This window comes from Paraburkholderia denitrificans (assembly GCF_042655705.1).
In the GTDB taxonomy this organism is placed as follows: Bacteria; Pseudomonadota; Gammaproteobacteria; order Burkholderiales; family Burkholderiaceae; genus Paraburkholderia; species Paraburkholderia denitrificans.
This window is the reverse complement of the sequence record NZ_JBHSMP010000013.1, coordinates 112,721-170,158: the sequence shown is the minus strand read 5'-3', so window position 1 is coordinate 170,158 and position 57,438 is coordinate 112,721. Positions and strand designations below refer to the sequence as shown.

Genomic DNA, 57,438 nt, shown 5'->3' with positions numbered 1-57,438 from the left:
CGCGCCCGGCGTGAAGCGCACGTAGTAGTGCAGCACGGCCGGGATGATGCCCGCGGCGCCGTTGGTCGGCGCGGTGACGACGCGCCCGCCCGCGGCGTTTTCTTCGTTCACGGCGATCGCGTAGACGTTGATCCAGTCGATCATCGAGAGCGGGTCTTGCAGCGCGCGCTCGGGGTTGTCGGTGAGTGCGCGATACAGCTGCGGCGCGCGACGCTTCACATTGAACGGGCCCGGCAGCGTGCCTTCGGCTGCCGGGTTGCCGACGCCGATGCCGCGCGAGACGCACGACTGCATCACGCCCCAGATGCGCAGCAGGCCGCTGCGGATTTCGTCGTCGGTATGCCAGACGCGCTCGTTTTCGAGCATCAGTTGCGCGATGCTGTTGCCGGTCGAGGCGCACAGCGCGAGCAGCTCGTTGCCCGTGCGAAACGGCCGCGGCAGTTGCGCTGCGGCAGCCAGCACCTTCGTGTTCGCCGCACCGGCTGTCACGACAAAACCGCCGCCCACGGACAAATAGGTGCTTTCGCGCAGCGTCGCGCCGTCGGCATCGTACGCGCGCAGCTTCATGCCGTTCGGATGCTCGGGTAGCGCCTGACGATAGAACGCGATGTGCTCTTTCGGGACGAACGTGATCGTGTGATGACCGGCGAGCGCGAGGCTACGCGATGCGCGCACGGCTTCGAGCCGTTCGGCGATGGTGTCGGGGTTCACCGTGTCGGGCGCGTCGCCCATCAGCCCGAGCATGACGCCGCGGTCGGTGCCGTGGCCCTTGCCGGTCGCGCCGAGCGAGCCGTACAGCTCGCATTTCACCGATGCCGTGGCCGCGAGCAGACCGTCACGCTCAAGTCCTTCGACGAACATCAGCGCCGCCCGCATGGGGCCGACCGTGTGCGAACTGGACGGTCCGATGCCGATTTTGAAGAGATCGAAAACGCTGACTGCCATGTCTGGTACTCCTGCTTGCTAAAAACTGCTGTCTCGTTTAATAACCGCGCGCATGGTCATACTTTTGACCGCGCGCGTGTCCGTACTTGTGCGCCGCGTGGCCCGGGCCGCCTGGTGCTCGTGGTGCTCGTGGTGCTCCTGGTGCTCCTGGTGCTCCTAGCGCGCGGGCAGCGGCAGGCACACGGCGAGCCAGGCGGGCGGCTTCGGCGCGAGCCTGAGCGCGATCGGCGTAAAGCGGCCGTTCAGCCGGGCCGCCAGGTGGAACAACTCGGCGGCGTTCTTCGGATCCCACGGGCCGGAGAAGCCGGGCAGGCCGGCTTCGCGCCGCCGCGCGTCGAAGGCCACCGTCGAGTGCACGAACTCCTCGTGCGTCTTCTCGCCCATCGCGTAGGGCGCGAGCCAGTCGAGCGCCCGCGTGAGCGTCGCGCCGTTCGCCGCCCGCTCGTTGAGCCAGTTGCGGTTGTGGCGGCGCGCGGCGAGCGCGGCTGTCACGAGCGGCTGCAGGTCGTACGCGACGTAGTGCAGCGCGTCGCGCTCGGCGAAATCGCGCGTCGAGCCGTCGGGCGCGATGTTGTCGCCGATGTGTTCCACGAAGAGCCGCTGCGCCGTCGCAATCATCTTCCGGTTGTCGAGCGTGAACGCGATCATCGCTATCAGTTTGACCCGATGGCTCTGCCAGTTGTTCGCGAAATTGCCCTTGAGCGGACGCGGCTGCGCGTCCACCTGTGCGATGTAGCCGTTCGCGAAGCGGGTCAGGAACGCCATGGTCGCGTTGCGCGTCTTGACGGGCAGCGCGCTCGCGGTCATGTCGTAGGCGAGGATCAGCCCTTCGAAGCGCGTTTCGTCGATCGGATTGAAACTCGGCCGATAGGTGGCGACCCAGGCGGTAAGAAAGCGGTCGACGAGCTTCAGAAAGCGGTCGTCACTCGTCGCGCGCCACGCGAGCGCAGCGTCGCGCATGAGGTCGAGTTCGTTAGCGGCCTCGACGCTCCGGTCGTAGATGCCCTCGTGCGGCAGGGTGCCTTCGGTGTGCAGGGTGGCGACCGGGTGCGGCATGTCGTTCACACGCGCCGCGACCTGCGCGACGAGCGTCTTCACGCCGGGGTCCGCGTTGGTGCGCTCGCTCGTTTGCAGCGCGGGTGCCGCGCAGAAATTCATCGCCGCGTGTGCCGCGGGCGCCGAGGCGAACCAGGCGCAGGCCGCAGCCAGCGCACAGGCGAGTTTTGCGCCGTTGCGCATCCGCCGGGTCGACGCCCGGGTTGAGACCGTTCGCACCTTCCGCGCCATGCGGGACTCCCTGATTCAAGCCTGACAGGTGTGTGATGGTAACGGTTTGTGGCGGCAAATGTGAGTGCGACGCCAGCCAGGCGCGCCGGTAACCGGCGGCGCGCCTGGCGGCATGAGTCGCGCTTTACGCCTGCTGTGCCTCTGCGGCCTGCGCGTCGTCGTACTCGCCGACCGGCACGCACGAGCAGAACAGGTTGCGGTCGCCGTAGGCATTGTCGGCGCGGCCGACCGGCGGCCAGTACTTCTGCGCCACCAGCGAGCGCACGGGGTACGCAGCCTGTTCGCGCGAGTACGCGTGCTTCCAGTCGTCGGCGACCACCGCCGCCGCCGTGTGCGGCGCGTGCTTCAGCGGATTGTCTTCCTTGTCGGCGCGGCCTTCTTCCACGGCGCGGATTTCCTCGCGGATCGCGATCATCGCGGCGATGAAGCGGTCGAGTTCTTCCTTCGATTCCGATTCGGTCGGCTCGACCATCAGCGTGCCCGGCACCGGGAAGCTCATCGTGGGCGCGTGGAAGCCGTAGTCCATCAGACGCTTGGCGACGTCGTCGACGCTGATGCCGCTCGCATCCTTGATGGGGCGCAGATCGAGGATGCACTCGTGCGCGACGAGTCCGCCCGGGCCGCTGTACAGCACCGGGAAGTGCGGCGCGAGCTGCTTCGCGACGTAGTTCGCGTTGAGGATCGCGGCTTCGGTGGCGGCCGTGAGGTTGGCCGCGCCCATCATCGCGATGTACATCCACGAGATCGGCAGGATCGAAGCCGAGCCGTAAGGCGCTGCGCTTACGGCGCCGATGCCGTGATCGTCGCGCTTGTAGCCGCTCGAAAGCTGGTTCGGCAGGAACTTCGCGAGATGCGCGCCGACCGCGACCGGGCCGACGCCCGGTCCGCCGCCGCCGTGCGGGATGCAGAAGGTCTTGTGCAGGTTCAGGTGCGAAACGTCGCCGCCGAACTGGCCGGGCGCTGCGAGGCCGACCATCGCGTTCATGTTCGCGCCGTCGACATAGACCTGGCCGCCGTGCGCGTGCACGATCTCGCAGACTTCGCGCACGTTCTGTTCGAACACGCCGTGCGTCGAGGGATACGTGATCATGATCGCCGCGAGATTGGCGGCGTGCTGTTCGGCCTTCGCCTTCAGATCGGCGATGTCGATGTTGCCTTGCGCGTCGCAGGCCACGACGACGACCTGCATGCCCGCCATCTGCGCCGACGCCGGATTTGTGCCGTGCGCCGAGGCCGGAATCAGGCAGACGTTGCGATGTCCTTCGCCGCGCGAGGCGTGATACGCGTGGATGATGAGCAGGCCCGAGTACTCGCCTTGCGAGCCCGCGTTCGGCTGCAGCGAGACGGCGGCGTAGCCGGTTGCGGCCACGAGCATCTGTTCGAGCTGATCGATCATCTCGCGATAGCCGACCGTTTGTTCGGCGGGTGCGAACGGGTGAATGCGGCCGAACTCGGGCCACGTCACCGGCAGCATTTCCGAGGTCGCGTTGAGCTTCATCGTGCACGAGCCGAGCGGGATCATCGAACGGTCGAGCGCCAGGTCCTTGTCGGAGAGGCTGCGCAGGTAGCGCAGCATTTCCGTTTCCGAATGGTAGCGGTTGAACACCGGATGCGCGAGATACGCGCCTTCGCGCACGAGCGCTGCCGGGAACGACGCCGCGACCTGCTTCGAAATTGCGGCGTCGAGCGCATCGAGCGACGGCGCGGCGTCCGCGAACGCGGCTTGCGCGAACACGGCGAGCAGATCGGCGAGATCGGCGCGCGTCGTCGTTTCGTCGACGGACACGCCCACGCGCGTTTCGCCGACGTGGCGCAGGTTCATGCCGCGCGCGAGCGCTGCGTCGATGAGCGCCTGGGTGCGCGCGCCCGATTCGAACGTGAGCGTGTCGAAGAAGGTTTCGTTGACGAGCGTGTAGCCGAGCTGCTTCGCGCCGGCCGCGAGGATCGCCGCGACGCGGTTCACGCGCTGCGCGATCGTCTTCAGGCCGTGCGGGCCGTGATAGACCGCGTACATGCTCGCCATGATCGCGAGCAGCGCCTGCGCCGTGCAGACGTTCGACGTGGCCTTTTCGCGGCGGATGTGCTGTTCGCGCGTTTGCAGCGCGAGGCGCAGTGCGGGGTTGCCTTGCGCGTCGACGGTCACGCCGACGAGACGGCCCGGCATCTGGCGCTTGAATTCGTCGCGCACGGCCATATAGGCGGCGTGCGGGCCGCCGAAGCCCATCGGCACGCCGAAACGCTGCGCGTTGCCGATGGCCACGTCCGCGCCCCAGACGCCCGGCGGCGTGAGGATCGTGAGCGCGAGCAGGTCGGCGGCGGCGATCACCGCGCCGCCCGCGGCGTGCACGGCCTGGGCGAGTTCGCGGTAGTCGCGCACGTCGCCGTTGACGCCTGGATATTGCAGCAGCACGCCGAACGCGCCGGCTTGCGGGGCTTCATTCGCCGGGCCGACCTTGACTTCGAGGCCGATCGGCTTCGCGCGCGTCTTCACGACTTCGATGGTTTGCGGCAGCACGTCGTCGGCGACGAAGAAGACCTTCGACTTCGACTTGCTGGTGCGCTGCACGAGCGTCATCGCTTCGGCAGCGGCGGTGGCTTCGTCGAGCAGCGACGCGTTGGAGATCGCGAGACCGGTGAGGTCGGTGATCATCTGCTGGAAGTTCAGGAGCGCTTCGAGGCGGCCCTGCGAGATTTCCGGCTGATACGGCGTGTACGCGGTGTACCACGCCGGGTTTTCGAGCACGTTGCGCAGGATGACGGCCGGCGTGTGCGTGTCGTAGTAGCCCTGCCCGATGTACGAGCGGAACACCTGGTTCTTGTCCGCGAGCGCGCGCAGGCCCGTGAGGGCTTCGGCTTCGGTGCGCGGCGCGGCGAACGGGCCGAGCGGCAGCGCTTCCTTGCGGCGGATCGCGGCCGGAATCACAGCTTCGATCAGTGCGGCGCGCGAGGCGAAGCCGAGCGTGTCGAGCATCGCCTGCTGGCCGGCCGCGTCGGGGCCGATGTGGCGGCCGGCGAAGGCGTCGTGCGATTCAAGCGCAGCGAGCGTGAGGGAAGTGTTCATCAGATGATCCGGGTGTTCGAGCTTCATGGTTTTTTCCTGTCGATGGCAGTTAGCGCTTTAGCGCTTACTGCCATCCCGCGCAGAGCGGGGCGCGGCGGCCGCGCATGGGCTGCCGCGCCGTAAGCGGTGGGAGTTAAGCGCCGATGGCCTTTTCGTAGCTGGCGGCGTCGAGCAGCTTGTCGAGCGAAGCGCCCGCGGCCGGCTTGATCTTGAAGAGCCACGATTCATAGGGCGTGCCGTTCACGACGTCGGGCGTGTCGACGAGCGCGCTGTTCGATTCGACGATCTCGCCTGCGACCGGCGCGTAGATGTCCGAGGCGGCCTTGACCGACTCGATCACCGCGACGGCGTCGCCTGCGCCGACCGTGCGGCCTGCTTCGGGCAGTTCCAGGAACACGATGTCGCCGAGCGCTTCCTGGGCGTGGTCGGTGATGCCGACGGTCAACGTGCCGTCGGCTTCCGTGCGGACCCATTCGTGCGATTCGGTGTATTTCAGATCGGCCGGGATGCTCATTCAATGCTCCAGTGCGTGGTTCGCGGTATGGGTTTGCTAATGCTTGAAAAGAGGGGACGTGCGCAACGCAAAAAGCGCGCCGGTCAGCCGACGAGCACCTTGCCGTTGCGCACGAACGGAAGTTTTACCACGGTCGCGGAAAGCGCCTTGTCGCGGATCTGCACCTGCACGACGTCGCCCGGCTGCACGCCTTGTTGCGCACCCCTCGGCACGCGCGCGAAGGCGATCGATTCCTGCATCGTCGGCGAGAAAGTGCCGCTCGTGATTTCGCCTTCGCCAAACGGCGTGAGCACCTTCTGGTGCGCGCGCAGCACGCCGCCCGCCTTGCCGTTTTCCCGCTGCAGGATGAGGCCGACGAACGCCATGCGCGAGCCGTTGGCTTCGAGCGCGGCACGGCCGACGAAATCGCGCGGCTCCTTCATGTCGACGGTCCAGGCGAGGCCCGCGTCGAGCGGCGAGACGTTGTCGTCCATGTCCTGACCGTAGAGGTTCATGCCGGCTTCGAGGCGCAGCGTGTCGCGCGCGCCGAGGCCGCAGGGCTTCACGCCCTGGCGTTGCAGGGCGTCCCAGAACTCGCACACGGCGGCGACCGGCAGCACGACTTCGAAGCCGTCTTCGCCGGTGTAGCCCGTGCGCGCGATCATCAATTCGCCGAACGGCGTGACGTCGATCTTCGCGGCGTTGAAGGGCTTGAGCGTTTCGGTGCAGCTGCGTGCGGAGGGCGCCACCTGCCAGACCTTCTCGCGGGCGTTCGGGCCCTGCACGGCGACGATCGCCAGATCGCGGCGCGGCGTGATGGTGAGGCCGAAGCCGCCCTCGGCGTTCAGCTTCTGGAACCAGGCGATGTCTTTCTCGGCGGTGCCCGCGTTGACGACGGTGCGGAACTGGTCGTCGGCGAAGTAATAGACGATCAGGTCGTCGATCACGCCGCCTTGCGGGTTCAGCATGCACGAGTAGAGCGCGCGGCCCGGCGTCGTGAGCTTCGCGACGTTGTTGGCGATGGCGTGGGAGAAGAATTCGCGTGCCTTCGGGCCCGCGAAATCGACGACGCACATGTGCGAAACGTCGAACATGCCGGCGTCGGTGCGCACGGCGTGATGCTCGTCGATCTGCGAGCCGTAGTTGACGGGCATATCCCAGCCGCCGAAATCGACCATACGGGCGTTAAGCGCGCGGTGCGTGGCGTTGAGCGGAGTGTGTTTCAGTTCGGTCATGGGGCGATCTCGTCACGGTCGAAAACAAAAAAGGCCATGCATGAAACGCCGCAGGCGGTGTGCCTGTGGACGCTTCGTGCATGGCCCCTCTGTCCTCGGTACCTGAGAGATTGCGCCGTTCGCTGCGCATGGCAGCGCTTCGCGGCGCGCGCCCCTTCGGTGGGCAGCCTGAACGCGGCTGAGCCGCCGTTCTACTGTCGCTCTCCAGAGTTCGGACGTTCACGCGTTTCCATTCGCTGAGCGCGAAAAACGCGCAAGCGGATGGATCAGCGGTCCGGCGCGCACGGTCCTTTTGCCTGAGAGTTTGTGGGTTGCCCCTTCGGCGGCGCTGGCGGCGCTTGTCTGCTTCGTTTGCTTGCATATCAAGCGGCTGCCAGCGCGCTCTCCCGGCGCGCGCAGCGATTGTGCGCGACGCGCACGGGGCGTGTCAATGCGGAAAATTCCCCGCGCGAGGGGGGCTGATGGGTGCGCGTTGCGAAAATTATTCGCCGATCGCGCGCGCGGCCGTGTCGAGTTCCTCGTTGAGCACGCGCTCTTCGTCGGGCGAAAGACCGCCGCCGTGCTGGGCCGCCATGTCATGCGCTTCGCGGCGGATCTCGTCAAGACGGCGATGGACCGCGGCGCCCTGCGGCTGCGCGTAGTAGCCCTCGTTCACACGCGTGTCGAGGCGGCGGCCCAGGTTGTCGATGCGGCCCTCCACCCGATGCAGCCGGTCGACGGAGAGCGCGTGCGGCGTCGGACCTGCGGGGCGCTGCTGCGGCCCGGTGATGACGCATGCGGCGAGCGTCGAGACGAGCGCGCTGGCGGCGAGCGCGCGGGCGATGCGGGACATGCAAGACTCCTTTTCTGGTCGTTGTCGCGCTTGAAGCCTGAGCTGAAGTGCGACTTGAGGTGCGATTTGAGGTGTTGTCCCTGCACCCAACGTTTCATGTGACCCGCGCGATGACGGCGCGCGCACGCGCATGTGTCACGGCTGGTGCGCCCCCTTCATTGGCTTCAGCGCTGTGCACGCTGTCCGACAAGGGGGAATTCGGGCGCCTCGCGCCCGAATCACAGGATATGTGCCCAGTCAGCCCGCGCACACGAACGGGAGCGTGCGGCCCTCGGCGGTGCTTTGCATCGCCAGTTCAATGACCGTCATCACGTCGACGGCGTCCTGCGGGCTCACCGGAAACGGCGCACCGTCGTGGATCGACGCGGCCAGCGCGCGATAGAGACCCGTGTAGTCGCCGTCGACGGTGGGCAGCACGCGTTCGGTCTCGGTGCCGACGTCGCCCGGGGAGCCATCCAGCAGGACATGCAGCCGTCCCGCCTCGTTGCCCGCGCCGAACCCCGCGTCGCCCGGGCGCAGGCCCGCCTTCAGCTGGTCCTCCTGCGTGTCGAGGCCGTTCTTCAGATAGCCGCCGCGCGTGCCGTTGATCACGAAGCGCGGCGAGAATGCGGCGAGCGCGCTTGCGTGCAGCACCGCGTCGTGATTCGCGTAGCCGAGCACGAGATGGACGTAGTCGGGTGCTGTCGCGCCGTCGCGGCGCGTGCGCACGAATGCGGTGACCGTTTCGGGGGCGCCGAAGAGCGCGAGCGCCTGGTCGACCAGATGCGGCCCGAGGTCGTACAGCAGGCCGCCGCCGCGCGCGGCATCCTCGCGCCAGCGCTGGCGCACCTGTGGGCGAAAGCGGTCGAAATGCGATTCGAAGTGCGTCACGCGGCCCAGTTCGCCGCTTGCCAGGAGCGCGCGCACGGTGAGGAAATCTCCGTCCCAGCGGCGGTTGTGAAAGGGTGCGAACACAAGTCCGCGCGCCGCTGCAAGCGCGGCAAGCGTGCGCGCCTCGGCGGCGCTCAGCGTGACCGGCTTGTCGACGAGGACGTGCTTGCCGCGCTCCAGCGTGCGGCGTGCGAGGTCGAAGTGCGTGTCGTTGGGCGTCGCGATCACGACGCATTCGATGTCGTCGAGTGCGAGCAGCGCGTCGAGATCGGGGACGATGGCGGCATCCGGAAAGTCGGCGCGCGCGCGCTCGGGCTGGCCGGTGGCGATGGCAGCAAGCACCGTGGCCGCGCAGTACGCGATCACGGGGGCGTGGAAGGTCTGGCCGGCGAAGCCATAGCCCATCAGGCCGATTTTCAGCGGTGAAGTCATGGGGCGACTCCTGCAAGGTGGGCGCGGCACGAGCCGCAGCCGTGGTGGGCGGGTGGGCGTTATTGTGGCACGCGGCGGGCGGTGGACGGCGGGCCCTCGGTGGCCGATCGGCTCGCCGTGTTAACATCCCACCCCGCCCCGTCTGATCCACCCGATCCACCCGTTTTTCCAATCCAGCAACGATGTCCGCAGGCCTGAATCCCGCCCAAAGCGAAGCGGTGCGCTATCTCGACGGTCCCTGTCTCGTGCTCGCCGGCGCGGGCAGCGGCAAGACGCGCGTGATCACGCAGAAGATCGCGCACCTCATCGAAGTCAAAGGCTTCGAGCCGCGCCATATCGCGGCCGTCACGTTCACCAACAAGGCCGCCGCCGAAATGCGCGAGCGCGTGGGCAAGCTGCTCGAAGGCAAGACGCTTACGACGCCCGGCAAAGAAGGCCGCAAGGTGCCGGTGAACCAGCTCACCGTCTGCACGTTCCACTCGCTCGGCGTGCAGATCCTGCGCCAGGAAGCCGAGCATCTGGGCCTCAAGCCCCAGTTCTCGATCATGGATTCGGACGACTGCTTCGCCATGATCCAGGAGCAGGTCGGCTCGACCGACAAGGGCTTCATCCGCAAGATCCAGTCGATCATCTCGCTCTGGAAGAACGGCCTCGTGATGCCCGAAGAGGCGCTCGCCACGGCGTCGAACGAGGACGAGCACCAGGCGGCCATCGTCTACCGCAATTACGTGGCGACGCTGCATGCGTACCAGGCCGTCGACTTCGACGACCTGATCCGCCTGCCGAGCGAACTCTTCGCGCGGAACGAAGCGGTGCGCGAGCGCTGGCAGAACAAGCTGCGCTATCTGCTGATCGACGAGTACCAGGACACCAACGCCTGCCAGTACGAACTGCTCAAGCTGCTGGCGGGCCCGCGCGCGGCGTTCACGGCCGTGGGCGACGACGACCAGGCCATCTACGGCTGGCGTGGCGCGACGCTCGAAAACCTCGCGCAGCTCGGCCGCGACTTCCAGAAGCTGCACGTGGTCAAGCTCGAGCAGAACTATCGCTCGACAGTGCGCATTCTCACGGCGGCGAACAACGTCATCGCGAACAACCCGAAACTGTTCGAGAAGAAGCTCTGGTCCGAGCACGGCATGGGCGATACGATCACCGTCACGCCGTGCAACGACGAAGAACACGAGGCCGAATCGGTGGTGTTCAGGCTCTCGGCGCACAAGTTCGAGCGGCGCGCGCAGTTTCGCGATTACGCGATCCTGTATCGCGGCAACTTCCAGGCGCGCATCTTCGAACAGGTGCTGCGGCGCGAACGCATTCCGTATGTGCTCTCGGGCGGGCAATCGTTCTTCGACAAAGCCGAAATCAAGGACCTCTGCGCGTATCTGCGCCTGATCGCGAACCCCGACGACGATCCCGCGTTCATTCGCGCGATCACGACGCCGCGGCGCGGCGTGGGCAACACGACGCTCGAAGCGCTCGGCTCGTTTGCGGGCCAGGCGAAAGTGTCGCTGTTCGAGGCGGTGTACATGGGCGGGATCGAAGCGCGGCTTTCGGCGCGCCAGGTCGAGCCGATGCGCGTGTTCTGCGACTTCATGCAGCGTCTTGCCGAGCGTGCGGAGAAGGAACCGGCGACGGTCGTGCTCGACGACCTCATGGAAGCGATCCACTATGAGGCTTATCTGTACGACACGTTCGACGAGCGCCAGGCGCAGTCGAAGTGGCAGAACGTGCTCGAATTCCTCGAATGGCTCAAGCGCAAAGGGACGAAGCCGGAGCCCGAACCCGGCGACGATACCGAAGCCACGGGCTACGACAACGCCGACGGTCTCGCCGACACCGGCAAGAACCTGCTGGGCCTGATCCAGACGGTGGCGCTGATGTCGATGCTCGAAGGCAAGGAAGAGGACCCCGATGCGGTGCGGCTTTCGACGGTGCACGCGTCGAAAGGGCTTGAATATCCGCACGTGTTTCTGGTCGGCGTGGAAGAGGGGATCATGCCCCATCGCGGCGGCGCGGATGACGAACCGATCGACGACGCGCGCATCGAGGAAGAGCGTCGGCTGATGTACGTCGCGATCACGCGCGCGCAGCGCAGCCTGCATCTGAACTGGTGCAAGAAGCGCAAGCGCGCGAGAGAGACCGTGGTGTGCGAGGCGTCGCGCTTCATCCCCGAGATGGGGCTGGACGACGCGCCGCCGCCCACACCGGAAGAAGCGCCGATGTCGCCGAAGGACCGGCTTGCGAGCTTGAAGGCGCTGCTGCAAAAGGGTTGACGAACTTGCACGACTCGCGCGGTGGCGCGCGCCGGTCCGGGCTTCGGACCTTTGGACGTGAAAAGGGCTGCATCTCGCGATGCAGCCCTTTGTTCTTGCGGATCCTGCTGGATTGTGAGCGTGGACTTACTTCGCTGCGCTCACCATGTAATCGACGGCGGCCTTCATTTCGGCGTCCGAGGCGCCGGAGCGGTGGGGGCTGGTGCCGTCTACGGATTGCTGGCGGGCGCGGCCACGGCCGCAGCGGCGCCCGGTGCGCTTGCCGCCGCCGCTGCACCTGGTGCTGCTTCTGCCGCGTTGGCGGCGTTGGCCGCGGGCTTCGGCGGATCCGGGAAGTTCGCGCCGCCGTGGTTCGCCATGTAGGCCACCGCGAGGCCGATTTCGTAGTCGCTGTAGTCGTCGGGACTGGTGCCGCCGCGCGGCGGCATCGCGCCCTTGCCGGAGAGCGCGGTGTGCCAGAGCGTGTCATAGCCTTGCGCGATGCGCGGCGCCCAGTCGCCCGAGTTGCCGAACTTCGGCGCGCCCGCTACGCCGGTCGCGTGACATGCCGAGCAGACGGCCTGAAAGACCTGCTCGCCGGTCTTGTAGACATGCGGCGCGTTGGCATCGCGAATGGTGACCTGCGCGACGGGCGCGATGCGCTGGGCGACTGCGTCGGGGGCGAGTTCATCGGTGCCCGCGCCGGTGCGCGTCGTGTTGTCGACGTAGTAGGCGAGCAGGATGATGATGGTGATCGGAACGGCAAACGCCGCGATGACAGCCGCGATCAGCTGGCCGGGTGTTTTGATCGGGGTTCCGTTGGGTGCTTCGCTCATGTTTGTCTCGTCTCCCATTGGGATGGTGGTGAGCGTGACAGCAGGACGGCAACAGCCTTGCGATGGATCAAACAGGAAAAATTATAGACGCATGGGTCCGCATCAGGTGCATGCGCACGGCGGCTGTGTAGCGGGCGTTTACCCGGAGATGTGGTGCGTTTTGTGCGGTTTTGCCTTTTTGATCGGACCCTGTGAGGTTGCGGGTGGTTTTTCGGGTGTATTCGCCGCCCACCCCGCCCGCCGCACGCGGTGGACGGTTTCACCGAAACCGGGTATCCTTGCCGTCTCTTCGCAGCGCTGCTATCCCCGTGTTCTTCGGTCTGGTGGCAGCGCTTTTGCACAAATGCGCCCGTAGCTCAATGGATAGAGTACTGCCCTCCGAAGGCAGGGGTTGCTGGTTCGATCCCAGCCGGGCGCGCCATCCCTGTTTCTGTAGAAATCCACTGAAATCCTGAAAAGCCACGCCGGATAAGGCGTTGCAGGATTTTTGCGTCCGCGGAAAGCCCGGGAATTCCTGCGAAAGCCGGGGTTTGCATATGCCCGGCGGCGTACCCCAAAATGGTTTTTCCTCGATTTTAATTTCTGGGGTACACCATGGGACAGCTCACCGAGTTGCAGATCAAGCATACGGAGCCTCGCGAGAAGGAATATTTCCTGCCAGATGGCGATGGGCTGTACCTTCGGATTCGACAGACACGTAAGGTCTGGATTTACCGCTACAAGCGCGACGGCAAAGAGATCAAATTAGGGCTCGGCCGATACCCAATTGTTTCGCTTGCAGCGGCTCGTCGAAAGGCCCGTGAAGAAATGAAGCGGCGAGAAGACGGGATTGATCCCCAAAGAGCGAGGCGCGAGAAGCGGGAGCAAGAGCAGGCGGCTCGGCTCAACACGTTTGAGTTGGTGGCACGAGAATGGCATAAGGCGTCGGAAAAGGACCGCCAGTGGTCTGCCGGGTATGCCGAGAAAATCATCCGCTACTTGGAACTGCACGTCTTTCCCTGGGTGGGGCGACTTCCTGTAGGCGGGATCAAGCCGACCGAAGTGGTGCGTTGTTTGCATCGCATCAAAGAGCGCGGCAATCTTGAAACCGCGATGCGGGTTCGCGAGACGATTCAGCATGTGTATCAGTACGCAGTTGATACTGGCGTTCTGGAACCAGCCAACAATTTTGTGAATGGCCGTACCGGCGGACTCCCCGCAGTCCGTAGCCGCCATTACCCAGCTATCACCGATCCGAACCAGCTTGGACAGCTGCTGCGCGATATTCGCGCCTACAACGGCCATGTGATTACCCGTGCAGCGTTACAGCTTGCTCCGTTGCTTTTCCAGCGACCTGGCCAGCTACGTTTCGCTCACTGGGAAGATATCGATCTTGATGGTGCAGTCTGGATCTGTCCGCCCGAAAAAATGAAGATGCGGGAATGGAAGAAGCGAGATAGCCGCACGCCGGCGCATGTGGTGCCGCTTCCATCACAGGCCATGGAGATCCTGAGAGATTTGCATCCGCTAACCGGGCCGAAGGGGCCGATTTTTCGTAGTGTAGCCAAGCGCTCCGAGGCGACGCGTTACATGAGTGAAAACACGATTAATAGTGCGCTACGTACGCTGGGCTACGACACTAAAGAGCAGATCACCGGACACGGTTTCCGTGCGACGGCTCGCACGCTGATCCGGGAATATCTCGGGTGGGACAGGGAGGTGATCGAGCGTCATCTGGCTCACGTATCGAGCGAGGAGCTGGGCGATAGCTACGATCGCGCGACGTTTCTTGAGCAGCGCCGTGAGATGGTTCAGAACTGGGCCGATTTTCTCGATGAGCTAGCGGCGGGGAATATTCCGAAACCGGCTAGAACGCTACGCTTGGTGACCAACGCAGCATGAGCCAACGAAAATTAATATCGTCTGACTGGGGGGCGCGCGCCGACGCAGATCGATTCACAAATTGCCAAACGACCTCATTCGGGCCAGTCGAGTGTGCGTCACGTTCTCGCATACCGACAATGGCGCGGGGGGCTTCGCTTCTTTGCGTGGAGTCGCATCAGGTTTCCGCACACTTTCGACAACGTAGGTACCGACTGTGAAAGCACAATAGACCGACGAAGCGAGATCGGTCTTCCGGATTCGGGATGCGAGGTTGCCGAGAGCAATAGGCGAACTTACAGACTCCCGCGTTTACGTAACGGACACGACCGGATTACCGCACGGAATTGTCCCGTATCACTGAGAGACACGATCGACGCTTCTCACCGAATCCGAACGCGGTGCGAGAGGAAAGCCAGCAGGCTGATGAAGCGTAGTTCGCGGTCGCGCCGGATTATCGTACGGACATTTCGGCTCAAGCCTGCCGAAAACGTTTACCCGACGGCATGAAAAACAATATAAAAGCGAGTGACTGCAGGATAGGCTTGCGCCGGTTTCGGGCGCCAAGCACGTTTTGACTTTGCGTACCAAGCTCGGGAAGATGGCTATACCTGTCGGACGGGAAGTCGGCGCCCTTTATACGCCTACGCACACCTTGTGCCCGAGCATCTCGCGGACGCTGTTAACGTATTCAAGCCGCCCGCCGGGAATTGGCAACTGGAAGCATCGAGAAAGGCGGCGTAGTGTCGGACGCCCGAAGAGTTCGTGCCAAATACAGGGGGCGTAATTACGGTGCAGGAAGTAGCCATTGAGGTTTCCGGCTGTTAGCTACTTAATCCGCCGCGTATTCGGCTCAACCGCGACAACCTTCCTTCTGTTGCCGCGATACAATACGACTACAACATTTCGGCTGTCCATCGACCGGCAAAAAGATGTTTCTGGCGGCCGTTACCCGCGTTGCGAGGTCGGGGCTATTACAAGATTCGTCGGCGGTGCTAAATGCTTCAGTTGAGTAGAAAAAAATGATTACGTTGCCAAGCTTGTTTGAAGATGTTCTCCGGAAAGCGCCCGAACTAGATGCAGCTGTGCGTAAGAATCTCGATCTATTTGAGCCGTGGCTAGAGCAAAGCGGCATGCCTTTTTTCCCAGGTTTCACCGACCATAGCCCACGTCACATTAAGGATGTGTTAGAGACCGCCGCGTCTCTTGTTTCCGACCAGAGTCGCGATCTCTTGAGTGCGGAGGACGTTGCGGTTCTTTGCATGTCGATTTTGCTTCACGATTGTGGTATGCATTTGACGCAGGACGGATTTCGCGCTCTCGTTACTCAAATTGATCCGCCGTTAATTTTGGGGCTCGGGGATAGACCGTGGCATCAACTTTGGAATGATTTTCTCGGTGAAGCAGGAAGATTTGGACAAGAGAAACTCGTCGCGATATTCGGTGATTCGGATCCTGTTAACGTCGCCGAATTCAAAATAGACGATTTGTCAGAACGCGATTGTCTGTTAATTGGCGAATTCGTTCGTCGACATCACGCGAGGCTAGCACATGAGATAGCGTTGCAAGGTGTTCCGAAAAAGAACGGACCGCAGCTCGAGCTGGTTGATCTCGACTCGGAAATTCGAGATATCTCTGGGTTGGTTGCGCGCAGTCACGGGATGTCGATCAGATCCACATTTTCGTACATAACGAGCAGATACAGCCGGATTCCTGAATATAGAAAAATTAAAACGCCATTTTTGATGGCGGTGCTCAGAATTGCAGATTACGTTCAAGTTAAAAGCGAGCGAGCGTTAAAAAGCTTGCTGAGTGTCAAAGAACTTAGAAGTCCGGTTTCTCGCCAAGAATGGCGAAATCATTTCGCCGTCCGTGACGTGTCCACCTTTCATGAAGATCCGGAGGCTCTATACGTGCACGCAGTGCCAGTAGACGTCCGGACATATCTCAAGCTGACGGCCCTTTTTAAGGACATTCAGCGCGAACTAGACGAGTCTTGGGCAACTATTGGTGAAGTGTATGGCCGTCTGGGCGCTCTGGCCGCGTTGGGTCTCACTTGGCGGCGTATACGGTCGAATTTGGATAAGCGGGAAGAGTTCGCCACAATGGTCCCCTATATTCCAATCAAAGCTGGCTTTGATGCATCCGGACCAGACCTGTTGAAGCTCTTGGTCGGCCCGCTCTACGACTACTCGCACAAGGTGGGAATTCGCGAACTGGTTCAAAACGCCATTGATGCCTGTAGGGAGCTCAGCGACCTTTCGGAGAGAGAGAGCCGAAGTTTTGAGTTGGGTGACGAGTTTGACGTTAGAGTCGAATGCCAAGAGTCAGACGACGGTACGGGCTGGATAACAGTGGCGGACTCGGGTGTTGGTATGACGCTCGATACCGTTACGAAATATTTTCTTATCGCGGGGGCTTCTTTTCGCAACAGCGATGTATGGAAGCGTCAGCATACGGATGAGAGCGGCCGCACGCGGGTCCTTCGCGGCGGAAGATTCGGTGTTGGTGCCCTTGCTGCATTCCTGCTCGGAGACGAGATCAAGGTTCAAACGCGGCATATCTATCGAGACGAGAGCGATGGATTGGAGTTCATCGGGCGCATGGACGACCCCATCGTTGAACTTAAGCGTTGCGCGTTCGCTCATGGTACGAGCATAAGGATTTGGGTCTCTGATCGCCGTGTTTTCGACGCACTACGACCATACTTGGCGCAGAGCAAGATTGACCAGTTGGTGCCAGGAGACGTAATTGAACTTGACGCTTGGCCCGCAGTCGATTGGTTCGCACAAGCGCACCCCCGTGTGAAATACGTTTGGAGCGGATTCGATATTTCGGAAAGTTACCAATATCGCGAAAAGAAGCGAATAAGGGCGGAGTTTGTTCCGTCGTCGGACGTTGCGGTGCCAGTACCGGGTGGCGCGATCGGAAGCTGGCATGAGCTTCCGGTACCCAATCCTTACGCAGCGATACTTTGGAAATATGGATTTAAAAATGAAGAGTCAGCAGATGAAGGAAGATTGTTAGACTCAGAAATTACTGTCAATGGTATTCGGGTAGAGAAAATAGGCTATAAAAACGGGTTGTACGTCGAAATTCAAGACAAAAATAAGATGTATGGGCCGTCGTATGTGGTTCGTCGTCCGTTTATGGCGATATTCGATCCTGCTGGAATATGTCCAATTAATCTGCAGCGAAGCTCTATCTCCTTCGATAGGATGGGGATCGACGATCATCTCGGCAGGGACATAATTGCGGATCATTTTCGATCGTTGGCAATCGAGGCGCGAGAATGCAAGACTGTCTCAGATTTCCAAAAATTGTGCCGGAAACTCGCAGATCAAACCACGATCTCCTATCGAGGTTTTATTTCACCTATCTGCGCCACTTCTAGAGGAATTACTCTAAACTCTATTCCGATATTCTCGGAGCTAGAGATTGAAAATCTGATCTTTGTTCACTCAACAGATGAGGCGGCGGCCTCTGCGCTTTCCGGTATTCTCGGCGATGAGGATGCTCTCTTTATTCGTCGAAAAAGTAGTGGTGTAGCGGATGATTTGGCGTGGTTTCGCGGATTTTTTGGTCCAAGTGCCCAGTATTTTTGGTATTCATCCAACAATGGCCTTCCGCAGATCCCGCATCGCGTGGCAGTTTCGGTAATGCCGACAAAAAAATGGCTCGCGGCGACGGAAAAAGGGAGGGTAAGTCGGCAAATTTTGGAATCCCTAGATAGCAGAGTGCATCGGAACGATTTTGAGATGGTGGCCTCCGAAAGCATTAAAAATGCTCGAGGATTAATTCGTCGAATTGACCGATTGCTAGATGTTTTTGGGAAGAATGCGGAAATTGCGATTTGGACTCTCCATGAGGCGCGGGAAGTTCCAGAAGAAGTCCCTCTTTTGCAAAAGCTCTGGGTTCCTGCAGCGGGTGGGATAATACCGAAATGATGCGATATTGGTGATTTCCGCGAAAATTCCAATAGGGGCGCCGTCTCAGCCGACGCCTTCCTCAGCATCCTGCCACCCGCACGTCTTGCGCAGACCGCCGCGCCGTCTTTGGTCGTTGAGTTGAGTTTCGGCACTCCAGCGGTTCGCCATCGTCTCCCCCATTCTCTGATCGCCCGTAGGGCGATCAGAGCTCGCCGACCGATGTGAATTTCGTGCGGCCCGAGTCCGCGCTTGCGCACTTCGTAGAACGTCGAGCGCGAAAGCTTGTAGCGGTCACAGAACTCAGCAGGATGATTGCGCCGCCGCACTCAATGATTTCCGCCTGTAGCAATTCGGCGGGGAGATCGGCCATGTTCGTATCTCCATTGAGCGCGCGTTACTAGCTTGCGTTCAAGCTACCCGAACTTCGCGCGCTTCAGCCGGCGCGTCGAAACGGCTACTTGTATCAGGTCGAATCAACTTTTCGACCATGAGATGCTGCGGTCGAACAGCTTTCTCAAATCGCACGAACCATTCATCAACGACAATCGACGGCAGGCTGAAGGGACGCCCAATCACGGGTAGTTCAACAAGCCGCGTTGCCCGGCGTGCATGAAGGGCTGCTTGACCGTTGAAAACGGACGTTGCAGTTCGAAGGACAAGTGAGGGAATGGGCCGCAAGTCGTCGCGCGGCTTGTTTATGCCCGATGAGCCACGAAACGCGAATGGCTGTTCGTAGCGCGGTAATAAATTGTTGCAAATAACTGCAGCGATGGGGTCGTTACTCCCCAGGTTGTACCCGTAAGAAGGAGGGCACTCCTCAACGCCTTATCTAACGGGCTTCTCCCCGCTTTTTTCGATCCCAGCCGGGCGCCAAGCCTGACAAGGCTTTCAGCGATTTCCCCTCTTCGTCGGCCAGTCTCATTGCAGCTAGATTGCAGCTAACTTCGGGACAGGCAGCTCCGTGAGCGGTGCCACCCAGTGCGCCAGGTGTTCCGCCGACAAGTGCAGCGTAACGCTGCACCATCTCCATTGTTTCCCATCCGCCGAGTTCCTTGAGCACCTGTAACGGCGTGCCGCGCTGCACGTGCCAGCTCGCCCAGGTGTGCCGCAGATCGTGCCAGCGGAAGTCACGGATCCCGGCACGCTTCAGCACCTTCCTCCACGCGGCCGTCACCGTCTGATAGACCGGCTTGATTCGACCTCGCTGAATGAGAGTGCGACGCTGTTTCGCCGACGCTAGTACAAGAACGGGAGCCACGCCGGTTTCATCTGTATATGACGGACGCGGCCGAGCGTCAGGAAGATGTCGACAACCTGCGCCTGGCGCTGAAAAACGCGAAAGGGCCGGGCAATTTCCGGAATCTCTTTATGTACGCGCCGAAGGCGAAGAAGGACTGTATCCAGCGCCTGCCGATCGGCGCGGTCGCCGCGAAGGACGAGTATCAAGAAGGTGACGGTCGAGGATCAGCTTGCGGCGAACCGTGTGCCGCCGCAAGCTGAAGGGCATCATCGTGTCGAATGTGTGAGGATTCGGCGACGGGCACAAGGCGGCCGAGGTATTTAACGCGCTCGAAATTGAGCCGTTGAAGGCGCGGCTGCCGGAGGTGAATGACTGGATCGGTGTCGAAGTTATGCGATTCCGCGATGCGCAACCACCGGCGAAGTAGTGCGCGAGCTACCGCGCCGCCCACTGCGGATAACTTATAGATACCTTGTTCTGGCTTATATCAAAACTTATAATAGCTTGCGTGAACTCGATCAAATGGGCCCCCAAAGCATTCAAGCAGCTGCGTAAGCTGGATCGCCAAGTCCAGACGGTCATTCGTGACAGCGTCAGCACCCTGGAAGCAATGCCGAATTGCCAGAACGTGAAGTCGCTTACGAATCACGAGCATGGCTACCGGCTCAGGGTCGGCAACTACCGGGTTCTGTTTAACTGGGATGGCGGGATCAAGGTGGTCGAAATCGAGGAGGTAAAGAAACACGATGAACGCACGTACTAACGTCCAAATCATCAAGGGGCCGGACGGAGCGCCGGCCTTTGTGGTGATCCCCTACGCGGAATACATGGAATTGCGTCAGGAAGAGCGCGACCTGATTCCGCATGAAGTTGTCAGCGCAACGGTAGACGGGGCGACGCCCCTGCGCGCGTGGCGCGAATATCTCGGGCTGACGCAAGCCGAAGTCGCGATGCGACTCGGCATCAGCCAGTCTGCTTATGCTCAACAAGAGGTGAGCGAGAAGTTGCGCAAGTCGTCGCGCGAGAAGATCGCCGCGGCGCTGGGTATCACGAACGCGCAGCTCGACTTCTGACGCTCGGTTGACCGGGAGAAAAAGCCGCCTGGCACTTCGGTGCCAGCGGCTTAACAGGATGGTCAGCCCGATCCTCACTCAGTGGACTACGCTGAGTGAGGATTTTGTCGTTTTGGAGGTCCATTACGGGACGGCTCGCTTTCTAGTAGATGCGTGTGGCGCATGGACAGCAACTGCCTCGGGCGGCCGACGACTGACGCACTTGGCCGAACGAACGGTGGTGGGATAGACTGTACAGAATTCTGCCAACCTTGTTCCGGGATTCAGTCATGGGCTTTTCAGCCAGCGATGTGGTGCCCCTCACGCAGGCACGCGCCAATCTGTCCGAATTGGCTGACCAGGCCAAGGCGGGCGCCGAGAAGATCATCACCAAGAACGGCGAAAGCTACGTCGCAATCATCGACGCTGACCGGCTGGACTACTACCACCGGCTAGAGCGTGAGCGCATCCACCTGTTACTGATCGAAGACGTCAAGCGTGGTCTGGCTGACATCGAGGCCGGACGTACGCATGCGGCCGACGCCGCCATCGCCCGACTTCAACAACGCCGCGCCAACGTCACCACCGGCAGGACGGTCAAGAAGCGTGGCTGAGGAGGCTTACCGGGTCGAATTGACCTCAAGTTTCCTGGAACGCCTGGAAAGCATTGAGGCGTTCCTGACTGATGCAGACGTGGCATTTGCATTCGATGGTCTGCTCAAGGAGTTGCGCGCCACGGTTATTCCCAACCTAGCCCGATTTCCACGCATCGGTCGGCCCTATCTGGACAATCCGCCTCAGTCTGCCGAAGCTCTGGCACAGCTTGCAGCATTGCCGATTGGCACTGCTGGCGCGCTGCGTGAATATCTGCTCGGTGACTACCTGATGCTTTACGCCTCCATGGAGGCCAGTGCCACGGTGTACTTGCTGTCCATTCGTCACCACCGCCAGCTTTCATTCGATTTCGCGCGGCTGTGGCCGTGATTGATCTGGCTGCCAGGCAGTGACGGCAAGCCGGGGCGCCAGGTTTGACAAGTCTTCCAGCAGCTTCACCCTTCTTCCTGCCTTACATGGTGTAGCGAAAGTACACCTGCGCTTCCGTTATCGAGTCCTTCGCATTGCCTTTCGGACACCACTCAACGAGGCCCGAAGGCCGGGAAATATCGCTTCATTAGACTCAGAAAAAACAAAGCGCCGGACATTGCGTACCGGCGCGATTACAACAAGGATACGTTTTCAGACGTATCTATGACTGTTCAAAAACAGTCTTGGGATGCTCGCTGGCCCTTAACCGAAGCCACGAGCGGCTTGCAGATAGATTGGTCAGAGTCCGTATTATTCAGCGGCAGCCCTCCAGGGTTAATTTCAGGCAAACACGTCTTCCCCGTAGCATCGAAGACGCATGTGGCGGCTAGTCCAACTCGCTACCTGCTTCCTAACCGCTCACTGACAATTTAAGGCCTTTTCCCGTGGGCGAAACCAGGCAAGTTGTCGCGCGGCACGTCGTCGTCATGGCGAACTTTGGGCCTGAATTCGAATCCTCTCATCGGCACCCCAATCCGCACACTCAAAACCGGTGTGCGCTTCTAATGCAGAAGCCCCAACCGCACCCCGCAGCGTCGGGCGAATCGTCAAATACGCTGGTCCTTTCAAGGGTTTTACACCGGAAATTTTTTGCTTACAGCGGTCGATAAGGCAAAGAAGGCAGATGCACCGTGCCGGGTCTGCCCTGTTCGAGGCCCGGTGATTTTCACGGTTACACGCACACACGTATTGACGCCGCTCACCGCGCTCAAGCACGCTGCCGCAAATGGGCGCCTTCATGGGAAAAGGGCGCCCGGCCCTTCGGTCACGTCGTGGAACGCGGATGAACAAACTCAGCTTCACGCAAAAACTCTGGTTGCCGCTGGTGATCAGCCTGATCGCATTGCTAGCTGTTTAGGTTTCCGCTGCCTGGCTCACGCGTTCGACGCGAATCGACGAGCGCAAGCACGATCTCGTCAACATCGCCCATGTCGGCCTCTCGATCGTGCGTGAGTACGCCGCGCTTGTCGAACAGGCGGCTGCCGCGGCGCACTCGCTTACCGAGCAGGCGAAGCGTCTGCAATCGGTGATGGGCACGTTTCAGGTCGGCACGGTCGCGTAATCAGATGCCGGAATAAGCACCATAGTCTGTCGCACATTGCGGATTTGAATCGTGCGAACAGGGATCATGATGGCGTCGTGCCAATTTCCCCAGCCGGACGGCCATTTCGTCCGAAATGCGACGCGTGAACACAAACGATTTCGCGGGACTCGATGTCGAAGTGACCGACCTTTCACCAGAGGACGCGGAGCGGCTCCATCGGCAGGTTCGTGAACAACACCCCGATTTCCCCGAAGCGCACAACAATCACGGCGCCATGCTGCAGCGCCTCGGTCGTCTGCAAGAGGCCGAGGATGCGTTTCGGCAGGCCCTCGCGCTGCGCTCCGATTATCTGGAGGCGCACTACAACCTTGCGCTCACATTGCAGGCGACGAATCGTCTGCACGAGGCTGAAGCCGAATACCAGCAAGCGCTGACGATTCAACCCTCGCACGCCGAGTCGCATCACAATCTCGGCAATGTGATGAAGTCGCTCGGGCGCCTGCACGAGGCAGAGATTGCGTATCGGCGGGCGATTGAAATTCGTCCGCACTATCCCCTTGCGCTGAATAATCTCGCGAGCGTATTGAAGCTGCGCGAGCGATATATCGAGGCCGAACTCGCGTGCCGTTGCGCGCTCACGATTCAGCCGCGCTATCCCGAAGCGCTCAACACGCACGGCACGATCCTCGAAAAGCTCGGGCGCTTGCCCGAAGCCGAAACGGCCTATCGCCATGCGATCGCCATTCGCCCGGATTTCGCCGAAAGCCATTACAACCTCGGGATCGTGTTGCACGCGCTGGAGCGTCTCGATGATGCGGAAGCGAGCTATCGCGAGGCGCTTGCGCTACGTCCGCAGAGCGTCGAAATACTGAACAATCTTGGCGGCGTGCTGCAGGCTCGCGGGTTGCCCGCGCAGGCCGCGGAGCTTTACCGCAGGGCGTTGGCGCTGCGCCCGGAACTGAGCGTGACGCATTACAACCTCGGGACGGTGCTCAAGAGCCTCGATTGTCTCGCCGAAGCCGAAGTCGAATATCGTGCGGCGCTTGCGCTCGATCCGCGTTATGCCGATGCGCGTTTCGGGCTCGCGACGCTGCTGCTGAGTTTTGGGCGGTATGAAGAAGCGTGGGTGGAATACGAGGCGCGTTACGAACCGGAGCGTTTTGTTCATCGCCAGAGCGAAGTGGTGCTGAAGCCCTGTCCGCGTTGGCGTGGCGAGTCGTTGCAAGGCCGCTCGCTGCTGGTCTGGCAGGAGGATGGGCTCGGCGATATGGTGCAGTTCGGCCGTTATCTGGCGCGCTTGAAGGCGCTCGGGGTTTCACGTTTGACGGTGGCGTGTTTGCCGCCGCTGCACCGCTTATTGCGTGCCGTGGATGGCGTCGATGAGGTGGTCGTTCATGCAGAGGCTCAGGCGCACGTGGCCGAGTTCGATTGCTGGATCAGCCTGATGAGCGTGCCGCTGCGTCTGGGCATGGTCGATCATGCGCAAGACGAGGCGCTTTCGCCGGCGGTGTATTTGAAGCCCGATCCCGTTCTGGTCGAGCGCTGGCGTGCGAAGCTTGATACGCTGCCGCCCGGGTTGCGCGTGGGCCTTGTGTGGAAGGGCAATCCGAAGCATCACAACGATGCACACCGGTCATTGCCTTCGCTCGCCGTGCTTGAACCGCTGTGGCAGGTGCCGGGCGTTCAGTTCGTCAGTTTGCAGAAAGGGCAGGGTGAGGACGAGGCCGCCATGCCGCCGGAGGGACAGCCGCTGCTGCATCTGGGATCCGAGGTTGGCGATCTGGCCGATAGCGCCGCGATCGTCGCGCAGCTCGATCTGGTGATTTGTGTGGATACCGCGATGGCTCATATCGCGGGATCCGTTGGCACGCCGTGCTGGGTGCTGCTGCCCGCGCAGGATATCGACTGGCGCTGGATGCACGGGCGGGAGGATTCGCCGTGGTATCCGGGCGTAAGGTTGTTCAGGCAGCGGGCGCAGGGGCGGTGGGGCGGTGTCGTCGAGTCTGTTCAGAAAGCGCTTCCCCAGCGTGTTGATACGGGCGCTCGTGCCCCCCAAATGCTGCCGCCGCTCTCCCTTCCGGACGCGGTATCTCGCTAACTAGCACCGCTTTCGGGCTCAAATCCGCGCTTCAGGGTGGCCGGCCAGGTCGGATAATCCGATACGGTCGCTCCTTCCGTGTTCACTGCAACTGTGACTGCTTCTTGCGAGTGCCGCGTATTGGCGAGTCGCTTTCGTGTCTGGAAATGAACGAGGCGCTGGCTTGAGCGCAAACATTGATCTGTTAACACATGCGAAACGAGAACATTTTTGTCACCAGGCCGACCTTGCCTCCCCTGGACGAGCTGGTTCCTTATTTGCAGCAAATCTGGAACAACAAAGTTCTCACGAATGGCGGTCCGTTCCACGAACAGTTGGAAGCGAACCTTTGCGTGTACCTCGGCGTAGAACAAATCTTATCGTTATGAAAGCAGTCATCCTCGCAGGCGGATTGGGTACACGGATTTCCGAAGAAACCAGTCTGCGCCCCAAGCCCATGATCGAGATCGGCGGCAAGCCGATGTTGTGGCACATCATGATGGTCTACTCCAGCCACGGCATTCACGACTTTGTGATCTGCTGCGGCTACCGGGGTTACATGATTAAAGAGTATTTCGCCAACTACTTCTTGCATATGTCTGATGTCACTTTTGACATGGCCAACAACGCCATGCAAGTGCACCATCGCTATGCCGAACCTTGGCGAGTGACGCTGGTCGATACAGGCGAAGACACCATGACCGGCGGACGCCTCAAGCGAGTACGCGACTACGTACAGGACGGCGATTTTTGCTTTACCTATGGTGACGGTATTGCCGACATCGACATCACCCAGGAAATTGTCTTTCACCAGCAACACGGCAAACTGGCGACCATCGCCGCTGTGCAACCGCCGGGGCGATATGGGGCATTGGCAATGGAAGGCGAGTGCGTGGCTGGTTTTCACGAAAAACCTCGCGGCGATGGCGGCCTCATCAACGGCGGTTTTTTTATCTTGTCGCCGCGCTGCATCGACTACATTGAAAATGATGCCTCCAGTTGGGAAGTTGAGCCATTAACAAGGCTTGCCGCAGAAGGGGAACTGATGGCGTTTGAACATCAGGGATTCTGGCAGCCGATGGACACGCTGAGAGAAAAAAACGTGCTCGAAGGCTTGTGGGCATCGGGCAAAGCGCCGTGGAAAACATGGTCTTGAATCAGTCTTTCTGGTCTGGCCGCCGCGTTTTTTTAACCGGACATACCGGCTTTAAAGGCGGCTGGCTGGCGTTGTGGTTAAGCGAAATGGGAGCAGAGGTTCATGGTTATGCGCTAGCCCCCGCCACCACACCAGGTTTTTATGAAGTGACCAGGTTGGCTGACCGCTTAGCCAGCAGCACGATTGCCGACATTCGTGATGCCGACGCTTTGCGCCTTGCGTTGCAGGCGGCATCGCCCGAGATTGTTTTGCACCTTGCCGCCCAGCCGCTCGTGCGCTATTCCTACGCAGAGCCCGCTGAAACTTACGCAGTCAATGTGATGGGCGTGGTGAATCTCTTTGAGGCCGTGCGTCAAACGCCCACAGTTCGTGCGGTGCTGAATATCACCACCGACAAATGTTATGAGAATCGGGAGAAAAACGAACCCTACGCAGAGGACGAAACACTAGGCGGATACGACCCATATTCAAGCAGCAAAGCCTGTTCAGAACTCGTGACATCCGCTTATCGCCGCTCTTTTTTTACGGCGCAAAATATCGCATTAGCTAGCGCTCGCGCCGGCAATGTCATCGGCGGTGGCGACTGGTCGCTTGATCGTCTTGTGCCTGATTTTTTGCGCGCCATCGATGCGGGCCAGCCGCTTGTCATTCGTTACCCTCACGCAGTTCGCCCGTGGCAGCATGTGCTCGAACCCTTATCGGGCTATCTGCAACTGGCGGAAAAGCTCCATACCGAAAACAACGCGTATGCCGAGGCCTGGAATTTTGGTTCGGAAGACGCTGATGCTCGCTCGGTTGAATGGATTGCAGATCGTCTCTGCGCGCTCATTCCCGGTGCTAACTGGCACCAGGAAAAAGCGCCGCAACAGCACGAGGCCGGGATTCTCAAACTAAGTAGCAACAAAGCCAAACAACGCCTGAATTGGCATCCACGCTGGACGCTTGATGAAGCGTTGGTGCATACCGTTGACTGGCATTTGGCCTGGCGCGAGGGTGCGGATATGCAAGTATTTTCTCTGATGCAAATTGACCAATACGGGGCAGCTCAGCAGGAAACGCAGGAGTGATAGTGGATATATTCGATCTCAAAATTCATGGGGTAAAAAAAATTGTGCTTGCCCCGCGCCGTGATTCTCGCGGCTATTTTATGAGAGCCTATGACGCGGACGTATTTGAACAAGCAGGCTTGCACAAAAACTGGGTTCAAGAAAACCAATCCGGCACACTCAAGAAAGACACCGTTCGCGGCCTGCATTTTCAGAAAGCGCCCTTCACCGAAACCAAGTTGGTTCGAGTGGTGGTCGGCGCCTTGCTTGATGTATTCGTCGACTGCCGCCCGAATTCCCCCACGTTTGGAATGCACGACAAAATTGTCTTGAATGGCGACGAACCTGTTTGGCTTTTTCTTCCCAAAGGAATCGCGCATGGCTTTTGCTCCCTGGCGGATGGCGCGGTCTTGAGTTACAAGGTGGATAAGCCCTATTCAGCGGAGCACGATTCAGGAATTCTCTGGAATGATCCTGAATTGAAAATAGGCTGGCCGACCACAGTACCCGCCGAGATTTCCGACAAAGACAGGCATCTCCCCACATTTTTCCAGCAGCGGGATATTTTCAACAAGTTTAATTTTTAACAGGGGGCAATGACATGGATCCTATTCAGCAATTCAAGGGCGAGAGGGCCGATGATATTAAGCGCATGGCGGCTGATGAACGCTTAAAGAAGGCATCGCTCGACTGGATGATCGCTTCCGACGAATATAAATACTCATACAACTACACATGGCTTGGCCGCCCGATCATCAAGTACCCAAGCGACATCGTGGCCACTCAAGAGATTATTTGGGCAGTCAAGCCCGATTTAATTATTGAAACCGGCATCGCGCATGGCGGAAGCCTGATGTTGTCGGCATCCATGCTTGAGATAAATGGCGGCGATGGCCTGGTGTTGGGCATCGACATCGACATTCGCGAGCACAACCGTAAAGAAATCCTCAATCATCCGATGGCAAAACGCATCCAGATGATTGAAGGCTCGTCCATATCCGCCGAGACGATGGCGCAGGTACGAGAAATCGCCCGTGGGCGTAAGCGCGTGATGGTTTTTCTCGATTCGCTGCACAGCCACGCTCACGTCGCGGCTGAACTTGAGCTTTACGCGCCCTTGGTCAGTATCGGTTCATACCTTGTGCTACCCGATACTTTTATTGAGTATTTTCCGAAGGGCTATTACTCCGCAACCCGCCCGTGGGATGTTGGCGATAACCCAATGACGGCTATGCGAGATTTCTTGAAGGGCAATAACGAATTCGAGATAGATCGGCAACTCTGTGACAAGTTGATGATTACAGAGGCGTTTGATGGTTATTTGAAGCGTGTCCGGTAATCTGCCATGCGCATCTTGTTGACTGGCGCATCGGGATTAATTGGCTCTGCTGTCTATGCCAGCCTGAAAACACACGAGTCTTTTCGGTTAGGGCGAGATTTATCCAAAGCCGATTGCCTTTGCGATCTATCAGACTTGGCGAATTGCCAGATCTTCCCTGCCAGTGACGCGCTGGTGCATTGCGCTGGCGTTGTTGACGAAGATTTTGCCGATGGTGCCATTGGCAATTTGACAAAAATCCTTGCTGGTGCCGAGGGGCTTGCCCAACGTGCCAAAGAAGCGGGTGCCAGGATTGCCATTTATGTTTCCAGCTCCCACGTCTATGGAAAACAAGAAGGCACGATAGACGAAAGTCGGCCACCCAACCCCTTGTCTTACTATGCAATGGCGCACTTCTGCACGGAGCAGATTTTCAGAAAAGTATTTTCGGGCGAAGATTGCCAGGTGGTCGTTCTGCGCCCCAATGCCGTATATGGGGCATTGCCGGATTTGCGCCATTTTCGGCGATGGAGCTTGATTCCCTTCTCGTTTCCTCTTGAAGCTTATATGCATGGTCAAATCACGCTCCGTAGCAGCGGTGAGCAAAGGCGCAACTTCGTGAGCAGCCGCTCTATCGCAGAGACGATTTGCCGCATACTGGACACTCCCTTCAAGATGCCGGCCGTCATCAATGTGTTGGGGAACACAACCGAATCTGTCTACCATTACGCCGAGCGTTCGGCTGACAGTCTTTTTAGAGTAAGCGGACGGCATTGCGCAGTTGTGCGTCCTTCGGTCGATTCGGCAACAAAGAAGCCAACCCCCTTTTGCTATGCCAGTAAGTTCTCGCAGGTTCAGGAAACCGTCAGCCCGGGTGAGCACCTCGATCAACTCATGCTTCAATTTTCACAAAATTCTGACTGGCTAATGGAGCGGTCATAATTTCAACCGACAAGAAAAACTTTTTCACATGAGCGAATATTTATACAACCAGGATGGCTTATACACTAACCACAATACAGGGTGGATGAGCGACCCGCGTTTTGCCACGGCTTATGCGGCGGGTGAAGCAACAGGTTCCTGGAGCGGCGCGGCTATTCATTGGCGTGTGCATGTTGCGTGCTGGTTTGCGGAACGCGCGATGCAGCGCGAAGGTGACTTGATCGAATGCGGTGTTAATCGTGGTGGCATCGCCCGCTCCATTCTTTCCTACTGCTCGGAGCAAATTGGCGCAAAGCGTTTTTATCTGCTTGACACTTATGAAGGGGTTCCGAGTTCGGTCTTGTCCGAACGTGAACGCGCGCATTATGAGTTTTTAAAAAATTATTACAGCGAATGCTATCAGGCGGTTGTCCAGACCTTCAAAGCGTTTCCCAATGTTTATCCGATACGCGGCCTTGTTCCCGAAACCTTTAACCAGGTCGAATCAAAACAGTTCTGCTTTGTTCATATCGACATGAACAACGTAAAGTCTGAAATGGCTGCCGCAGAGTACCTTTGGCCGTTGATGGTTGATGGCGGTGTCATGCTGCTTGATGATTATGGATGGGAGGCGTACAGGGATCAGCGTGATGCTTTTGATGCGTTTGCTGCAAAGCGTGGATTGTCCGTGCTGAGCCTGCCTACCGGACAAGGCGTGTTGATGAAGGCGGAGGCCAGGAGCAGCAACATCAGTGTTCCGCATAATGGCCTGGCGATTCATCCAACCGCCTATGTCAGTGAAAATGCGGTGATTCAGCCTTCGGTAAAGGGCTCGTTGTTTACCATCGGCGCGCACACGCAAATCTATGACTTCGCCGTCATCAAGGCCGTTGGTGGCTCAGGCGACATAAAAATCGGGGAGCATTGCTACATCAATCCCCATTGCACGCTTTTCTCAGGCAACGGCATCGTGCTCGGCAATTACGTGTTGATCGCTCCGGGCTGCGTTATCGCGCCGACTAATCATGCTTATTTGTCCCGGCAGGAGGTCATGCGGCATCAAGAATTCATGCCCAGCAAAGGCGGCGTGGTGATTGAGGATGATGTGTGGATTGGCGCTAACTCGACTATTCTTGATGGCGCGCATATCGGACAAGGTGCCATCATCGCGGCAGGCAGCGTGGTCAGGGGGGAGGTAGGGGCGTTCGAGATATGGGGCGGTGTGCCCGCGCGTTTGATTGGTCAGCGGCCAAAAGATGTGTAATTGGATGTGAAATCGACAGGCCAGGGGAAAAAGCAACCATTGGTGACGGTGCTGATTCCCACCTTCAACCGTGCGGAGATGCTGAAAGCCGCCGTAGGCTCGGTATTGATGCAAACCTTCGCGGATTGGCAACTGATCGTCTCGGACAACGCCTCTACCGACCATACCCGTGAAGTCATGGCTGAATTTTTCGCAACAATACTGCCTCATCTTGAGAATGACCCCGAATTGGGCATGCGTTTTGGCACGATCTATATTCTTCTGGATGCCGATGGCAGACATGCGGCTAACGCGCCTGCGGCGATGAAACCGGGGCGTTACAGCGTGGGAGAAGGGGCGGTGGAAATGACGTATCGGCAACGTCCCGCCTCAAACGGCGCATTAACGCGAACCGCTGCGTTTCTTGACGTTGGCGGGTTCGAAGTGAGGGCGCATTATGTGGCGGATCTGGATTTCATGCGACCCGTCGCTGTCTGTTGTCCTGTGATGTATGTCGATCATTATGTTGCCTGCCATATTCAACATGCGAACAATGCATTCGCGAATGCTAATGCCTGGTATCCAGGCCTAACGGTGTTGCCTGAAAATTTGCAGTCCATGAAAGGCTTATCCGGGCAGCACCTGGAGGGCATTACCAACAATCTTCTGGCGCAAGCTGGCCGCCGCTGACCCATAAAAATCATGCGTATTTTTTGCCTTTGTCATTTGCCACCCGTTTTCCCGCTCCCCAAAGACACCTGCTTTATCGGCATGGGTGACTATCGGGATTTTCCAGCGGGCTACCATGTGAGCGAAATTGCTGACGAACTGGATGCCCTGCATCCTTTTCTTGCTGGCGCGTCAGGTGCGTTCGCTATTGCGCGAATACTCAAAAGAACCAATGCTTCAGATGGTCGCGTCTGCCTCATGTTGCACCGGAAATTTATTGCCCCCCAGGCGTTTGGAAACCCGGCTCCCAATTATGCCGGCATGTTTGTGCTGGATACCGCCGCCGCCGCGCAGATTGACTTTACAGCGCTCGTGGCCAACGTCCAGACACCGTATCTGCTCGCCCAACCGATTAGAGTGGGCAATATATATCGGCAATTTGCCGCGGCACACAAAATTCCTGATCTTTTGCGTTATGTGGCGATTGCGGTGGAGCTTGGCGTATTGACACCGGAGGAGTCGTCATTGTTTTTCTCTGACGACATACTAATCCCCTGTGGTGTCGAATGTGGGATTTTCCCAACCGAGGTTTTTCTGACCATCATCGACAAACTGGAGCGGGTTTGCCTCACCTTTATGCGCTCACATATGCCCAGCTCGTTTGACTCTTACAACCGTCGAGCGCTCGACTTTTGTAATGAAAGGCTGGGGAGTTTTTTGCTCAAGCAGGTATTGGTCAGTTCAATGCAAGAAATTCCTGCACAATGGTTCGGCTACATGCACACCGTTGGCGACCCGCAGAAATATGTTCCGGGAGGCATGTCCGTCAAGGCAACCCAACATAAACCCTACGGCAATATGGGGAAATCCGGCCACGAATCCGTGGCTACCTCGACTGATGCCTGGGACGAACAGGCGTATCTAGCGGCCAATCCGGACATTGCCGAAGCGATTGCCACAGGTCAGATTGCGTCTGGGTATCAGCACTACATGATGTATGGTCGCAAGGAAGGGCGACCAATCAATGTGAAACCCCATAACGGCGATTGACCCGGCAACAACTTCCACGGAGGGGGGAAACCCATTTCAAACCAGGCCTCCCCTTGGATACATCATCTCGCGTCATTGCGGCGCGACTCTAAAACCCCGCCTTCTCGCGGGCGTCGTATAACGGCTATTACATCAGCCTGGCTGATGTGTCCGGGAGAACGGGGGACGGCCATGAAGCCATGACGATAGTCTGCAAATATGGCATCCGCGAAATATGTGGACTGAACCCCGATAGATCGAGTGGTATCACCGCGACCGTAATCTCCCAACTGGGGCGGATTGACGCGGTGCCGCGGATTCGCTTTGGTAGCGCATTAGCAGTCGTTCTCTCGCCCGCACGAACTGCTCGTAATACCCGCGAAATCCCGTGACGCTCGCCGCGTATTTCAGCGCATCGAGCACCACCATTTCCTCGCGGTATTTCCCGTCCAGCAGCCCGTTATCGGCGAGCAGCACGGTCGAATCGTAATTTCTGACTTTCCAGCGGTCCGGCTCGGTGCTCAGGATGATCGACACGATGCGTTCGATCACGAACACCTTGGCAGGCGTCGGCAGTACGTAACGGCGGTCGCTGTTAAGTTGCGCGGCAAGCTCGGTGCCGCCCGCTTCCGCAACTTCGAAAATGCGCTCGCACAGCGCGAGCCAGTGCTGCCAGAAGCGCGGCTTGGCAACGAAATAATTGCAGTACACCGTTCCGGCGGCGCTCATGACGAGGCCGTTCATGAGCGGTTCGCAATCCCGGTGCGGCGCGATCAGCTTCAGCACGCCTGCGAGCGTCGAGGCGATGCCCGGATGCCAGTATTCGGCCTGCTCGAACACGTTTCTAAAGAACGCGATGTTGCTGAAGTACGGCGAAAACGTGACGACGTCCACGTCGTCGGGCGTATCGGCCAGAAACTGCGCGACCTGCGCGGAGGTCAAGCCGGTCTTTTCCGCGAATTTCGGCGAAAAGAAACCGTAGTGCGCATGCGGATCTAACGTTTTTTCCAGCAAAAAGCGGCGTATCGGCCAGTATTCGTACCAGTCGGGACGCTGTCCGGAGTTGTCGAGCGGAATGAAACCCGGGTCGAGCCTCGCACGCGATTCGGGCGAGTAGAAAATCTGATGGATGTAATGCTTCATCGAAGTCCCGACGTCTGATTGGGCGTAGCGAGTGCTTCGATGCGCTTGAGTACGCCTCGCTGCTGTTCGAGGAATTTACGGTAATACACCTGATTACCCGTATGAATGGCAGCCAGCTTGAGCGCGTCGAGTTCGATCAGTTCGTTTCGGCAGGCGCTGGCAACATTCGCGTCCGGCATGGACATCGAATCGTAAGGCCGGACCTTCCAGGCGGCGGGTGTGAGGCTTAGGAGCAGCGATGCGATGCGTTCGACGACAAGCGCGCGGGCCAGCATGGGCGGTTCGCTGCGCACGGGGGCGTTCAGCAAGCGGGCAAGGGCGCTGTTGTTGGCTTCGGCAACTGTAAAAATCGCTTCGCACACGTTCAGCCAGCTTTGCCAGAAACGCGGCTTGGCGACGAAGCAGTTGCCGTACACGGTTTCAACGGAACTCATGACGAGGTTGCCCAGCACCGTTTTGCCGTCCGCGCCCGGCGCGATGGATTCAATCACGCCCTCGAACACCGCTGCGATACCAGGGGTGCCATATTCCGCCTGCTCGAACATGTTCCTGAATGGCGCGCCGCGACTGAAGCAAGGCGAAAACGTCACGACGTCCACATCGTCCGGCGTGGAAGCCAGAAACTGATGGACCTGATTCGCCGTGAGCGACGTTTTCTCGTGGAAGTCCGCCGGGAAAAGGCCGTAGCGTGCCGCTGGGTCGAGCGTGTTTTCGGTCAGGAAACGGCGGATCGGCCAGTATTCGGGCCAGTCGGTCGATGTGGGCCGCGGCTCCGTGTTGTCGAGCGCGATGAAACCCGGATCGAGCGCCGCTCGCGTTTCGGGCGATCGATATATCTGATAGACGAAATTTTTCATCGCGACATTCGTCTGCAATGCGGACGGTTTGATGAGGGATTCTTCCGATACGTCGAACGATTGCGGCGGCTGTCCTGCGCACCAGCGCCGCCACATCGTGCGCAACGCTTCGCTGACGCCGCGTGCGAGTGCCTCGGGCTGAAACATCGGCGATGCCGCACAGCGCTCGCGCATGCCGGCTCGCAGTTCGGCTAGCGCAGGCAGATCGGCGGCGAGCGCCGCACCGCGTCGCTCGAAGTCCTCTGTATCGCTGGCGACGAAGCGCTCCAGGCCGGCATGTCCCATGACCGTCGCCCCGCTGCGTCCCGGCACGGTCCGGCCCGGCAATGTCAACGTGGGCACACCCATCCAGAGCGACTGCAGTGCGGTTGTCAGTCCGCCGAACGGGAACGTGTCGAGCGCGATATCGACTTCGTGATGCAGTTGCAGAAACTCGGCGACCGGCATGCGCGGGTGAAAATCAAGCCGCTCGCTTTCGATGCCTTCCTCCGCGAACCATTGGGATAGTTGTGCATCGAGTGCGCCATCCGGGGGCATGGCGGCGATCTTCAGGCGGGCGGTCGGCACCGAACGCAGCAACCGGGCCCAGAGCGCGACGACGTTGCGTTGCAACTTATTGATGCGGTTGAAGCTGCCAAACGTTACGTAGCCGTTGCGCAGGGCCGGTAGTTCATTCAACGGCGGCGCATCCTGTTCCGGCAGAAAAGGCGCGACGGCGGGCAGATAGACGATTTTTTCGGTGAATTGCGCTTCGAATTGCGCAGACGGTGTCCAGTAGCGATCCGCCAGAAAATAGTCGATTGCGGTGAGGCCAGTCGTGCCGGGGTAGCCGATCCAGCTGGCCTGCACGGGAGCGGGCTTGCGCGCGAACGCGGGCAGCCGGTTATAGCCGGTGTGGCCGGACAGATCGATCAGGATGTCGATGCCATCGTTCTCGATCTGACGCACGAGAGCGGCATCGTCCATATCGCTGGCGTCGCGCCATTGCGCAAAATGACGGCGTAACCGCTCGGTGATAGCGTCTGGCCGGACGGTATTCGAATAAGCATACAGGCGCAAACCGGTGTCGCGCGCAAGGTGCGGCAACACCGGTTCGATGAAGTTCGCGACCGGATGCCGGTTCAGATCGGCCGAGACGAAGCCGATCCGCAGCACGCGTTCGGGTTCGTGCGAATTCGCATGGCGTGGCCAATGCGGTTTGTGGGGTGCTTCGAATGGTTCGGCAAAACCGCAATGCGCAGCGAATAGCGCGTCGGGTTCGACGTTTTCACTATGCGTGACGCAGAACAGCAAATTGCTCCAGGTGGCAGCATCGCCGGAGTCGCGATCGAGCGAGTGCAGGAATTGGCGCATCGCCTCCTCGACTCGCCCCTGGCGCAAATAGAGCGAGCCGAGCGAGTTCCATACGAGCGCCGAGTCTGGTGCAAGTTGCGCGGCTTGCAGCAGGTATTGCTCGGCTTCACGCTCGCGATCGGTGGCCATCAAGATAACGCCGAGGAGGCGCGTGCCTTCCACGTGTCCCGGAGTGACTTCAAGCAGCTTGCGGCAGAGACGTTCGGCATCCGTATGGTCAGCTTTGGCTTCCAGCAGCGCAGCATATCCCTGCAGCACGTCCGGATCGTTCGGAAGCAGTTCGTGAGCGCGCCGCAGATACGGTTCGGCTGCCAGATGCTGGCCCAGTTGGTACAGGCTGATCGCGCGCACCTTCCAGCCGAGCGGGTGAGCGGGAAACTGTTCGATCAACGCGCTCGCTGCCGCATTGGCTTCGTCAAGCCGCCCGGCGTTGAAGAGCGCGATCGCCGCCTCGCCCTGCGCCCGGGTGGGCAAGGCTGAGCCATGGCCCGTATCGGCGGGCGGCATGCTCTGAGCCACCGGTTTCAGCGCGCCTCGCGGGAGGTGGCGTTGTTTGGGTCGCGTCATGGCGCGTCCTGCGCCGTCACATCAAAAGTTTCCGCCGGCAGCCCGGCGCACCAGCGCCGCCACATCACGCGCAGCGCCCGGCTTACCTCGCTCGCGACGACTTCCGGCTGGAACATGGGCGACTTGAGGCAGCGCTCGCGCATGGTCGCACGCAGTTCGGCCAGTGTCGGGATCTCGTTCGCCAACGCTATGCCGCGCCGCACGAAGTCTTGCGGGCCGGTGGCGACGAACTGCTCGAGACCTGCATGACTCATCGCAGTCGATCCGCTTCGCCCCGGCACGGTTTCGCCGGCGAGGGTCAACGTGGGGACGCCCATCCATAACGATTGAAGTGCGGTGGTCAGGCCGCCGTACGGAATCGAATCGAGACATATATCGACTGCGTAATGCTGCTGCAGGAACACTGCAACGGAACTGCGTGGGCAGAAGTCGAACCGTTCGCGCGCAATACCCTCTTCGTCGAACCACGCAAGCAGCTTGTTTGGACCGGTATCGTCACTCGGCATGGCACCGATCCGCATGCGTGCATTGGGCAATGCGCGCAGCAATTGCGCCCACAACGCGATCGTGGGGCGCCGCAGCTTTTCGAGCCGGTTGAAACTGCCGAAGGTCACATAGCCGTTGGATAGCGCTGGCAGCGCATTGACCGGTGGCGCATTGTCCGCCGGATGGAATGGCATGACGGCGGGCAAATAGACGATCTTTTCCGTGAAGCGCGCGCGGAATGCGTCGTTGGGCACCCAGAAGCGGTCCGCCAGAAAATAGTCGACTGCACTCAATCCCGTTGTACCGGGATAGCCTATCCAGCACGCCTGGACCGGCGCAGCTTTGCGTGCCAGCACGAGCAGGCGGTTAAGGGCTGTGTGCCCGCCAAGATCGATCAGGATATCGATGCGGTCAGCACGGATTTGCCGTGTTGCCTCGTCGTTCGATACACCGCAGATGTTGCGCCAGTGCGCGAAATGCGCCCGTAGCTTTTCGGTAACGTGGTCGCTGCCCGGGGTATTGGAATAAGCATGGAGCTCAAGGCCCGGGTCTCTCGCGAGTCCGGGCAGTACGGCCAGCAGGAAAGTCGAAACGGCATGCGCGCGCAGGTCCGCCGAGATGATGCCGATGCGCAGCCTGCGCTCGGGTTCGCGCGTGTTCGGATGCCCGGACCACCTGGCACGGAATCGGGGCTCGAAGTGCTCGCCGTAGCGCACGTGTTCGGCAAAGAGCTGATCCGCGCTGATGGCTTCGTTGTGCGTCAGTGTGAACAGCAAATTGCTCCAGCTCATGTCGCTGTCGGGCGAATGCTGCAACGCGAGCCGGAACTGTGCGGTTGCGTCCTCGATGCGCCCCTGGCGGATGTGAAGCGCCCCTTGGGCCAAGGCGACCAGGGCTGGATCGGTCGTGGTCTTCCATGCGCGAGCAAAGCATTGTTCTGCTTCGTCGAGACGTCCGAGTGACGCGAGGATAATGGCCTCCAGCCGGGCGCCTTCGGGATGCTCCGGGTGGAATTCAGCCAGCTTGCGGCAGATTGTCAGCGCGGTATCGTGACGGGTTTGGGCTTCGAGCGTGGCCGCATAGCCATGGAGGACATCGGCATCCTCAGGATTAAGCTCGTATGCAGCGTTGAGCTCGCTTAATGCGGCATCAAGCTTGCCTTGCGAATACAGCGCGACGCCGAGAACCTTCGTACCCATCGCATGACCGGGAAACTTTTTGAGGAACGCGCGGGCATTTTTTTCGGCCACTTCGAAGTGACGGTTGTTGTACGGCTCGGCGAGTGATTCAAGCTGTTTGCGCGTCGGCTCTTTTTGCTTTCCGTTCCGGTGGCTCGCCGCCGGGCCGGATTTTGTCTGCGATGAGGGCCGTTCTTGCACTGCGCTTCCCGCAGGTGGGTTGGCAGGGCTCTGGATGTTGTAGCTGCCGCCATTCGACAAGTGGCTCATCAGGTCGATAAGCTGATTGACCACCGGCCCCTGCAAGCCATGGCGCTGCCCGAGCTCCAGGGCGACCCACGCGGCTTTCAGGCGCTTGGCATGGATCAGTGCATCGACATAGTTCGCCCAGTACTGGCCGTTGTTCGGATTGATGCCGAGCGCCGTTTCGAGGCGCGGCAGTGCTTCAAGCGGCCGGCCGAGCGCAAGCAGGGCGAGTGCGATCCCGTGGTTCGCATCCGGATAGTGCGGATACACCGCCAGCACGGTTTCGAATTGCCGGATCGCTTCTTCATGCTGCCCGGCACGGCTTGCCGCCCCTGCTGCGAACATCGCTTCGGCCGCCGCAAGGTGCGTTGCAAGCTGAGGATCGGGCGGCAGCAGCAACGCCGCCTGACGCAGCAGGTCGCGCGAGCCCGGCAGATCGCCGCGACGCAGGCGGTCGTAGGCGAGCGTCTTCCACCCGTAGCCCTCGTTGGGGAGGATCTGCGTCATCTGGCGCGCAATCGCACAGGCGTCGTCGTGCTGTTCGATCGACGTGAGCTTGTCGATCGTGGCGACGAAGTCGCGCACGAGCGCGGCGCGCTGATCGGCGGGGAGCGTGGCGGCGAGAGACAGGATGTCGGCGTTAGCCGAATCGGCTAGGGCAAGCGGCGTGGCGGTCATGGCAGGGCGCACAAAGAAGCATGTCCGGTCAGTGTAGCGGCGCGCCGGGCGCGGCAATTGGCCAAGCAAGCACCGGATTGCCGGGCAATTCGAACAGTGGAGGCGGCGGTCGCGACGTGCCGCCGGGGGGCCCGCAAGGGCAGGCTTAGAGCGAGGCCGCGCGCTGATAGGCGGCGGCGCCTGAAGCGTTGCTCATCGCCGCGCGAAACTCGGAGGAAAGCTCCGAGCGAGCCGTCTCGGCCCGCTGGTTGATGGCGATCGTCAGGGTCTGGATCCGCTCGATGGCGGCGCGGACCTCCGGCGATTTCGGCTCGCTCAGCGACATCAGAAGCGGATTGCGCTCGCGCGCGAGGCGCACGGCGCATTCCCAGTCGTCCATCTGCGCTGCGTGCTCCATCTGAAGTGTCAGATCGAGCACGCGCTTGAGCAGTTCGGGCGCGTTCATACGATGGCCAGTCCGTCTTACGAGCTCTTGTTCAGCGTGCCCGTGTTGTTGGCACCGCCGAACAATTGCGTCAGATACTGCGTCTCGTTGTTGGTCGTCGACATGATGGTGTTCAGCAGCGTGAACTGGTCCTGATACATCGACGTGAGCTGCGCGATGTACGTCTGCAGCTTGTTCGTCTGTGTCGTGACGCTCTTCAGATCGTTGCTCAGTGCGGTTTCGCGCAGGGAGATGGCGCCGCCCGTCTGCGTGAACGTCTTGAGCTTCGAATAGAGCTGCTGGCCGATGCCGTTCGTCGAATTGAACAGCGCCGCGACTTTCGACGAATTGTTCTGCAGCGCATTGCCGAGCGTCGTCGAGTTCAGCGACAGCGTGCCGTTCGAGTTCAGCGTGACGCCGAGGTCCGCCAGCGTGGCGGTCACGCCCGAGCCCTTGACGCGCCCGCCGATGATCGTGCCGAAGCTCGAGGTGATCGCATTGATCATCGAATCGCCGAGCATCGTGCCGGACCCGGTCGGGTTGGTCGCGTCGAACTGGGTCAGCGAGCTGATCGTGCTGACCACGCTGTTGTAGCTGGTCACGAACGTGCTGATCTCATTGGCCATCGTCGTCGTGTCTTGCGCGACGGTCAGCGTCTGGTTCGTGCCCACCGCCGCCGACGAAAGGCTCAGCGTCACGCCGGACAGCGCGTTGACGGTGTTCAGCGCGCTCGTGATCTTCGTACTGTTGATCGTGAGCTGGGCGCTTTGCGCGGCCGACGTCTGGGTCCAGCCAGCGCCGCTGAGCGCGATGATCGACGATGCGCCGACTGACGTGCCGGTGGCCGGCGCGGGGGTCGACGCGGGCAACGCCTTGGCGATTGCCGTGAGCATAGCGTCCGTCGAGGCATTCGCGGTGACCGTCACCGGCGAGGCGGAGCTGCCGCCCGGCTGGGTGACCACGAGGTGCTGCTGTCCGCCGCTGTCCGTGACGACGCTGGCGCTCACGTTCGCGCCCGCACCCGCCGTGTTGATTTCGGACGCGATGTTCGCCAGCGTGTCGCCTGCCGTGGGCGTGACCGAAAACGAGCTGCTGCCGACGCTGATGGTCAGGCTGGAGCCGTCGCCGCTCGCCGTCGTCGCACTGGCAATGCCGGCTGACGCGTAGGTGCCGCCCTGGATCGTCTGCACGCCGCCGAGCTTGGCGAGTGCGCTGGTGGGGGAGTCCGCCTTGACCGATACGTTGATCGTGTTGGCCTCGCCGGTCAGCGTCGAACTCAGCACGAGGTGCGAGCCGTCCGAGCCGGTCACGACCGAGGCTGAAACGCCCGGGTTGCTGCTCGACGAATTGATGGCCGAAACGATCTGGCTCAGGCTCTGGCTGCCGGAGCCGATGTTGAGCGTCATGGACTGGCTGCCGACCGAAATCGTCATCGAGCCGGTGCCCATCGTCGCGGTGCTGGCGACGGGAATGGCAGCCGATGTGAGGCTCTGCGTCTGGGCGATCTGCCCGACATACACGGAATACCCGCTGGCCGACGCGCCGGAACCGGCCGTCGCGGCGATGCCGCTGCCGCTCGCGGTAGCCGTGAACGCGTTCATCAGCGCGCCGCTCTGAAGCGGCGCGAGGGCGGCCTGCAATCCCGCCAGTGAGGCGGAGAGCTGGCCGATATTGGAGATTGCGGCGTTGTCGGTTGCCGCCTCGATTTGCAGCGACGCCTGCTGGCCGGCCACCTTCGCGTTGACGAGCGCGGTGACCATGCTTTGCGGATCGAGAGAAGTATTGCCGGTCGAGCCACTGATCAGCGATTGCCCGGCTTGTTGCAGCGCCTGCTGCGCGGCGGCCGATGCAGCCTGCGCGGCGGTCTGGGCCGAAGCCACGGTTGGGGTTTGGCTCGACGTTCCGGTGATGGTCGACACAGCGTACTCCTCGTCTGGCCCCGACCGGCGGGTGGTCCGGGCCAAAAATTCGGGATCGGGTGCGCGCGAATTGGCGAATTCCGCACGCGTCCTGGGACAAAGCGAAACATAAAGCGAAACGGACAAGCGCTGGGAGAACCCGGCCGCTTGTCCGTACTCGCCCCTGTGGACAGGGGCGAGAAGAGCTTACTGCATGCGGCCTTACTGGAGCAGCTTGAGGATCTGCTGCGGCTGCGAGTTTGCTTGAGCCAGCACCGAGATACCGGCTTGCTGCAGAACCTGCGCCTTGCTCATGTTTGCCGATTCAGCCGCGAAGTCCGCGTCCTGGATCGTCGAACGGGCGGTCGACATGTTCGTCGAAGCGGCTTGCTGAGCCGTTGCGAGACCCGTGAAGCGGGTCTGGACCGAGCCGAGCGTAGCGAGCTGGTTGGCGATCGATGCCAGTGCGTTGTTGACGACTTCGAGACCGAGGTTCGCGCCTGCAACCGTGCTGACGTTGATCGATGCAACGTTGGTCGGCGTGTTGTTCAGGTTGATCTGACCGAGGGTCGAGACCACGCCCGAAGCGTCCGCTGCCGTGTTTGCAGCCGCGCCACCGGACGATGCGTTGAGGCCGTCGAAGGTGTTTTCGATGCCAGCAGCCATCGAGAAGCCCGTACCGGTGCCGGCGAACAGGCCATTGACGGCCTGGCTCGAGAGCTGATTGCCGTTCTGGTCGTAGTACAGCATGCCCTTGTTGCCGTTCGACTCGACCGTCACCGACGTGATCACGCCAGCCGTGCCCGGCGTGGTTTCGTTCGTGCCCGTCACCGGATCGGCGTTGAGGCCGGAGATGACGCCGAACACCGTACCCGACAGAGCCGTGGCGCTGTTGGCGGAGAATGCAGTCTTGATCGCCGAAGCTTCGTTCGTCTGCAGCAGGCCGTTGCCCGCGCCCGAGTTCAGTTCAAGATTCGTGACGCCGTTGTTGGTCACCGTCGAGAACAGCGCGCTCGAAACAGTCGTCGAAAGGACCTGGTTGTTCTGGTCGGTGAAGATGAAGCCGCCCGAACCGTTCGACATCACGTTAATCGACGTGATCGCACCCGGATTGCCCGAGGTGTTTTCCGCGCCGGCCGAAGTCAGGTTGATGTTGTTCAGCTGGCCCAGCGTGTTGCCGGCCTGGACGTAGCCGCCGCCGAGGTTGGCAGCCGAGAGGCTCTGGCTCAGGTCGAGCTTGACGGTCTGGCCGACGGCCACGCCGACCTGGACGTCCAGCACGCCAGACGTGCCGTTCAGCAGGTTCAGGCCGTTAAACGTGGTTTGCGAAGCGATACGGTTCACTTCAGCGATTTGCTGCGAAACCGTCTTCTGGTACGACGCCATGTTGGCGGACGTGTTATCCGGTCCCAGTGCATTGTCGGCAGCCTGGTAGATCGACTGCAGTGCGTTCTGGATCTGCATCAGCGCCGAACCGGCCGTCTGGACCATCGAAACTGCGTTGTTCGCGTTCGCAACACCTTGGTTCAGGCCGTTGATCGACGTCTGCAGCGTGCTGGCAATCGCGATGCCTGCGGGATCGTCTGCCGCGCTGTTGATGCGCTTGCCCGACGAGAGGCGCGTGATCGCTTGCGTGAGCGCGCTGCCGGTGTTCGTCACGTTGTTCTGTGCGATCAGCGACGATACGTTGGTATTGATCGAGAGCATTTAATTCTCCGTTGAGGCTTTAGTCTGTGAACTTAGGCCACGTTGCAATCGGCGGAAGCACACTTCATTGCTGGCCGCCTCAGTGAAGGTTGACGGCGCTGGTAAACAAAACTTGAGGCCCGGATGCAAACATTGGTGTGAAGGAAGTGTCACGCCCCCTCGAAGCACCGGCGCCTGCAACCCGTCCGGAGCCGGCGTATGCTCGATATTTCGGGCTTGCCAGCGGCCCCGGCATTCATACGGAGACATCGTCCATGGAACAGCGCAGGATCGGCACTTCCGCCTTGCAGGTCGCACCGCTCATGTTCGGCGGCAACGTGTTCGGCTGGACCGCCGACGAAGCAACCTCGTTTTCGATTCTCGACGCCTTCACGGATGCAGGCCTGAATTTCATCGACACCGCGGACGTTTACTCGGCCTGGGTGCCCGGCAACCGGGGCGGGGAATCGGAGACGATCATCGGCAAGTGGCTCGCGAAAACCAGCAAGCGCGAGAAGGTGGTGATCGCAACCAAAGTGGCGAAGTCCGCGCAGCGCCCGGGCCTGTCGGCGTCCAACATCGCGGCGGCCGTGGAGGACTCGTTGCGGCGCTTGCAGACGGACTATATCGACGTCTATTTCTCGCACGAGGACGACCAGAAGGTGCCGCTCGAAGAGACCCTGGGCGCGTATCAGCGACTGATCGACGCGGGCAAGGTGCGCGTGATCGGCGCGTCGAACTATAGCGGCGCGCGTATCGAGGAGGCGCTGGCCGTCGCGCGCAAGAGCGGGTTGCCCGCCTATCAGATTATTCAGCCCGAATACAATCTGTACGACCGTGCGCACTACGAAGCCGACCTCGAACCGGTCGCGCTCGCGCAGCAGCTGGCTGTCGTGCCCTATTACAGTCTCGCAAGCGGCTTCCTGTCGGGCAAATACCGTTCACGTGAAGATCTCGCGAAGAGCGTGCGCGGCTCGCGCGTCGAGAAATATCTGGATCACCGCGGCATTCGCATTCTGGCGGCGCTCGACCACATCGCCCAGCGGCACGGCGCGACGCTGGCGGCGGTGGCGCTCGCATGGCTGATCGCGCGGCCCAGCATTACGGCGCCGATTGCGAGCGCGACCTCGCTCGAACAACTGGAAAGCCTTGCGGCGGCGGTGCGCCTGAAGCTCGATCCCGCCGATATTCAGGCGCTCAACGACGCGAGCGCATAGGTAGGCATTTTTCTAAGTACCTGATCCAAATGGGGAAAAAGAGCGGGGTGATGTGCAATCCTGTGCGAATCCTGATTTTTCAGGTACAATCCCCGGCTCGATGGAATTTTTACCCAAATTTTTTATTCGTCGCGCCTTTAGGGGGTGATTCTTGCTGCGACGAAACAGGTGGGGTAGCGCCCGTAGTATTAGTCGCTTCGGAAGTGGCTCCTCACCGGCATGAGGTGGATGCAGGCAGATGCATGAGGCCCATGCCATTCGTGCAAGACCAACCCAATTCAGTAATTTAAAGGTATAGAAATGACGACGATTCTCCTGAAAGAAAACGAGCCGTTCGAAGTCGCGATCCGTCGCTTTCGCCGTGCAATCGAAAAGAACGGCCTGATCGCCGAGCTGCGTGAGCGCCAGTCGTACGAAAAGCCGACGGCTGTTCGTAAGCGCAAGAAGGCAGCAGCAGTCAAGCGCCTGCACAAGCGCCTGCGCAGCCAGCAGCTGCCGAAGAAGCTCCACTAAGCTTTTTCGCGTTTCAAGCGTTCCGCCGACGGCGGCGCATGCTTCATTAGAAGCTGCGCCGCCGTTTGCATTTGGGGCGGCGGCTCGTGAGCGGGTTTGTTTTCCGGTTCGGGCTCGCAATGGCCGGTGGGGCCGGTGTGGCCGCGAGGGCCACTACGAGCACACGATCAGGCGTTATGCGCCGCACGGCGCGGCTTGCCCTGCGCCGCGCAGTTCGCACGGCAGATGCAGTTGCGCTCATGGTCGTTGACCATGCCCACCGCCTGCATGAACGCATAGCAGATCGTCGTGCCGACGAATTTGCAGCCGTATTTCTTGAGCGCCTTGCTGAGTGCGTCCGAGATATCGGTGGAGGCCGGCGCGTCGCGATACGAGGGCCAGTCGTTCTGGATCGGCGTGTCGTCCACGAACGACCAGATGAATTTCGCAAGCGAGCTGTGCTCGGCCTGAATCTGCAGCACCGCGCGCGCATTGACGATGGCTGCCTCGATCTTGGCGCGATTGCGCACGATGGACGCGTCCTGCATGAGCGTTTCGACGTGCTTCGGTGTGAAGCGCGCGACTTTCTGGATGTCGAACTGCGCGAATGCACGCCGGTATCCCTCGCGCTTGTTTAGGATCGTGGACCACGAAAGACCCGCCTGTGCGCCCTCCAGCACGAGCATCTCGTATAGATGCTGGTCGTCGCGCGACGGCACGCCCCACTCGGTGTCGTGGTAGTGCGCCATCGCTTCGGTCGTCGCCCAGTTGCAGCGCTGCGCTGTCCCAGTCACGTCGCTTGCGTCGCTCACGTCGATTTCTCCTTGCCGCCAGTTCGTTCAGTTCACGCCAGCATAGCGGATCGCGAATGCCGGGCCACCCTGGTCATCCGGCCAATTGTGCGAACGCCACGGACCCGTTAGTCTCTGCGGCACGGCTCATCACCCAATAAAAGCGGCACTCATCATCATGCAGACACACACCTGGCTGATCGGCGTGGACGGCGGCGGCACCGGCACGCGCGTGGCGCTTGGCGACGCGAATGGCGTGGAACTCGCGCGCGCCGCCGCGGGCCCTTCGGGCCTCGGGCTTGGCATCGCGCGCGCGTGGGAATCCATCGAGTCGGGTTGCCGTGCCGCGTTCGCCAACGCGGGGCTGACGTTCGACTGGTCGCGCTGCGTGCTCGGCTGCGGGCTCGCGGGCGTGAACAACCCGGACTGGCTCGCCGCGTTTCGCCAGCAGGCGCCGCAGGTGGCGGGCCTCGCCGTGGAAAGCGACGCCTACACGACATTGCTCGGTGCGCACGGCGGCGAGCCCGGCGTGGTGGTCGCGCTTGGCACGGGCAGCATCGCCGCTGCACTCGACAGTGCGGGCGCGTGCCGGATCGCAGGCGGCTTCGGCTTTCCGTCCGGGGACGAGGCGAGCGGCGCCTGGTTTGGCCTGCGCGCAATCGTCTGGGCGCAGCAGGCGCTGGATGGCCGCGCGCCGCTCGATGCCTTCGCGCAGGCGCTGCTCGCCCATACCGGCTCGACCGATCGCGACAGTCTCATCGTCTGGCTGTGCGCGGCGAACCAGACCGCCTACGCCAGCCTCGCGCCCGTGGTGCTCGCGCATCGCGAGCATCCGTTTGCCGCGAAGCTGCTGGCCGAAGCGGGCGAAGCCATCGCACAGTTCATTGGCGCGCTCGACCCGACTGCCACGTTGCCCGCCGCGCTCTCGGGCGGGCTTGGCCAGCCGCTGCGCGAATGGGTGCCGCAGGCGGTGCGTGCGCGGCTGCGCGCACCACTCGCCGATTCGACGAGCGGTGCGCTGCGGCTGGCGCAGCGCGAAGCCGCACGGCTCGCGCAGGCGTAGACGTAAGCGTAGCAAGCGCAGCAAGCGTGGACAGGGCGGCGGCGCGCCGGGCGCAACGCCGGTTCCCAATCAGGGAGCGGAAATCGAGCAGGAGCGAACGGCGCAGCGTTACCGAGGCGGTGTTAGCATTAAGCGTTTAACACCTGCTGTCCGACTCCCATGTACAAGGTCATCGCAACCGATCTTGACGGCACGCTGCTCAACTCCGATCACCAGCTCGATCCGTTCACGGTTGCCACGCTCAATACCCTCGACGCACAAGGTCTGCGGTTCGTCATCGCGACCGGGCGCCACTACTGCGACGTCGCCGGTATCCGGGATCTGCTGGGCATCCGGCCGTATCTGATCACCTCGAACGGCGCGCGCGTCCATGCACCGGACGATACGCTGATCGACGCCGCGAACCTGCCCGAAACGATCGTCCAGCGTCTGGTCGCGCCCGAGGTAACCGGTACGCACGGCCGCGTGATCGTGAGCCTCTTCGCCGACGATGCCTGGTTCATCGACCGCGACGCGCCCGAACTGCTCGCTTTTCACCAGGATTCGGGCTTTACCTATCGTGTGACCGACCTGCGCGCGCATGACGGCGTGGGTATCGCCAAGGCGCTATATATCGGCGACCCCGCCGATCTCGCGCGCGTATCGCAGCGGCTCGCGGACGAATTCGGCGACGCGCTCTACGTCACGTATTCGCTGCCGGACTGTCTCGAAGTGATGGTGGCGGGCGTTTCGAAGGGGCGCGCGCTGCGCGTCGTACTCGAGCGGCTCGGCGTCGCGACGACGGGCTGCGTCGCGTTCGGCGACAACATGAACGACATCGATCTGCTCGAAACGGCCGGGCATCCGTTCATGATGAACAACGCGAATCCCGATCTCATCGCACGTCTGCCGAAGGTCCCGCGCATCGGCAACAACTTCGAGGCGGGCGTCGCGCGGCATCTGCGCAAGCTTTTCGAACTCGGTGACGAATCCGTTTCCTGAGCCGGGCGCGTCAGCGCGCGGGCGGCAGTGCGGCGCAGGGGCAGTCGTCGGCGCGGTCGTCGAGGTCTTCGTGCTCGTGCGAGAAACGCGCCCGTGGCGTGTCGCCGCTCCAGTCGACGCGCACGACGTAGATGCTGTCGAAATCGCCGCTCTTCCATGACGGCACGTCGCCAGCTGCGCCGCCGTGCGCGCCGACGATCTGCCGCGCCAGCTCCTCGATCTCGCGATGTTCCCAGGCCACGAGCACGGTCCGGTTCGCCCACTTCGGATCGATGAGCGTGCCGCCAAGCTCGCCAATCTGCGAAAAGCCGTACGGCGTCTGCACCGGCAGGCCGAACTGGATCGCGGTCGGCTCGATGGTCGCGAGCGGGCGCACATAGTAGTACGGCTGGCCGCTGTCGTTTTTGCGCTCGCCCGGGTCCGGCGCGTAGATGGCGTCGGGCTTGCCGTATTTCGCGGCGATCACCGCTGGCAGCGCAAGTGCGCGATTCAACCCCTTGCAGCTGAGCTGGCCGAGGCCCGTGGGCGGTTTTTCGGCGTGTCGAACGAATACGAGCGTTTCGATATTGTGTTGCGCTTCGGGCGCTGTGGGCGCTGTGGGCGCAGCGGGTGTATCGGCCGCTTTCGCGCAGGCGCTTAATGCTGCCGCGAAGCACAGGACGATGCGGATAAGCGAGGTGAAGGAGCGCTCCATGATGCGGGCCGTGGCGGGAAGATCGGTGGGTCGCCCGATTCTAGCAGCGCGCGGACAGCCGGGCCGGAAAGGAAGACGGGCGCCGTGGCGCCCGTTCTCATGCGCGGGCGGCGCCGTCGAGCGCTCCCGCCGGGTGTTGATGTGTTCGGCTGTCCGCTGTTGGATGCCCCTCAACTTGCCTGGCGGCGGCAAGCCACTGCCGGATAGACGAGACTCGCGACGATTGCCCCGATGATCGGCGCCACCCAGAAGAGCCAGAGTTGGGAGAGCGCTTCAACGCCGCTGACAAGCGCCGGGCCGGTCGAGCGCGCCGGATTCACGGACGTGTTGGTGACCGGGATCGAGATGAGGTGGATCAGCGTGAGGCACAGGCCGATCGCAATCGGCGCGAAGCCGGCGGGCGCGCGTTGGTCGGTGGCGCCGAGAATCACGAACAGGAAGAAGCCTGTCATCACCGCTTCGCACAGGAACGCGGCGATCAACGAATACTGACCCGGTGAGCGCTCGCCATAGCCGTTCGTTCCGAAGCTGTTCGTGGCAAGGTCGAATTCCGGATTGCCGAGGGCGATGAGATACAGCGTGAATGCGCCGAGCGTGGCGCCGATCACCTGCGCCGCGATATACGGAATGAGATCGCGTGCGGGAAAGCGCCCGGCGACCACGAGGCCGACGCTCACCGCCGGATTCAGGTGACAACCGGAAATATGCCCGATGGCATAGGCCATGGTGAGTACCGTCAGACCAAATGCCAGCGCGACGCCTGCAAAGCCGATGCCGAGGCCGTGGTCGGGGCCGCCGAAACTGGCGGCGAGCACGGCGCTGCCGCAGCCGCCGAGTACCAGCCAGAATGTGCCGAACAGTTCGGCGGCGAGCCGTTTGGATAAGTGCATCATGCGACACCTCGAATAGATGTTTTGAAAGGGGCTTACAAAACTGAATCGAGTCAGGGAGTGGTCGATTCTAGGCAGTCGATTGATCGGCGGGTGTCAAAGATTGTCAATTCCGATACCTTTGGTCGCATTATTGCGTACTACAGATGCGCGGTTTGACTGCGGGCGATCAATGGTTAAATATTGGAAATATTCCGATAAAGCGGTATTAATAGTGATTGCTAATTCTTGTCGTTACGACTAATCTCGGTTCGAGTTGCTTAGCTTTGTAATCAAAGGGGGATCGGAATGTCGCAATATTCAGAACTCAAAGCCCAGATCGCCAGGCTCCAGGCACAGGCCGAAGAAGCGCGGCGTACCGAAATCGCGGATGTGATTGCCATGATTCGCGAAAAGATTGTGGAATACGGTCTGAGCGCCCAGGACCTCGGCTTCGTGGCCGCGGCCCGGCGCGGACGCCCGCCGAAGAAGGCGCCGCTGCCTCCGCGCTACCAGGATCCGAAAACCGGCGCGACCTGGAGCGGGCGCGGCAAGCCGCCCAAATGGATTGCGGGAAAAAATCGCGAACGCTTTCTGATGGGCTAAGCCAGGCCAAACAGGTTAAATCAGCTCAAGCCGGCTTTAGCCTGCAAAAGCCAGGTTTTGCGGCGTGGGCCAGCGAGGTTTAAGCGCGCGCCCGCAACCCGGCTATTGCCCCGGTGGTGCATGCCGCATGCGTGCATGCAAAAAGAGCCACATGGTTCCATGCGGCTCTTTTTATGCGAATACGGTAATGGCGCTAATCGACAGTACGCAAACGATTTGGATGACGTATTCGTCGGTTTTATCTCAATGATTCATGTCGGCTGTCATTCAGCCGGCGGCGACACAGCGCAGTGCCTGACGGCCAACGCCCTCGATGAGTGCGGTATACGCATCGACGTAATTGCGCGCCATGGTATGCGAGGTGAAACGGCGGTCGAACTGCGCGCGAATGGCTTTGCGAGAAAGCGATTCGATTTTATCGAGTGCCGCCACTGCGCCTTGCACGTCCTCGACAATAAAGCCGGTCACGCCCGGATCGATCACTTCGGGCACCGAGCCGCGATTGAAAGCAATCACAGGCGTACCGCAAGCCATCGCTTCGATCATGACGAGGCCGAACGGCTCGGACCAATCAATCGGAAATAGCAGCGCCTTTGCGCCGGACAGGAAGGCGGGCTTTTGCGACTCGTCGATTTCACCGATGAATTCGACGTGCGCCTGCGAGAGCAGCGGCTCGATTTCGGCCTTGAAATAGTCCTGATCCACCTTGTCGACCTTGGCTGCGATCTTCAGCGGCAGGCCGCTTTGCGCTGCAATCCGGATCGCGGTGTCCACGCGCTTTTCCGGGCAGATGCGGCCGAGAAACGCCAGATATTGCGGCTCGCGGTCCGTCTGCGGCGTGAGCAGGCCGGCGGGCAGGCCGTGGTAGATCGTGCTTTGCCAGTTGGCCTGCCGGAGCGGCTGGCGCTGCGAATCCGAGATCGAGATCACCGGCGTGTCCGCGAACGTGTTGAACACCGGCTGCAGCTCGGGCAGGTCGAGGCGGCCATGCAGCGTCGTGACGAACGGCGTGTCGAGCGTCGAAAAAAGCGGAAACGGCAGATAGTCGAGGTGAAAGTGCAGCACCTCGAATTCGTGGGCGACGCGGCGCACGTGCTCGAGCAGCACCATGTGCGGCGCCAGGGCGTCGCGGATCGTCGGATCGAGCCGCAGCGCACGCGGCCAGGCCGGTTCGAGCTTCGCGGCGGTGACCGAATCGCCGCTCGCGAACAGCGTCACGTCGTGACCCAGGTCGACGAGCGCTTCTGTCAGGTAGGACACGACGCGCTCGGTGCCGCCGTAGAGTTTCGGCGGGACTGCTTCGTAAAGCGGCGCAATCTGTGCGATTCGCATGGGCATGTTCTCCGTGTGCATAGGCCGGGGCGACGCTACGGGTGAAGGCGAAGGCAGCGCGGACGCTGCGGTATCGGGTTATCCCTGAGGCCGATTATGGGGATGTGGCTCACCGATACGAGTCCTTTTGCAATCGCTTAACGTTGTAACAGCGCGCTGTTACAGCGGATTGCCACAGACGCACGCGCGCGGCAGACGACAGACGGCGGGCGACGCCCGGCGGATGCCTGCATGCACGCCGCAGTGGCGCGGGCGATTCGCAATCCATATGCCAGCTATTTGCCAGCTGGTTGCCAGTTATCCGCCCGCCACTCGCCCGCCATCCGCCACCACCGGTCCGCACGGGACATGAGCAAATTTGAGCTACAGCAAGGAAACGGCCTATAATTCGCGCTCCCCGCAGTACACGCCTCGCGCATCGCAGATGCAGCGCACATGGGCGCACGCCCGTCTTGCCTCCCTCTTTCTCTGTTGTCAGAAGAATTCCTACACGAAAACGCGGCAATGTCTCGCAGATCGTTGCGGCATTCGTCCAATATTCAAAGATGCACGGCCTCGCCACAATTGCGCGTTCAATCTATATGAGCCGTTCAGCCAGCTTTTACGGATGTGAACGAGCAAACGTTTTACGTAGGCCTGACCAGCCGAATCGATACGAATCCCGGGGGGGAATCCATGGGCGGCACGAACAACGAGATGCTCAGTGAGATCAAGGACGTGAACCTGTCGTACCTGTTGCTGGCGCAACGCCTGCTGCGCGAGGACAAGCCGGCCGGCATGTTCCGCATGGGCATTTCCGAGCAGATCGCCGACGTTCTCGCCGGTCTCTCGATGGCGCAAACCGTACGGCTCGCCGCCTCGAACCAGATGCTTTGCCGCTTCCGGTTCGACGACCACACCATCCTCGGCGCGCTGGCCGACAAGGGCAAGTCGGCTCAGACCCACTCCGCCATCCTGATGGCGGGCCAGGCGGTCGCCCAGATCGGCTGAGTCTGTATGTGGCACGCCGCGCCCGGCCTGGCGGCCGGTGTGACGGCTCATTCCCGTATTCATCGGGCCTCTATGGCGACCAAGAGCGTGGTACTCGAGGTCAGGGAGATCGCGCTCGCGATCGAGCTGATCGAACTCGGCGCGCGGCTGCAGGTGCTCGAAGCGGAGACTTCGCTCTCTCGCGACCGCTTGATCCGTCTCTATAAAGAAGTGAAGGGCGCATCGCCGCCCAAGGGCATGCTGCCGTTCTCGACCGACTGGTTCATGACGTGGCAGCCCAACGTCCACTCGTCGCTGTTTTACGGCACGTACCGGTTCATCATCCGCGAAACGCGCTGCGAGCCGATTCACGCAATCGTGAAAAGCTACCGGCTCTATCTCGAACACGTGCGCCTCCAGGAAGAGGAGCCCGTGCTCAGTCTCACGCGCGCGTGGACGCTCGTGCGCTACTTCTCGTCGGGGCTCCTGCAGGCGAGCCCGTGCTGCCGTTGCGGCGGCCACTTCGTCGCGCATGCGCACGATCCGCGGCGCGGTTACGTCTGCGGGCTGTGCCAGCCGCCTTCGCGCGCGGGCCGAACGCGCCGCGTGTCCAGCGCTGCGGGCACTTCGGGCACTGCGGGCGGTGCATCCGGCGCGTCCGGCAAGAACGGCGCAGCGACCTTGAACTGACTGGCGCGGACACGCGTTTCAGCCGCTAAACGACTGGCGCAGGAACCTGTCCCCGAAATCAGTGACGGTGTGTTGCTGCTCTGCACGCGTCCAATCCCAAAGTTTTTCCTGGCGATGCCGTAAACCAGCTAAGGACGCGGGCCGACGGCGGTACGCGGCACATTCTCTAGTGAGGATCCGGCTGTGCTGATTTTCGTGGGAACACTCGTAACGATCCTGTCCGTCTTCGGCGGTTACGTGTTGGAGGGTGGCCATCTTGCGGCCATGATGCAGCCCATGGAGTTGCTCATGATCGGCGGTGCGGGCGTCGGCGCCTTCATCCTCGGCAACGGCGTCAAGACGATCAAATCGACCGTGCGCGTTATTCCGGCGCTGTTCAAGGGCTCGAAGTACAACAAGGACGTCTATATGGAGCTGCTCGCGCTGCTCTACGTCCTGCTCGCCAAGGCGCGCAAGGAAGGCACGCTGACCCTCGAAGCGGACATCGACGAGCCGCTGAAGAGCCCGATCTTCACGCAATATCCGCGCGTTCTCGCCGATCCGCACGTGATCGAATTCGTCACCGACTACCTGCGCCTGATGGTGGGCGGCAACATGAATGCTTTCGAAATCGAAAGCCTCATGGACGAGGAAATCGAAACCCACCACGCCGAAGGCGCGGCGCCCGCCAGCGCGCTCGCGAAGGTGGGCGATGCGATGCCGGCGTTCGGCATCGTCGCCGCGGTGATGGGCGTGGTGCACACGATGGCGTCCGCGGACCGTCCGCCCGCCGTGCTCGGCGAGATGATCGCCCAGGCGCTGGTCGGCACTTTCCTCGGCATTCTGCTTTCGTACGGCCTGATCGGGCCGCTCGCGAGCCTCGCCGAGCAGCGCGTGACCGAGTCCACCAAGATGTTCCAGTGCATCAAGGTGACGATCCTCGCGAGCCTGAACGGCTACGCGCCTGCCATCGCCGTGGAATTCGGCCGCAAGGTGCTGTTCTCGACCGAGCGTCCGTCGTTCTCGGAACTCGAAGATCACGTGCGCCGCGTGAAGGCGAAGTAAGGCAGACGGGATGAACGAGCAAGGAAGCGCACGATGAGCAAGGACAAGGATCGCACGATCGTCGTGAAGCGCGTCGCGCCTGCACGCCACGGCTTTCACGGCGGGGCGTGGAAGCTCGCCTATGCGGACTTCATGACCGCGATGATGGCGTTCTTCCTGCTGATGTGGCTGTTGAGTTCGGTGACCACGAAGGAGTTGCGCGGCATTGCCGAATACTTCAACCAGCCGTTGAGGGTCGCGCTTTGGGGCGGCGACCGCAGCGCCGAGGATTCGAGCATCCTCAAGGGCGGCGGCCGCGACATCTCGACCGACAAGCAAGGCGTCATGCGCCAGAGCGAAGGCCAGACGCTGCAATCGGAGCGCACCTCGGTGCGCTTTAACGACGAAGAAGCGTCGAAGCAGCAGCAAGGCTCGCTCGAGCGCCGCGAACAGGAGCGCCTGCACGATCTGCAGGTCAAGCTGATGGCCGCGATCGAGGCGAACCCGGTGCTGCGCCAGTACAAGCAGCAGATCCGCATCGACTCGACGCTCACGGGCCTGCGCATCGAAATCGTCGATACGCAGAAGCGGCCGATGTTCGCGACCGCGCGCGACGTGGTCGAGCCGTACATGCGCGACATCCTGCTCGCGATCGGCAGGACGCTCAACGACGTGCCGAACCGCATCGTCGTCCAGGGCCACACCGACGCCGTGCCGTACGCGGGCGGCGAGAAGGGTTACAGCAACTGGGAGCTTTCGGCGGACCGCGCGAACGCGTCGCGCCGCGAGCTGGTGGCGGGCGGCCTTGACGACGGCAAGGTGCTGCGCGTGATCGGCCTCGCTTCCACGCAGAACCTGAACAAGGCCGATCCGCTCGATCCGGAGAACCGGCGCATCAGCATCATCGTGCTGAACAAGAAGTCGGAAGACGCGCTGATGCAAGACGACACGACGACGACGCCGCTGTCCGACGACGCCGCGCGTTCCGGCAAGCCGCTCCTGCCGGGGATCGCGCTGCACCCGGCGACCGGGCAGGCGGCGCCCGTGGTTGCGCCGGCGCCGGTGCGGATCAAGCCCGCGATGAAGGTCGCCGGGATGCCGGCGCCGACCGCGGCGGCAACGGCAGGGACAACGGCAGGGACAGTGACAACGACAGCGGCAGCGGCAACCGCGGGGACAACCGCAGCGGCAACCGCAGGGACAACGACAGCGACAAAGGCAGCGCCGGGCCCGGCGCAGCCGCCCGCCCAATGAAGCATTCGGGCCCGGGTACAGCGCGAGCGAGAAACCGATGATCAGAAGCATTCTGGCGATCGACGATTCGGCATCCATGCGGGAGATCCTGCAGGCGGCGCTCGGCCAGGCCGGGTACGACGTGACGCTCGCGAAGGACGGCGACGAAGGGCTCGAGCACGCGCTCGCGCAGCACTTCGACCTCGTGCTCAGCGACCTGCACATGCCGCGCGTGAGCGGCCTCGAGCTGGTCCGCAAGCTGCGCGCGAACCCCTCGTATTTCGAAACGCCGATTCTCATTCTCACGACGGAATCGGATCAGACCTTCAAGACAGCCTTGCGCGATGCCGGTGCGACGGGCTGGCTGGAAAAACCGGTGGATCCGGAGCTGCTCATCGATCTTGCGAGCGCGCTCTGCGAGGCGCAGGCATGAGGCGCGTCGCACGAGACAGCGGCAACGGCAGCCCCCAACAAGTACATATCGCGGTGAATCAGGCATGACACTCGACATCACTCAGTTCTATCAGACGTTCTTCGACGAAGCTGACGAGCTGCTCGCACAGATGGAGCAGCTGCTGCTGAACCTGAATGTCGCCCAGCCCGATCCCGAGGATCTCGCTGCGATCTTTCGCGCGGCACATTCGATCAAGGGCGGCGCGGCGACGTTCGGCTTCACCGCGCTCACCGAAACGACGCACATTCTCGAATCGCTGCTCGACCGCGCGCGCAACAACGAACTCGTGCTGCGCAAGGACATGATCGACACGTTCCTCGAAACGAAGGACGTGCTCTCGGGCCAGCTCGCCGACTACCGCGCGAGCGCCGAGCCCGACGCGGCCGCCGCCGCCGCCGTGCGCGCGAAGCTCGAACGGCTCTACGCGGAAAGCCGCGGCATGCCCGCACCTGCTGCACCCGCGCCCGCAGCGCCTGCTGCCGCTCCCGCCGCAGCGCCTGCCGCACCCGCCGTGGCTGCACCGGCCGCACCGGCCGCATCGGCCAACGGCGCGCCCGAGCACGTCGTCGACGAAGCGATGACCGCAAGCGGCACGGGCGGCGCAAGTGGCACAAGCGGCGGCGGCGCGGAAAACGGCCCGCATCTGCGCATCACCTTGCGCCGTGTCGATGCGAAGGATCAGGAACTGCTCGCCGAAGAACTCGGCAACCTCGGCCGCGTGGTCGCGCAGGTGAAGACCGGCGACGACATCACGCTCTGGCTCGAAACCGAGGTGTCCTCGGACGACATCATCGCCGTGTGCTGTTTCGTGATCGACGACAGCCAGATCTCGATCGGACGCGGCGCAGCGCCGGCTGCCGCTGCCGCGCAGCCCGAGGCGGTGGTCGAACCCGCGGCGCCGGTCGCCGCACCGGCCGCAGCGAGCGCGCCCGCAACCGCACTGACCGCGCCCGTCGCGCCTGCGCCGCAAATCGCGCAAGTCGCACAAGCCGCGCCTGCCGCAGCGCCTGCCCAGCCCGAACACGAAGCCGCGCCGGGCCAGTCAGGTGCGGCGCATGCCCCCGAGGCCGAGCGCAAGCACCGCCCGGCCGCCGCCGCCGCATCGGCGGAGGGCAGCTCGATTCGCGTGGGCGTCGAGAAAGTCGACCAGCTCATCAACCTCGTCGGCGAACTCGTCATCACCCAGGCGATGCTCGCCGAAACGGCCAATGCGTTCGACCCGGCGCTGCACGACCGGCTCTTCAACGGCATGGCGCAGCTCGAACGCAACGCGCGCGACCTGCAAGAAGCGGTGATGTCGATCCGCATGATGCCGATGGACTACGTGTTCAGCCGCTTCCCGCGTCTCGTGCGCGACCTCGCGGCCAAGCTCGGCAAGGACGTGGAACTCGTGACGTTCGGTCAGGCGACCGAACTCGACAAGAGCCTGATCGAGCGCATCATCGATCCGCTCACGCACCTCGTGCGCAACTCGCTCGACCACGGCATCGAAACGGTGGAAGCGCGCCGCGCCGCGGGCAAGGACGCGACCGGCCAGCTCGTGCTGTCCGCCGCGCACCACGGCGGCAACATCGTGATCGAGGTCAGCGACGACGGCGCGGGCCTGCGCCGCGACAAGATTCTCGCGAAGGCGATCAAGCAGGGCATGTCGGTCAGCGAAACGATGCCGGACGAAGAGGTCTGGAATCTCATCTTCGCGCCGGGCTTCTCGACCGCCGAACAGGTCACCGACGTGTCGGGCCGCGGCGTCGGCATGGACGTCGTGAAGCGCAACATCCAGGCGATGGGCGGCCACGTCGAAATCACGTCGTACGCGGGCAAGGGCACGACGACGCGCATCGTGCTGCCGCTCACACTGGCGATTCTCGACGGCATGTCGGTCAAGGTCGGCAGCGAGATCTTCATTCTGCCGCTGAACTTCGTGATGGAGTCGCTGCAGCCGCGCCTCGAAGACATCTACACGGTGACCAACGGCGACCGCGTCGTGCGCGTGCGCGGCGAATACCTGCCGCTGGTTGCGCTTCATCAGGTGTTCAACGTGGAAGGCGCGCGCACCGAGCCGACGCAGGGCATCGTGACGATCATGGAAACCGAAGGACGCCGCTTCGCGATGCTGATCGACGAACTCGTCGGCCAGCAGCAGGTGGTGGTGAAGAACCTTGAGACGAATTACCGCAAGGTGCACGGCATTTCCGCGGCGACGATCCTCGGTGACGGCAGCGTCGCGCTGATCGTCGACGTGGCGGCGCTCAATCGCGAAACGCGGTTGAGCCACGGCGCGGGGCAGGCCGCGGGCGCATTCGCCGAATTTGCCTGACCGCAGGCGCTTCAGACTTACTTTTGCAACCCAATTCAAACTGTTCAGGGGCTAACGTGGCAGAAGTCCAACCCATCAATGGCAACGGCGGCAACGGCGCAGCCGGAGCCCTCGCGCACCGGCGCGACGCGCAGCAAGCCGAAGCAGGCGGTCAGGAATTCCTCGTCTTCACGCTCGGCGCGGAAGAGTACGGCATCGACATCCTCAAGGTGCAGGAGATCCGCGGCTACGACAGCGTGACGCGCATCGCCAATGCGCCCGAATTCATCAAGGGCGTCAT

Annotated in this window: 46 protein-coding genes, 1 tRNA gene, 6 pseudogenes and 2 riboswitches (2 of these 55 only partly in view); of the genes and pseudogenes, 33 read left to right on the top strand and 20 right to left on the bottom strand. The window is 61.4% G+C overall.

Translation table 11 applies throughout. The annotated features are described in order from the left end of the window. The 7 genes from ACFPTO_RS10235 to ACFPTO_RS10205 form a co-directional block, all read right to left on the bottom strand. Positions 1 to 945 carry the 5' portion of an L-serine ammonia-lyase gene (locus ACFPTO_RS10235; RefSeq protein ID WP_377711253.1) on the bottom strand. Its footprint begins 444 nt before the window's first position, so the window shows 945 of its 1,389 coding nt (coding positions 1-945); it begins with the start codon at positions 943 to 945; its stop codon lies beyond the left edge, outside the window. Positions 946 to 1,101: 156 nt separating this feature from the next. Continuing rightward, the gene (locus ACFPTO_RS10230) at positions 1,102 to 2,103 is read right to left on the bottom strand and encodes an alginate lyase family protein (RefSeq protein ID WP_377711714.1); all 1,002 of its coding nucleotides are present in this window, start codon (positions 2,101 to 2,103) and stop codon (positions 1,102 to 1,104) included. 253 nt (positions 2,104 to 2,356) lie between these two features. Continuing rightward, on the bottom strand, positions 2,357 to 5,320 hold the full coding sequence (gene gcvP, locus ACFPTO_RS10225) for an aminomethyl-transferring glycine dehydrogenase (RefSeq protein WP_377711251.1): 2,964 nt from the start codon (positions 5,318 to 5,320) through the stop codon (positions 2,357 to 2,359). A 106-nt stretch (positions 5,321 to 5,426) separates the two neighbouring features. Continuing rightward, a complete protein-coding gene (gene gcvH, locus ACFPTO_RS10220; protein ID WP_377711250.1) occupies positions 5,427 to 5,807 on the bottom strand; it encodes a glycine cleavage system protein GcvH in 381 nt (126 codons plus the stop codon). Between the two features lie 83 nt (positions 5,808 to 5,890). Continuing rightward, positions 5,891 to 7,021, bottom strand: coding sequence for a glycine cleavage system aminomethyltransferase GcvT (gcvT, locus tag ACFPTO_RS10215; RefSeq protein WP_377711249.1), 1,131 nt, complete (start codon positions 7,019 to 7,021; stop codon positions 5,891 to 5,893). A 79-nt stretch (positions 7,022 to 7,100) separates the two neighbouring features. Beyond that, a riboswitch (glycine riboswitch) is annotated at positions 7,101 to 7,239 on the bottom strand. A gap of 57 nt (positions 7,240 to 7,296) precedes the next feature. Beyond that, positions 7,297 to 7,420, bottom strand: a riboswitch (glycine riboswitch). 82 nt (positions 7,421 to 7,502) lie between these two features. Next, entirely contained in the window at positions 7,503 to 7,853 is a 351-nt protein-coding gene (locus ACFPTO_RS10210; RefSeq protein WP_377711248.1) for a lipoprotein, read from the bottom strand. A 237-nt stretch (positions 7,854 to 8,090) separates the two neighbouring features. Further along, complete coding sequence (locus tag ACFPTO_RS10205) at positions 8,091 to 9,155, bottom strand: oxidoreductase (RefSeq protein ID WP_377711247.1); 1,065 nt, start codon at positions 9,153 to 9,155, stop codon at positions 8,091 to 8,093. A gap of 182 nt (positions 9,156 to 9,337) precedes the next feature. Between ACFPTO_RS10205 and ACFPTO_RS10200 the strand changes: the two genes are divergently transcribed. Next, positions 9,338 to 11,428 (top strand): UvrD-helicase domain-containing protein, encoded by a 2,091-nt coding sequence (locus tag ACFPTO_RS10200; protein ID WP_377711245.1) that lies wholly within the window; start codon positions 9,338 to 9,340, stop codon positions 11,426 to 11,428. Positions 11,429 to 11,640: 212 nt separating this feature from the next. Here the strand turns inward: ACFPTO_RS10200 and ACFPTO_RS10195 are convergent. Further along, a pseudogene (locus ACFPTO_RS10195) lies at positions 11,641 to 12,243 on the bottom strand (c-type cytochrome); the annotation flags it as partial. A 345-nt stretch (positions 12,244 to 12,588) separates the two neighbouring features. Between ACFPTO_RS10195 and ACFPTO_RS10190 the strand changes: the two are divergent. From ACFPTO_RS10190 to ACFPTO_RS10180, 3 genes are all read left to right on the top strand, one after another. After that, positions 12,589 to 12,664: transfer RNA gene (locus ACFPTO_RS10190), tRNA-Arg, on the top strand. A 173-nt stretch (positions 12,665 to 12,837) separates the two neighbouring features. After that, a complete protein-coding gene (locus ACFPTO_RS10185) occupies positions 12,838 to 14,124 on the top strand; it encodes a tyrosine-type recombinase/integrase (protein ID WP_377711244.1) in 1,287 nt (428 codons plus the stop codon). A gap of 1,001 nt (positions 14,125 to 15,125) precedes the next feature. Continuing rightward, positions 15,126 to 18,050 carry an HD domain-containing protein gene (locus ACFPTO_RS10180; protein ID WP_377711243.1) on the top strand — a complete coding sequence of 975 codons (2,925 nt, stop codon included), beginning with the start codon at positions 15,126 to 15,128 and terminating at the stop codon, positions 18,048 to 18,050. Between the two features lie 184 nt (positions 18,051 to 18,234). On the opposite strand, the gene ACFPTO_RS10175 is transcribed toward ACFPTO_RS10180, so the two are convergent. Then, a complete protein-coding gene (locus ACFPTO_RS10175) occupies positions 18,235 to 18,402 on the bottom strand; it encodes a hypothetical protein (RefSeq protein WP_377711241.1) in 168 nt (55 codons plus the stop codon). Between the two features lie 557 nt (positions 18,403 to 18,959). Next, positions 18,960 to 19,224, bottom strand: a pseudogene (locus tag ACFPTO_RS10170) (tyrosine-type recombinase/integrase); the annotation flags it as partial. Between ACFPTO_RS10170 and ACFPTO_RS10165 the strand changes: the two are divergent. The 17 genes and pseudogenes from ACFPTO_RS10165 to ACFPTO_RS10085 form a co-directional block, all read left to right on the top strand. Then, positions 19,222 to 19,699: pseudogene (locus tag ACFPTO_RS10165) on the top strand (phage portal protein); the annotation flags it as partial. The pseudogenes ACFPTO_RS10170 and ACFPTO_RS10165 sit on opposite strands and share 3 nt — an antisense overlap. Positions 19,700 to 19,780: 81 nt before the next feature. Then, positions 19,781 to 20,035, top strand: a complete 255-nt coding sequence (locus ACFPTO_RS10160) for a type II toxin-antitoxin system RelE family toxin (RefSeq protein WP_377711240.1) — start codon at positions 19,781 to 19,783, stop codon at positions 20,033 to 20,035. Continuing rightward, entirely contained in the window at positions 20,019 to 20,345 is a 327-nt protein-coding gene (locus ACFPTO_RS10155; RefSeq protein ID WP_377711239.1) for a helix-turn-helix domain-containing protein, read from the top strand. The genes ACFPTO_RS10160 and ACFPTO_RS10155 overlap by 17 nt, the downstream gene beginning before the upstream one ends. Positions 20,346 to 20,614: 269 nt before the next feature. Next, positions 20,615 to 20,938 (top strand): type II toxin-antitoxin system Phd/YefM family antitoxin, encoded by a 324-nt coding sequence (locus ACFPTO_RS10150; RefSeq protein WP_377711238.1) that lies wholly within the window; start codon positions 20,615 to 20,617, stop codon positions 20,936 to 20,938. Beyond that, positions 20,931 to 21,308 (top strand): type II toxin-antitoxin system RelE/ParE family toxin, encoded by a 378-nt coding sequence (locus ACFPTO_RS10145; RefSeq protein ID WP_377711237.1) that lies wholly within the window; start codon positions 20,931 to 20,933, stop codon positions 21,306 to 21,308. Before ACFPTO_RS10150 ends, ACFPTO_RS10145 begins: the two co-directional genes overlap by 8 nt. Positions 21,309 to 22,191: 883 nt before the next feature. Next, positions 22,192 to 22,437, top strand: a pseudogene (locus ACFPTO_RS10140) (methyl-accepting chemotaxis protein); the annotation flags it as partial. 148 nt (positions 22,438 to 22,585) lie between these two features. Continuing rightward, positions 22,586 to 22,960 (top strand): annotated as a pseudogene (locus ACFPTO_RS10135) (tetratricopeptide repeat protein); the annotation flags it as partial. Positions 22,961 to 23,155: 195 nt separating this feature from the next. Further along, positions 23,156 to 24,550 (top strand): tetratricopeptide repeat protein, encoded by a 1,395-nt coding sequence (locus tag ACFPTO_RS10130; protein WP_377711713.1) that lies wholly within the window; start codon positions 23,156 to 23,158, stop codon positions 24,548 to 24,550. A gap of 191 nt (positions 24,551 to 24,741) precedes the next feature. Next, positions 24,742 to 24,906 (top strand): annotated as a pseudogene (locus ACFPTO_RS10125) (DegT/DnrJ/EryC1/StrS family aminotransferase); the annotation flags it as partial. Between the two features lie 8 nt (positions 24,907 to 24,914). Then, complete coding sequence (gene rfbF, locus ACFPTO_RS10120) at positions 24,915 to 25,685, top strand: glucose-1-phosphate cytidylyltransferase (protein WP_377711235.1); 771 nt, start codon at positions 24,915 to 24,917, stop codon at positions 25,683 to 25,685. After that, complete coding sequence (rfbG, locus tag ACFPTO_RS10115; RefSeq protein ID WP_377711712.1) at positions 25,676 to 26,752, top strand: CDP-glucose 4,6-dehydratase; 1,077 nt, start codon at positions 25,676 to 25,678, stop codon at positions 26,750 to 26,752. The genes rfbF and rfbG overlap by 10 nt, the downstream gene beginning before the upstream one ends. Positions 26,753 to 26,754: 2 nt before the next feature. Next, positions 26,755 to 27,318 carry a dTDP-4-dehydrorhamnose 3,5-epimerase gene (rfbC, locus tag ACFPTO_RS10110; protein WP_377711233.1) on the top strand — a complete coding sequence of 188 codons (564 nt, stop codon included), beginning with the start codon at positions 26,755 to 26,757 and terminating at the stop codon, positions 27,316 to 27,318. 14 nt (positions 27,319 to 27,332) lie between these two features. Beyond that, positions 27,333 to 28,070, top strand: a complete 738-nt coding sequence (locus ACFPTO_RS10105; protein WP_377711232.1) for a cephalosporin hydroxylase family protein — start codon at positions 27,333 to 27,335, stop codon at positions 28,068 to 28,070. A gap of 6 nt (positions 28,071 to 28,076) precedes the next feature. After that, a complete protein-coding gene (locus tag ACFPTO_RS10100) occupies positions 28,077 to 28,991 on the top strand; it encodes an NAD-dependent epimerase/dehydratase family protein (protein WP_377711231.1) in 915 nt (304 codons plus the stop codon). A 28-nt stretch (positions 28,992 to 29,019) separates the two neighbouring features. Beyond that, a complete protein-coding gene (locus tag ACFPTO_RS10095) occupies positions 29,020 to 30,234 on the top strand; it encodes a TylF/MycF/NovP-related O-methyltransferase (RefSeq protein ID WP_377711229.1) in 1,215 nt (404 codons plus the stop codon). Between the two features lie 6 nt (positions 30,235 to 30,240). Next, on the top strand, positions 30,241 to 30,903 hold the full coding sequence (locus ACFPTO_RS10090) for a glycosyltransferase family 2 protein (RefSeq protein WP_377711711.1): 663 nt from the start codon (positions 30,241 to 30,243) through the stop codon (positions 30,901 to 30,903). A gap of 12 nt (positions 30,904 to 30,915) precedes the next feature. Then, on the top strand, positions 30,916 to 31,932 hold the full coding sequence (locus ACFPTO_RS10085; protein ID WP_377711228.1) for a hypothetical protein: 1,017 nt from the start codon (positions 30,916 to 30,918) through the stop codon (positions 31,930 to 31,932). Between the two features lie 246 nt (positions 31,933 to 32,178). Here ACFPTO_RS10085 and ACFPTO_RS10080 read toward each other — a convergent pair whose 3' ends face one another. From ACFPTO_RS10080 to ACFPTO_RS10055, 6 genes are all read right to left on the bottom strand, one after another. Further along, positions 32,179 to 33,054: a hypothetical protein gene (locus tag ACFPTO_RS10080; RefSeq protein ID WP_377711226.1), complete on the bottom strand. Its 876-nt coding sequence runs from the start codon at positions 33,052 to 33,054 to the stop codon at positions 32,179 to 32,181. Beyond that, positions 33,051 to 35,831 carry an O-linked N-acetylglucosamine transferase, SPINDLY family protein gene (locus tag ACFPTO_RS10075; protein ID WP_377711225.1) on the bottom strand — a complete coding sequence of 927 codons (2,781 nt, stop codon included), beginning with the start codon at positions 35,829 to 35,831 and terminating at the stop codon, positions 33,051 to 33,053. Before ACFPTO_RS10075 ends, ACFPTO_RS10080 begins: the two co-directional genes overlap by 4 nt. After that, a complete protein-coding gene (locus tag ACFPTO_RS10070; protein ID WP_377711224.1) occupies positions 35,828 to 38,476 on the bottom strand; it encodes an O-linked N-acetylglucosamine transferase family protein in 2,649 nt (882 codons plus the stop codon). Before ACFPTO_RS10070 ends, ACFPTO_RS10075 begins: the two co-directional genes overlap by 4 nt. Before the next feature lie 88 nt (positions 38,477 to 38,564). Continuing rightward, positions 38,565 to 38,864, bottom strand: coding sequence for a flagellar protein FliT (locus ACFPTO_RS10065; RefSeq protein WP_377711223.1), 300 nt, complete (start codon positions 38,862 to 38,864; stop codon positions 38,565 to 38,567). 17 nt (positions 38,865 to 38,881) lie between these two features. Further along, on the bottom strand, positions 38,882 to 40,762 hold the full coding sequence (fliD, locus tag ACFPTO_RS10060) for a flagellar filament capping protein FliD (protein WP_377711222.1): 1,881 nt from the start codon (positions 40,760 to 40,762) through the stop codon (positions 38,882 to 38,884). 201 nt (positions 40,763 to 40,963) lie between these two features. Further along, positions 40,964 to 42,448 carry a flagellin N-terminal helical domain-containing protein gene (locus ACFPTO_RS10055; protein WP_377711220.1) on the bottom strand — a complete coding sequence of 495 codons (1,485 nt, stop codon included), beginning with the start codon at positions 42,446 to 42,448 and terminating at the stop codon, positions 40,964 to 40,966. Positions 42,449 to 42,702: 254 nt separating this feature from the next. Here ACFPTO_RS10055 and ACFPTO_RS10050 point away from each other — a divergent pair, with 254 nt between their 5' ends. After that, a complete protein-coding gene (locus ACFPTO_RS10050; protein ID WP_377711219.1) occupies positions 42,703 to 43,644 on the top strand; it encodes an aldo/keto reductase in 942 nt (313 codons plus the stop codon). A gap of 300 nt (positions 43,645 to 43,944) precedes the next feature. Next, complete coding sequence (gene rpsU / locus ACFPTO_RS10045) at positions 43,945 to 44,157, top strand: 30S ribosomal protein S21 (protein ID WP_124151438.1); 213 nt, start codon at positions 43,945 to 43,947, stop codon at positions 44,155 to 44,157. 167 nt (positions 44,158 to 44,324) lie between these two features. Here the strand turns inward: rpsU and ACFPTO_RS10040 are convergent, their stop codons facing one another. After that, complete coding sequence (locus tag ACFPTO_RS10040) at positions 44,325 to 44,948, bottom strand: DNA-3-methyladenine glycosylase I (protein ID WP_377711218.1); 624 nt, start codon at positions 44,946 to 44,948, stop codon at positions 44,325 to 44,327. Between the two features lie 157 nt (positions 44,949 to 45,105). On the opposite strand from ACFPTO_RS10040, the gene ACFPTO_RS10035 reads away from it, so the two are divergent. Together ACFPTO_RS10035 and ACFPTO_RS10030 are read left to right on the top strand one after the other, a co-directional pair. Next, on the top strand, positions 45,106 to 45,990 hold the full coding sequence (locus ACFPTO_RS10035; RefSeq protein WP_377711216.1) for a glucosamine kinase nucleotide-binding domain-containing protein: 885 nt from the start codon (positions 45,106 to 45,108) through the stop codon (positions 45,988 to 45,990). A 159-nt stretch (positions 45,991 to 46,149) separates the two neighbouring features. Beyond that, positions 46,150 to 46,971, top strand: a complete 822-nt coding sequence (locus ACFPTO_RS10030) for a Cof-type HAD-IIB family hydrolase (protein ID WP_377711214.1) — start codon at positions 46,150 to 46,152, stop codon at positions 46,969 to 46,971. 10 nt (positions 46,972 to 46,981) lie between these two features. On the opposite strand, the gene ACFPTO_RS10025 is transcribed toward ACFPTO_RS10030, so the two are convergent. Then, the gene (locus tag ACFPTO_RS10025; protein ID WP_377711212.1) at positions 46,982 to 47,665 is read right to left on the bottom strand and encodes a histidine phosphatase family protein; all 684 of its coding nucleotides are present in this window, start codon (positions 47,663 to 47,665) and stop codon (positions 46,982 to 46,984) included. Between the two features lie 170 nt (positions 47,666 to 47,835). Further along, positions 47,836 to 48,555: an aquaporin Z gene (gene aqpZ, locus ACFPTO_RS10020; RefSeq protein ID WP_377711710.1), complete on the bottom strand. Its 720-nt coding sequence runs from the start codon at positions 48,553 to 48,555 to the stop codon at positions 47,836 to 47,838. 288 nt (positions 48,556 to 48,843) lie between these two features. On the opposite strand from aqpZ, the gene ACFPTO_RS10015 reads away from it, so the two are divergent. Continuing rightward, positions 48,844 to 49,140 (top strand): H-NS histone family protein, encoded by a 297-nt coding sequence (locus ACFPTO_RS10015; RefSeq protein ID WP_377711210.1) that lies wholly within the window; start codon positions 48,844 to 48,846, stop codon positions 49,138 to 49,140. Between the two features lie 267 nt (positions 49,141 to 49,407). Here the strand turns inward: ACFPTO_RS10015 and ACFPTO_RS10010 are convergent, their stop codons facing one another. Next, positions 49,408 to 50,472, bottom strand: a complete 1,065-nt coding sequence (locus ACFPTO_RS10010; protein WP_377711209.1) for a glycosyltransferase family 4 protein — start codon at positions 50,470 to 50,472, stop codon at positions 49,408 to 49,410. Between the two features lie 675 nt (positions 50,473 to 51,147). On the opposite strand from ACFPTO_RS10010, the gene flhD reads away from it, so the two are divergent. The 7 genes from flhD to cheW all read left to right on the top strand — a co-directional run. Further along, positions 51,148 to 51,462 (top strand): flagellar transcriptional regulator FlhD, encoded by a 315-nt coding sequence (flhD, locus tag ACFPTO_RS10005; RefSeq protein WP_377711208.1) that lies wholly within the window; start codon positions 51,148 to 51,150, stop codon positions 51,460 to 51,462. A gap of 72 nt (positions 51,463 to 51,534) precedes the next feature. After that, a complete protein-coding gene (gene flhC, locus ACFPTO_RS10000) occupies positions 51,535 to 52,131 on the top strand; it encodes a flagellar transcriptional regulator FlhC (RefSeq protein WP_377711206.1) in 597 nt (198 codons plus the stop codon). Between the two features lie 183 nt (positions 52,132 to 52,314). Beyond that, positions 52,315 to 53,175, top strand: coding sequence for a flagellar motor stator protein MotA (motA, locus tag ACFPTO_RS09995; protein ID WP_377711205.1), 861 nt, complete (start codon positions 52,315 to 52,317; stop codon positions 53,173 to 53,175). Between the two features lie 33 nt (positions 53,176 to 53,208). Further along, the gene (gene motB / locus ACFPTO_RS09990; RefSeq protein ID WP_377711203.1) at positions 53,209 to 54,408 is read left to right on the top strand and encodes a flagellar motor protein MotB; all 1,200 of its coding nucleotides are present in this window, start codon (positions 53,209 to 53,211) and stop codon (positions 54,406 to 54,408) included. A gap of 37 nt (positions 54,409 to 54,445) precedes the next feature. Next, positions 54,446 to 54,820: a response regulator gene (locus ACFPTO_RS09985; protein ID WP_377711201.1), complete on the top strand. Its 375-nt coding sequence runs from the start codon at positions 54,446 to 54,448 to the stop codon at positions 54,818 to 54,820. A 64-nt stretch (positions 54,821 to 54,884) separates the two neighbouring features. Beyond that, positions 54,885 to 57,158 carry a chemotaxis protein CheA gene (cheA, locus tag ACFPTO_RS09980; RefSeq protein ID WP_377711199.1) on the top strand — a complete coding sequence of 758 codons (2,274 nt, stop codon included), beginning with the start codon at positions 54,885 to 54,887 and terminating at the stop codon, positions 57,156 to 57,158. 56 nt (positions 57,159 to 57,214) lie between these two features. Further along, positions 57,215 to 57,438: the 5' end (the start) of a chemotaxis protein CheW gene (cheW, locus tag ACFPTO_RS09975; RefSeq protein ID WP_377711198.1), read on the top strand. The gene runs 319 nt beyond the window's last position; only the first 224 of its 543 coding nucleotides appear in the window; its start codon is at positions 57,215 to 57,217; its stop codon lies off the right edge, out of view.

What these genes read in the sequence shown, in the direction of transcription:
- ACFPTO_RS10230 (WP_377711714.1), bottom strand. Translation starts at nt 2,103, where the DNA reads ATGAATTTCTGCGCGGCACCCGCGCTGCAAACGAGCGAGCGCACCAAC.
- gcvP (WP_377711251.1), bottom strand. Translation starts at nt 5,320, where the DNA reads ATGAAGCTCGAACACCCGGATCATCTGATGAACACTTCCCTCACGCTC.
- gcvH (WP_377711250.1), bottom strand. Translation starts at nt 5,807, where the DNA reads ATGAGCATCCCGGCCGATCTGAAATACACCGAATCGCACGAATGGGTC.
- gcvT (WP_377711249.1), bottom strand. Translation starts at nt 7,021, where the DNA reads ATGACCGAACTGAAACACACTCCGCTCAACGCCACGCACCGCGCGCTT.
- ACFPTO_RS10210 (WP_377711248.1), bottom strand. Translation starts at nt 7,853, where the DNA reads ATGTCCCGCATCGCCCGCGCGCTCGCCGCCAGCGCGCTCGTCTCGACG.
- ACFPTO_RS10205 (WP_377711247.1), bottom strand. Translation starts at nt 9,155, where the DNA reads ATGACTTCACCGCTGAAAATCGGCCTGATGGGCTATGGCTTCGCCGGC.
- ACFPTO_RS10200 (WP_377711245.1), top strand. Translation starts at nt 9,338, where the DNA reads ATGTCCGCAGGCCTGAATCCCGCCCAAAGCGAAGCGGTGCGCTATCTC.
- ACFPTO_RS10185 (WP_377711244.1), top strand. Translation starts at nt 12,838, where the DNA reads ATGGGACAGCTCACCGAGTTGCAGATCAAGCATACGGAGCCTCGCGAG.
- ACFPTO_RS10180 (WP_377711243.1), top strand. Translation starts at nt 15,126, where the DNA reads ATGATTACGTTGCCAAGCTTGTTTGAAGATGTTCTCCGGAAAGCGCCC.
- ACFPTO_RS10175 (WP_377711241.1), bottom strand. Translation starts at nt 18,402, where the DNA reads ATGGCCGATCTCCCCGCCGAATTGCTACAGGCGGAAATCATTGAGTGC.
- ACFPTO_RS10155 (WP_377711239.1), top strand. Translation starts at nt 20,019, where the DNA reads ATGAACGCACGTACTAACGTCCAAATCATCAAGGGGCCGGACGGAGCG.
- ACFPTO_RS10150 (WP_377711238.1), top strand. Translation starts at nt 20,615, where the DNA reads ATGGGCTTTTCAGCCAGCGATGTGGTGCCCCTCACGCAGGCACGCGCC.
- rfbF (WP_377711235.1), top strand. Translation starts at nt 24,915, where the DNA reads ATGAAAGCAGTCATCCTCGCAGGCGGATTGGGTACACGGATTTCCGAA.
- rfbG (WP_377711712.1), top strand. Translation starts at nt 25,676, where the DNA reads ATGGTCTTGAATCAGTCTTTCTGGTCTGGCCGCCGCGTTTTTTTAACC.
- ACFPTO_RS10105 (WP_377711232.1), top strand. Translation starts at nt 27,333, where the DNA reads ATGGATCCTATTCAGCAATTCAAGGGCGAGAGGGCCGATGATATTAAG.
- ACFPTO_RS10100 (WP_377711231.1), top strand. Translation starts at nt 28,077, where the DNA reads ATGCGCATCTTGTTGACTGGCGCATCGGGATTAATTGGCTCTGCTGTC.
- ACFPTO_RS10095 (WP_377711229.1), top strand. Translation starts at nt 29,020, where the DNA reads ATGAGCGAATATTTATACAACCAGGATGGCTTATACACTAACCACAAT.
- ACFPTO_RS10085 (WP_377711228.1), top strand. Translation starts at nt 30,916, where the DNA reads ATGCGTATTTTTTGCCTTTGTCATTTGCCACCCGTTTTCCCGCTCCCC.
- ACFPTO_RS10080 (WP_377711226.1), bottom strand. Translation starts at nt 33,054, where the DNA reads ATGAAGCATTACATCCATCAGATTTTCTACTCGCCCGAATCGCGTGCG.
- ACFPTO_RS10075 (WP_377711225.1), bottom strand. Translation starts at nt 35,831, where the DNA reads ATGACGCGACCCAAACAACGCCACCTCCCGCGAGGCGCGCTGAAACCG.
- ACFPTO_RS10065 (WP_377711223.1), bottom strand. Translation starts at nt 38,864, where the DNA reads ATGAACGCGCCCGAACTGCTCAAGCGCGTGCTCGATCTGACACTTCAG.
- ACFPTO_RS10055 (WP_377711220.1), bottom strand. Translation starts at nt 42,448, where the DNA reads ATGCTCTCGATCAATACCAACGTATCGTCGCTGATCGCACAGAACAAC.
- ACFPTO_RS10050 (WP_377711219.1), top strand. Translation starts at nt 42,703, where the DNA reads ATGGAACAGCGCAGGATCGGCACTTCCGCCTTGCAGGTCGCACCGCTC.
- rpsU (WP_124151438.1), top strand. Translation starts at nt 43,945, where the DNA reads ATGACGACGATTCTCCTGAAAGAAAACGAGCCGTTCGAAGTCGCGATC.
- ACFPTO_RS10035 (WP_377711216.1), top strand. Translation starts at nt 45,106, where the DNA reads ATGCAGACACACACCTGGCTGATCGGCGTGGACGGCGGCGGCACCGGC.
- ACFPTO_RS10030 (WP_377711214.1), top strand. Translation starts at nt 46,150, where the DNA reads ATGTACAAGGTCATCGCAACCGATCTTGACGGCACGCTGCTCAACTCC.
- ACFPTO_RS10025 (WP_377711212.1), bottom strand. Translation starts at nt 47,665, where the DNA reads ATGGAGCGCTCCTTCACCTCGCTTATCCGCATCGTCCTGTGCTTCGCG.
- aqpZ (WP_377711710.1), bottom strand. Translation starts at nt 48,555, where the DNA reads ATGCACTTATCCAAACGGCTCGCCGCCGAACTGTTCGGCACATTCTGG.
- ACFPTO_RS10015 (WP_377711210.1), top strand. Translation starts at nt 48,844, where the DNA reads ATGTCGCAATATTCAGAACTCAAAGCCCAGATCGCCAGGCTCCAGGCA.
- ACFPTO_RS10010 (WP_377711209.1), bottom strand. Translation starts at nt 50,472, where the DNA reads ATGCGAATCGCACAGATTGCGCCGCTTTACGAAGCAGTCCCGCCGAAA.
- flhD (WP_377711208.1), top strand. Translation starts at nt 51,148, where the DNA reads ATGGGCGGCACGAACAACGAGATGCTCAGTGAGATCAAGGACGTGAAC.
- flhC (WP_377711206.1), top strand. Translation starts at nt 51,535, where the DNA reads ATGGCGACCAAGAGCGTGGTACTCGAGGTCAGGGAGATCGCGCTCGCG.
- motB (WP_377711203.1), top strand. Translation starts at nt 53,209, where the DNA reads ATGAGCAAGGACAAGGATCGCACGATCGTCGTGAAGCGCGTCGCGCCT.
- ACFPTO_RS09985 (WP_377711201.1), top strand. Translation starts at nt 54,446, where the DNA reads ATGATCAGAAGCATTCTGGCGATCGACGATTCGGCATCCATGCGGGAG.
- cheA (WP_377711199.1), top strand. Translation starts at nt 54,885, where the DNA reads ATGACACTCGACATCACTCAGTTCTATCAGACGTTCTTCGACGAAGCT.